Raw genomic sequence first — 54,417 nt, forward strand, 5'->3', positions numbered from 1 at the left:
GGCCGAGGGCCCGGGGCGGGGCCGAGGGCCTAGGGCGGGTCAGCCGAGCTTCGCCGCGAACTGGTCCGGCAGCCGCTTCAGGGCCCAGAGGATCGCGGGCACGGTCCCGATCGAGAACGCGGAGGAGACGTCCGCGTTGCGCTCGACGATGACGTGACCCTTCTTCACCGAGGGCACCTGCTTGAACAACGGACTCGAGGACGCCTGGGCCGCCGTCGTGTAGATCGGCAGGATCACGGTGAGGTCGGCGTCGAGCAGGTCGAGGTTCTCGTTCGACAGCGTGGCGGAGAACGCGCTGCCCGCGGCCTTGTCGACCGCCTTCGGCTGGGTGAACCCGAGCTGCTTCATGAACGCGACGCGGGAGTCGCCCGAGGCGTAGGCGCCGTACCCGCTCGACGTGTACGCACCGATGACGGCCGTCTTGCCCTTGAACTCGGGGTGGGCCTTCCGCGCGCTGGCGAACGCGGAGTCCACCTGGTCGAGCAGGTCCTTGCCCTGCTGCACCTTGCCGAGGGCCTTCGCGATCATGGTCACCTGCTGGTCGGTACTCGTCAGGTAGTTCGCGCCGCCCTTCGGGATGGCGACGGTCGGGGCGATGGCGGAGAGCTTCTGGTAGCGGTCCTTGTCGCCCGAGCTCTTCGTGTCGAGGATCAGGTCGGGCTTGAGCGCGACGATCTGCTCGTAGCTCGGCTCGAGGGTGCCGATGATCTTCGGCGACGTGGTGTACGCGCCCTTGAGCCAGGGGCCGACGCCCTCGCCGCCGAACGCGAGCCAGTCGCTCGCGCCGACGGGCTGGACACCGAGGGCGAGGGCCGTCTCGGCGTCACCCCACCCGAGCGCGACCACGCGCTTCGGCGCGGACGGGATCGTCGTCGTGCCGAACGCGGTCTGCACCGACACCGGGTAGGAGGAGCCGCTCGTCGCCGTCTGCGAGGCGCTGTTCGAGGCGGTGCCGCTGCTGCACCCGGCGAGGACGAGGGTGGCCACGACGGCGGTCGCGATGGCGGCGACGAGGGAACGGAGGCGGCGCGCGGGCCGACGGCTGGCAGTCACGAAGGTGAGGCTACCCTAAGCCGCCCCGACGCCTCCCGGGAGTCTGGCTTGACGTAACTGAACTGATCTGTATGGTTGAGGCAACACGGCTGAACAGACCTGTTCAGTTTCCAACCGAGCCCGAGGAGCCACCATGACCACGCCCACCTACTTCGACCAGTACGACAACCTCGCCTTCGAGCGCGACGAGAACGGCGTGCTCGTCCTCCGCTTCCACACGGACGGCGGACCTCTCACCTTCACCGGCCGGACCCACGAGGACCTCCCCCAGGCCCTCGAGGACATCGCGCTCGATGCCGACAACCGGGCCCTGGTCATCACGGGCACCGGCGAGCACTTCATGAAGGACATCGACGGCCCGAGCCTCGGCGAGATCTTCAAGCCGGCCGCGTGGGAGAAGACCCGCGTCGAGGGCCGCAAGGTCCTCGAGCGCCTCCTCGACCTGCCGATGCCGGTCGTCGGCGTCGCGAACGGCACCGCCACGATCCACTCGGAGTACCTGCTGCTCGCCGATGTGCACATCGCGTCGGAGCGGGCGACCTACGGCGACTTCCCACACCCCGCGTTCGGCATCACCGCCGGCGACGGCCTGCACGTGGTGTGGGAGGAGATCGCCGGCACCCAGCGCGCCAAGTGGCTGCTCTGGACCGGCGAGACCATCGACGCGCAGACCGCGTTGCAGTGGGGTGTCGTCAACGAGGTCGTCGCGCACGAGCACGCCCTCGAGCGCGGCATCGAGATCGCGCGGAAGCTCGCCGCCAAGCCCGCGCTCTACCGTTCGCTGCAGAAGCAGACACTCAACCTCGCCCTGCGACGCCGCCTGACCCAGGACGTCCCGTTCGGGATGGCGCTCGAGGGCCTCACCGCCGCCGATCTGGCGTACCAGCAGCAGGCCTGACGCGGAAGGCGCGGGGGTGCCGCCGTCTCGATCGGCGCCCCCGCCCCCGTCGTAGACTGAACAGATCAGTTCAAGGAGGCCCGACGTGGCGACCACGACACCCCGCACCCGCAAGCGCCCTGCGCTCGACCGCGTCGTGCAGACCGCCGACCGGCTCTTCTACGCCGACGGCATCCACGCGACCGGCGTCGACACGATCGCCGATGCCGCGAACGTGTCGAAGGCCACCATGTACACGTACTTCCGCACGAAGGACGACCTGGTCGGCGCGTACGTCGAGGGCCGGAGCCTCGCTTGGCGCGACCATCTCACGACGCAGCTCGCCGCGGCCGACGTCGACGCGGCAGAGCAGATCCTCATGGTCTTCGACCTGCTCGGCACGTGGTTCGCGACGGACGACTTCAACGGCTGCCCGTTCATCAACGCCGAGGCCGAGAGCACGACGGACTCGCCCGCGCACGTCGTGAACGTCGAGCACCGCACCTGGATCCGGGCGCTCTTCACCGACCTCGCCAGCCGGGCCGGCACCGCCGACCCCGCCGCGACGGCGATCCGGCTCGCGATGCTCTACGACGGTGCCATGGTGGGCGCACACACGGAGCCGCAGCTGCCGTGGGCCGCCGAGGCCCGCGACGCGGCCGCCGTCCTCATCGCCCAGCGCTAGCGACGCGTCCGCGGCCCCGCCGGGTGGCGCGGCGCACGTCGGACGCGCACCGTCCCTCCAGGACGCGGCCGGGAGGCGCGACGCACGTCGGACGCGCGCCCCGCCTCCCGGCCATGGCCGATGGCCCGATCACCAGGCGACGGCGCCGCTGCGATCGACGAACGTGCCGGTCGGGCCGTCGGCGCCGATCGTGGCCATGGCGACGATCGCGTCGGTGCCTTCCTCCACGGTCTGGTGGCCGGAGTTGCCGTTGAGGTCGGTGGCGGTGTAGCCGGGGTCGACCACGTTGAAGCGCACGTCCGGGATCCACTTGGCGTAGATCGTCGTGAGCATGTTGAGCGCGGCCTTGCTCGCACTGTACGAGAGGGTCGGGATCTGCGCCTCGATCCGGGAGTCGTCGGCGCGGACGGCGAACGAGCCGAGGCCGCTCGAGACGTTCACGACGACGGGCGCCGTGGAACGACGGAGCAGCGGGAGGAACGCGTGGACGACCCGGACGGGGCCGACCGTGTTCGTGTCGAGCACCTGGGCGATCGCGGGCCCGTCCAGCTCGTCGAGCGGTGCACGGCCTCCGGCGATGCCCGCGTTGTTGACGAGCACGTCGAGGGTGCCGAACCGTTCGGTGAACTCGGTGGCGGCCTTCGCGACGGACTCGTCGGAGGCGACGTCGATGGTGATCCAGTCCACGCCGAGCTCCGCTGCTGCCGATGCACCGCGCTCAGGGTCGCGGGATCCGATGACGACGGTGTGCCCGAGGTCGCGGAGTCGCTGCGCCGCCGTGTACCCGAGTCCCTTGTTGCCGCCGGTGATGAGTGTCGTTGTCATGGCTCCACCGTGCTCCTCCACAGCGGGGGCTACCAGGGAACCGTCAACAGTGTGACCGGCGGTACCACCCAGGGGACCGCGGTCGGTGGGACCATCGATGCATGACCGAACGAGGCGACTTCGCGACCCTGCTGCGCGCGTGGCGCGACCGGTTGCACCCGGCCGCGGCGGGCCTCCCGGCCGGTGCCGGGCGGCGGGCGACTGGGTTGCGGCGTGAGGAACTGGCGGCCCTGGCCGGGGTGTCGGTCGACTACGTCGTGCGGTTGGAGCAGGGGCGGGCGGACCGGCCGTCGGCGCAGGTCGTCGCCGCGATCGCCCGCGCGCTGCAGGTGTCCGAGGGCGAGCGCGACCAGTTGTACGTGGCGGCCGGGCTCGCCGCTCCGTTACCGACGGTGGTCCCGACGTTCGTGCCACCGAGCGTGCAACGGCTGATCACGCGGATGCCGGACGCCGCCATCGCGGTGTGCAGTGCGGACTGGACGATCCTGACGACCAACGCGGCATGGGACGCGCTGCACGGCGCTCCTCCGGCGAGCGGGCCGGAGCGGAACGTCGTCCGGCGGCACTTCCTCGGCTCGCCGACCCGGCTGCTGCGCGAGGAGGGCGAGACCGAGCGGTTCGAGCAGGCGATCACGTCGGACCTGCGGACGACGACGGTGCGCTACCCACAGGACCGGCAGCTGCAGGCGCTGATCGACGAGCTCGTCGCCGGGAGTCCCCGGTTCGCCGAGCTGTGGGCGCAGGTCGGCGCCGCCCGACACCGGACGGAGCGGAAGACGATCCTGCACCCGACGGTCGGGCCGGTGCTGCTCGACTGCGACGTGCTCAACGTGTCAGGCGAGGACCTGCACATCGTCACGAACACGGCCGAGCCGGGCACCGAGGACGCCTCGCGGTTCGACCTGATCCGGGCACTCGGGGCGACCGGGGCGGCACCGCTCGACCCCGCGGATTCGCCGCTCCTGCCCAGCTGAGTCGCCCAGCGGTCACGGTCCCGGTCGGTAGGGTGATGCGCTGTGCCCGCTGCTCTCCCCGATCCCGACCGCACCCGCCTCGCCGTCCTCGGTCAGCCGATCGACCACTCGCTCTCGCCGACGTTGCACGCGGCGGCGTACCAGGCCCTCGGTCTCGATCTGACGTACGAGCGGCACGAGGTCGGCTCCGGCGGGCTCGAGGCGTTCGTCGGTGACCTGGACAGCTCGTGGCGCGGCCTGAGCCTGACGATGCCGCTCAAGCGCGAGGTCCTGCCCCTGCTCGATCGCACGACACCGCTCGTCGACGAGCTCGGCGTCGCGAACACCCTGCTCCTCCGGACCGAGGCCGGCCGCACCGTGCTCTCGGGGGCGAACACCGACGTCGACGGCATCGTCCGCCCGGTCGAGGCCCTGGGGCACGTGCCGGGTGCCGCGACGATCCTGGGCGGCGGAGCCACCGCGGCGAGCGCCTTGTTCGCGTCGCTCCGTCTCGGGGCGTCGTTCGTGCGCGTGTACCTGCGCGACACGACGAAGGCGAGCGAACTCGTGCTGCTCGCGACGCGGCTCGGTGTGACGCTCGAGGTGCACCCGCTGGCGGACCTGCCCGATGCTCCCGCGTCGGGGCTCGTCATCTCGACGCTGCCGGGCGGCGCCGCCGACACCCTGCAACTGCACCCGTCAGGCGACGACGCCGTCCTGTTCGACGTCGCGTACGACCCGTGGCCGTCGGTGGTCGCCGAGCGCTGGTCGGCAGCGGGCGGCCGGGTGCTCAACGGGCTCGACATGCTCGTCGAGCAGGCCATCGGTCAGATCCGGTTCTTCACGAGCGGGGACGCCGACCTGCTGCTGCCCGACGAGGCCCGCGTCCGCGATGCCATGCGGGCCTCGGTCGGGCTGTCGGCGATCAGCCCGCCAGCGCCTTCTTGACGGCGTCGATGTTGCTCTGCTGCCAGGCGATGTAGCCCTTGCCGGACGGCAGGGTCTCGGTGACGCCGACGACCGGCACGTGGTTGCTGCGCGCCGCGGATTTGACCTGCTCGGTCTCGGGGCTCGAGGTCTGGTCGTTGTAGGCGAGGAGCTTGACGGGGTCCTTGCCACTGAACAGCTGGAGCGTGTCGTTGAGCGCCGCGGGTGGCACGTCGTCGCCTTCCTCGATCGCCTCCGAGAAGTCCTGCGGGGTGACGTTGCGCAGCCCGATCGCGTCGAACAGGTAACCCGGCACCGGCTCGGTGTAGGCCACGCGGTCGCCGGCGTCCTGCTGCTTGAGCGCTGCCGTCTGCGCTTCGAGGCCCTGGAGCTGCTTGGTGACCCGTGCCGCGTTGGCCCGGAACGACCCCTTGTGCGCGGGCTGCTCCTGCCCGAGCTCGGTCGCCACGCGACTGACGAACCGGACCATGGTCGGGTAGCTGTAGAACACGTGCTCGTTGAAGTCGTCGTCGCCGGCCTTCCGGAGCCCGGACAGCTTGACGACGTCGATGAGGTCGGCCTTGGACTTCGTCGAGTCACGCAGGGTCTCCATGTACGAGTCGTACCCGCCGCCGTTCTCGATGAGCAGGTCCGCATGGGACACGGCGAGCTGGGTGCGGGGCGAGGCCTCGAACGAGTGCGGGTCCTGCGAGGGGTCGGACAGGATGCTCGTCACGTGCACGTGGGAGCCGCCGATCGTCGACACGAGGCCGCCGTACACGTTGGTCGACGCCACGACGTCGATCCGGCCGGAGGACCCGGAGCCACCGGAGGCGGACGACCCGGATCCGGGCGTTCCACCCGCCCCTCCAGAACTCGAGCATCCGGTGAGACCGAGAGCGGCGGCGCCGGCGACGGCGGCGAGGGCGATGAGGGCGCGTTGACGCATGAGGGGTGGAGGTCCGTTCCGAGGCCGCTCGACAGGGGCGGGCGGCGGCGACCACGCTGCGCCCGCACCGCGACGCTATTCACTATCGATAATGATTGTCAATTCCGATGCACTGGGGAGGCGCGGCCCCGCGCCTCCCCAGTGGCTCACGCCTCCCCAGCGACCCGCGCCTCCACAGCGGCTCACGCCCCGCGGACGGCTCAGGCTCCGCGGACCGCACACGCCGCGCGGACAGCCCCCGCTCCGCGGATCGTTCACGCCCCCGGACGGTTCACGCCCCCCGCACGTCCCGCGCGAACGCGGCCGCCCGCTGCCGGAGGCTGACGATGCGCTCGTGCCGGGCCGCCTCGACGTCGAACCCGAGGTACGCCGGCGGCGGTGGGTTCCGCACGTTGGCCGAACACTGGAAGTCGGCACAGACGAGCGTGCCGACGGTGTTGCCGTTCCGCCCCGAGGCCCCACTCCGGCGCGCGCTGTAGAACAGCACGTCGTTCGGCAGGCGGACGTCCTGGCACCAGGCGCACTGCGGCCGGGTGCGGGTGCCGCCATCGGCCTGGCGGAACAGGATGCCGACGAGGGCGTCGCCGTCGGGGACGATCGCGTACGCCCGACGTCCGATCTTCGGGTCGCGCCAGCCGAGGTAGTCGAGCGCATCCCAGTCGAGCGCGTCGAACCCGCTGGGCAGGGTGATGTCGGAGACCTCCTTCCGCGAGGCGTTCACGAACGCGGCGCGGATGGCCTTCTCGGTGATGGGGAGCATGGGTGTGCCGTTCTCTCAGCCCGGGCGCGCTGGCGCCGGGCAGGTGTCATGGGGAGGAGGGCACAGCGGACGACGGTCACGACGACCGGGATCGATCCACTGCGCCGCCAGCCGGCATCCGCGGAAGCGGGGGCCGGGGCGGCCGTCACCTGACGTCGGCGGATGGACCGCCGGCGACCTCCTGCCATGACGAGTTGCGCACGCTCCTACGCTACCGCGCGCCGGACGTGGGCAGGACGTGCGCGCGCTCCCCGCTCCTCCCGGACAGGCTGAGGAACTCGACCGCTTCCGGCCCCGCAGCACCGGACCAGTGTGGGGTGCGGGTGTCGAACTCGGCCGCTTCACCGGGACCGAGCACCATGTCCTGGTCGCCGAGCACGAGGCGGAGTCGGCCGGTCAGGACGTACAGCCACTCGTGCCCGGGATGGGTCATGGGCTCGGGCACGGCCGGCGCGACCCGTCCCGGCATGACGTGCTTGAACGCGGTGATCCCGACGGCCCCGCGCCCGAGCGGCAGGATCGTGTGGCCGTGGGCGCGGAAGGGTCGAATGTGGATGCGCGGGTCGCCACTCGGTGGCGCTCCGACGAGCTCGTCGAGCGGCACCTGGTACTCGCGGGCGAGCGGGAGGAGCAGCTCGAGTGTGGGACGTCGCCCGCCCGACTCGAGCCGTGACAGCGTGCTCACGGACACCCCGGTGGCGGCGGACACCTGCGCGAGCGTCAGTCCGCGGTTCGTCCGGAGCTTCCGAAGCCGGCCGCCGACCGCGTCGAGGGTGCGTTCCCACGTCTCGTCCATGGACCCACTTTGCCATTCCCGCAAGAACGATTGCCACTTCGGCGAGCACCGCACAAGCTGACGGTCGAACGAGGAGGAACGACATGCCCACACACACTGACCACGACGTCGTCGTCATCGGCGGCGGTGCGGCCGGCCTGAGCGCCGCGACGGCACTGGCGCGCTCGATGCGATCGGTGGTGGTCGTCGACGCGGGCGAGCCCCGGAACGCACGGGCGGCGGCCGCCCACAACGTCCTCGGCCGCGAGGGGACCGCACCGACCGACCTCCTGCGCCTGGCCCGCGCGGACGCCGAGCGCTACGGCGTCCGCATCGCCGTCGGACGAGCGACCGCCGCCACACGTCAGGGCGACCGCATCGCCGTCAGCCTCGAGGACGGCAGCCGACTCCGCGGCCGCCGTCTCGTCCTGGCGTCGGGCGCGGTCGACGAGCTCCCCGACGTGCCCGGACTGCGCGAGCGCTGGGGGCGCGACGTCGTGCACTGCCCCTACTGCCACGGTTGGGAGGTCCGGGGCCAGCGGATCGGCGTGCTCGGCTCCGGCGCGATGGCCGTCCACCAGGTGCTGCTCTTCCGGCAGCTCAGCGACGACGTGACGCTCTTCCGACACACGATGCCCGAGCCCTCGGACGAGGAGTGGGAGCGGTTGGCGGCTCGGGGCATCCGCGTCGTCGAGGGTCCGGTCGCCCGGGTGCTCGTCGACGACGACCGGTTGACGGGTGTCGAACTCGACGACGGGCATGTGTTCCCCCTCGACGCGGTGGCCGTGCAGACGCGGGTGGTCGCCCGAGCGGACGTGTTCGAGCACCTCGGCGGCGAGGTCGCCGAGCATCCGAGCGGCATGGGCCGACACGTCCCCGCCGACCCGACCGGTCGGACTGCGCTGCCCGGCGTGTGGGCGGCCGGGAACGTGACGGACATCGGCGCGCAGGTCATGAGCTCCGCCGCCGCGGGCGTGATGGCCGGCGCGGCGGTCAACATGGACCTCATCGCGGAGCAGACGGCCGCGGCGGTGCGAGCGCGGCGGGAGCCGTTCTCGCCCGAGGCCGAGCGCGAGGTCACCGAGCGGGTGCTCGGCGATCGCCGCCACGGGTTCGAGCCGACGGGGGACTGAGCCGGGCGCCAGCGCGGGACCGAGCCTGACGCCAGGGCTGCGCATGCGGACGACGAGTGCGCGCGCGCCCGCATGCCCCGTTGTCGTCCGCATGCGCACCCGACCTGCGTCAGCGCCCCACCCTCAGTGCCGCGACGATGCGCTCCCGCCCGAACGCCCACGCCGCCTCGACGTCCCCGCCGAGCTCGAAGCGCCCGTTGAGTTCCATGCCGACGAACCCCACCACCCAGGCCGTGAGGGTCCGCGCCGCCTCGAGCGCGTGCTCCTCGCCGGCGAGCTCGCCGCCGAACCGCACCACGGCGACACTGGCCGCAGCGCCGAACTCCGGCCGGGCAGCGGAGACGCCCGCGCCCGGCGTCATGACGAGCTGGAACGCGGCGGGCCGCTCGTGCCCGAACGTCCGGAACACGTCGGCGACCTCGGCGGCAGTGGTGGCGGACTCCATCCGCCCCGCGAGGTCCGACAGGGTCGCCTCGGCCACGAGCTGGATCAGGTGGTCGCGGCTCGACACCCGCTTGTACAAGGAGGGCGCCCGCACCCCGACCCGCAGCGCGACGGACTGCATGGTGAGACCGGCCAGCCCGTCGTGCTCGAGCAGGTCACGGGCGGCGGTCACGATCGCGTCGAGGGAGGTGCGTTCCGGGGTGGGCATGTCCATCAGCATAGCTATTGACGGTAGCCATCATGGCTAACTACAGTAGCCATCATGGAACTGGCACCGAACCTCCACCGCATCGGCAACGACATCGTCGCCGCGTACCTCGTCGTGGCGCCCGAGGGCATCACCGTCATCGACGCCGGCCTCCCCGGGTCGTGGCACGACCTGGTCGCCGAACTCGCCTCGATGGGCCGCTCGCTCGACGACGTGCGCGGCGTCGTCCTGACCCACGGCGACTCCGACCACGTCGGGTTCGCCGAACGCCTGCGCCGTGAGCGCGGCGTCCCCGTGTACGTCCACGCCGCCGACGCCGCGCGGGCCAAGGGCGGCGACAAGCCGAAGGCCGGCAAGCAGTCGATGCGCCTCGGCCCCCTGCTCGGATTCCTGGGCTACTCGATGCGCAAGGGCGGGCTCCGGACGAACTGGCTCACCGAGGTGGTCGAGGTGCACGGCGGCGAGACCCTCGACCTCCCCGGCGCCCCGCGGATCATCAGCACCCCGGGGCACTCGCCGGGCAGCATCGCCGTGTTCGTCCCGGCCGTCGACGCCGTGTTCGTCGGCGACGGACTGACGACCCGGCATGTCCTCACCGGCCGCACGGGTCCCGCGCCCGCGCCGTTCACCGACGAACCCGAGCAGGCGGTCCGGTCGCTCCGCGCCCTGGTCGACACGAACGCCCGCTGGGTGCTCCCCGGTCACGGCGCCCCGTGGAGCGGCGGCGTCGCCGCGGCGGTCCAGGCCGTCGAGCACGCCGCCTGACCCCTGCCCCGCCCCGCCGAAAGGGGCCCGGCCATCGGGAGGGACCGGCCACCGGGAGGAACCAGCGTCAGCTCGTCACACCGTCCACGTAGAACCAGCGCCCGGCCTCGCGCACGAACGCGCTGTCCTCGTGCAGCTCGCCCCGCTCCGAGGGCGTCCGCCACCACGCGCGGAACTCGACGGTCCCGCTGGTGTCGAACGGGCCTCCCGAGCTGGTCCCGAGGACGTCGAGTCGCGTCCACCGCATCATCGGGTCGAGCTCGAGGCTCGTCGGCCGCGTCCGCGGGTGCCACGACGTCAACAGGTACTCCGGCATGGTGAGCGCGAACGCCGTGAACCGCGAGCGCATGAGCCGCTCGGCCGTGGGCGCGGCCGCTCCCGCGTGCAGGGGGCCGCAGCACTCCGCGTACGGATTGCCGCTCAGGCAGGGGCATCGTTCCGCTGACATGTCCTCAGCGTAGGACCGCGACGCCGCCTCGCCACCGGCTCGGGAGGCCCGACCCCTCCCCGCCGCAAGCGTGACGTCCGCATCGACCCCACCGCCACCGGCCCGGGAGGACCGCAGCACCCCGCGACCGCGTTTACGGTTGGTCCATGAGCACTCCCCTGACGATCCGACGCGCCACGCTCGAGGACGCCGCGACCGTCGCGGACCTCGTCGAGCGTGCCTACCGCGGCGAGGCGAGCCGCGAGGGCTGGACGAGTGAGGTCGACGTCATCGGCGGTCGCCGTACCGACACGGAGCAGATCCGCGCGCTCATCGCTGCGCCGGACTCGGTCGTGTTCGTCGGCGTCGACGAGGGCCGGATCATCGCCACCTGCCAGGTCCAGCGGCATGGCCCAGGCCTCGCCTACTTCGGCACCTTCGCGGTCGAGCCGACGATCCAGGGCAGGGGCCTGGGGCGCCGGATGATGGAGGCCGCCGCCGAGCACGCCCGCACGACGTTCGACGCCGCCGCGCTCGAGATCACGGTCGTCGCGCAGCAGTCAGCGCTCATCGCCTGGTACCGACGCCTCGGGTTCGTGCCGACCGGCGCGACCCGGCCGTTCCCAGCCGAGGCCTGGGGCGCGACGCCGCTCGTGCCGGACGTGCACTTCGTCGTGATGCGCCGACCGCTCGCGGAACCAGGGACGTCGGCCGCGGAACGCAGCATGATGTCCACGGACCGAACGAACTGAACCCGCTCCGGACGGAGATCAGGGAAAATACCCGTCGGTTCCGATCCACCTGACGCACCATCACGAGGAGGCGCCGTGCCACGGCTCACGATCGACGAACTCGAGGGCTGGATCACCGACTTCCGCTCCGAGTCGATGCACCTGCCTGCTGCCCCCCACGCGATCGACATGTCCTGGGACCAGGCGACCATCGACACCGCGCTCATCGTCGTGCACCTGGAGACCAGTGGCACCGAGGTCTACCTGCAGCGCGAGATCGGTGGCTCGCCGGAGTGGACGGTGACGTTCGAGCGCCGTGAGAACGACGCCCGGGTCTCGGCCGAGCAGGTGCTGACCCTGGCGGCCGAGGTGAGCGCGATCGGCCACCTGTGCTCGTACCTGACGCTCAAGACGTCGGAGCACCTGCAGCGGCACGCGGCAGCGCAGTAGCGCGCAGCCAGAACCGGGCTCCGAGCGCGTCGAGTCAATCGGCGACGGCGTCGCGGAGGGCATGCGACAGCCGCTCCGTGAACTCGATGAACACATCGATGTGCTCGGCGGGCAGGGCTTCCTGCAGCGCCCGGCGATAGGCCGCGCGCAGTGAGCCGATCACAGCGAACCCATCAGGGGTCAGTTGGATGCGGACGCTTCGGCGGTCGTCCGGATTCCGCACACGCTCAAGGAGTCCCCGCTTCACCAAGCGGTCGAGCAAGGCGGTGACGGCCCCCGTTCCCATCTCGAGGTACCGACCGAGGTCCTTCGGCGTCCGGTCCTCGTCGATCGCCGCGAGGAACTTCAGCGCGCGGAGATCGACCGGGTTGAGCTGATGCACGACCGCCAGGTGCTGCACGAGGTGCGCGTGCTCGACCTGCCCGCTGTAGAAGGCGGCGACGGCCTCGTCGAGGAGGCGGTCCGGGTCTCGAGAGCGTGAGGACGAAGGCGCTGGCACCCGCTGATTCTACTCACAGTCCGTTTTGCTCGAAAATTGACACCATCGAATATCGAGGCTTATGCTCCAAATAGCTCGAAAATCGAGCGAAACCGACTGACCGGAATGGAATCTGACATGCGTCGCCCCACCCGTACCCTCGCTCGTATCTCGACGTTGGCCGTGATCCCGGCTGCACTGCTCGCCGCTGGCGTCGCCGTCTCCACGGCCTCCTACTCGGCGTTCTCCGCGACCTCGTCGGACGACGCGAACAACTGGTCGATGGGCACCGTCGCGCTCACCAACGACGCAGCCAACGGCGCACTGTTCAGCGCATCGAACCTGAAGCCGGGTTCCACGGGCACGAACTGCATCGCGGTCACCTCGAGCGGTTCCCTCGCCAGCGCGGTCAAGCTCTACGCCACCAACGTCCAGCAGACGAAGGCACTCGCGTCCTCCGTCAACCTGCAGATCAAGCAGGGCACGGGCGGCGGGTACGGCACCTGCGCCGGGTTCACCCCGACCTCCGGCGTGGACGGGACGCTGTACAACGACACCTTGGCGTCGTTCGCGTCGACCCACACCGACTACGCCACCGGCATCGGCACGTGGAAGCCGGCCGGCGACAAGGCAGAGACCAAGACGTTCCAGATCACGTACACGGTGTCGCCCGACGCGCCGGCGTCGCTCATGGGCGCCACCGCGAGCCTCGGCTTCACGTGGGAAGCCCAGAACTCCTGACCATCGAGGGAGGATCGTGATGCGCGCATCGTCGTGGATCCGGTTCGCGGTGGTGCTCACCGCGCGCGGTGTCATCGCTGCCGTCATCGGGATGGCGTTCTGGGCCGCCGCCCCCCTGGCGCTCGGGTGGCACAGCACCACCGTGATGACCGGATCGATGGAACCCGCTCTCCAGCCGGGTGACGTGGTCGTCAGCAAGCCCGTCGCGGTACGCGAGCTCCGGAAGGGTCAGGTCCTGCTCTTCTCGGACCCGGACCACGCCGACATGCTCCGCCTCCACCGCTTCCACGCACTCAACGACGACGGCACGCTCACCACCAAGGGCGACGCCAACGCTTCGGCCGACTCGACACCGATCACTCGATCCTCGGTCCTCGGTGTCGGGTACCTCCGGGTCCCGCTGGTCGGCACACCGGTCCTCTGGATGGCGGAACACCGCACTGGCCGCGTCGCGGCGCTCGCGGTCGGGCTCGTCGTCCTCAGCGGCCTCGCTCTGCTCCCCGCCGTGGAAGCGGACGGGGACGCATCGGGCAGACCATCACGCCGCCCGCATGGACGCCATCGAGTCGCACCCACGCATCGACGCACCACGGCAGCGATCGTCGCCACTGCCGCATGTGCGCTCGTCAGCGTCGCCCTGGCAGCACCCGCTGCCGCAGCGTCGTTCTCCACGACGGCGATGACCGGTGCGAGCTCCCTCGCCACCGCGACCGCGACGCCGGCGACGGCGCTGACCTGCACCAACAACACGAACGGTTCCGTCACCATCGGGTGGACCTACACCGGCACCGCACCCGACCACTTCACCGTCCTCGTCGACGGCCAGCCCGACGGCACCGTCACCGCGCCCGGGGCACGCACCAGCACGCTCGACGCAGCCGACTTCTTCGCATGGAAGACGTCCACGGTCAGCATCCGTACCGACCTCACCGACACCTGGACCACGCCGTCGACCAGCACGGTCCGCATCACCACCATCCGGCTCTTCGGCCTGGGCACCACCACCTGCGCACGTTGACGCCCCGTCCCGGGACGAGCGCACGACGCGGCGCGGACCCTCGACTCGCGGTGGGGATCCGACCTGATGCGGGGATCGCCGAGCGAGCCGTCACTCGACGCGGCTGTCGACGACGGAGGCCGCCGCGGGTGATCAGCATCACCCACGACGGCCTCCAGGTCGCCGGTCGCCGCGTCAGCGGAGACGCAGGTGGCGGCGGCGTCGGTACCCGATGAGCGCGACGATCCCGCCGAGCCCGAGCAGGCCGATGCCCGTGATCGCAGCGGGTCGGGCGTCCGAGCCGGTGTAGGCGAGGGCGTTCGCCCCGGTGCCGTCACCGCCACGGTCGCCGGTCAGCAGCGCAGCGCCGGTGCCTGCACCGGTCGCGCCGGTCCCGGTGGCCGCCGCAGCCACGTAGCGGAAGCCCGTGGCGCCGCTCGTGCCACCGGTCGTCGTGACGGTGATCGTCGTGGCTCCCGGGTCGCAGGCCGGCGTCGTGAACGCCAGCCGGGTGCCGGCAGCGTTCACCGTCACGTCCGCAGCGGGGATGGTCGTCCCGCAGATCGTGACGCTGGTCCCGCCGGGCACGAAGCCGGTTCCGCTCACGGTGACCGTCGTGCCTCCCGTCGTCGATCCCTGCCCGGGGTCGGTGCCCGTGACGGTGGGTGCGGCGCGGTAGGTGTAGCCGTCATCGTCACGGGCTGCACCGGCCGGGTCGGTCAGGACGACGTCGACCGGGCCGGCCGCACCGGCGGGCGTGGTGACGGTGACGCTGGTGTCGGTCGGCGTGCCCACGATCGTCGCCGGGACGCCACCGAACGTGACGCCGGTGACGTCACCGAGTCCGGTGCCCGAGACGACCACGGTCTGGCCGCCGGAGGTCGGACCGGACGCGGGGGTCACACCGGTGATCGTCGGCGCACCGGCGGTGACGTAGAGGAACTGGTCCGGTGCGGCGACCGTCGTGCCACCGGGGAACCCGACGACGACGTCGGCGAGGCCGGCACCCGGCGGCGTCGTGACGACGATCTGCGTGCCGTCCGCGGAGACGGAGCGGATGGTGCCGGCCGTTCCGCCGAACGTGACGCCGGTCGCGTTCTGGAGGCCCGTTCCCCTGATGGTGACGGACGTCCCGCCCGCAGCGGGGCCCTGGTCCGGCGTGATCCCGGTCACGGTCGGCGCGACGTACGTGTACCCGAGCCGGGCGGTCCCGTTCGGGTCGCTGACGACCACGGTGGTCGGGCCCGCGGCGCCGACCGGCGTGACGGCGGTCAGGGAGTTCCCGTCGGCGGCGACCTGGACGTTCGTCGCCCGGGTCCCGCCGAAGGTCACGGTGGTGTCAGCCGTGAACCCGGTGCCGGTGATGGTGACCGTCTGGCCTCCGGTGGTCGGTCCGGTCGTGGGCGTGATCCTGGTCGCGGTGACCGGGATCGGCGCGGTGGGCGTCTCGCAGGTCGCGTTCGCGAGGACGACCGTCGCGACGGTCTCGTTGACCAGCGGAACACCGGCGACGGTGCCGTTCAGCGTCGCGACCGCGCGAACGGCCGTGCCCGTCGCGGTGGTCCCGGTGGTCGTCTGGACGCGGCTCGCCTGGACTGTCAGGGTCGCACCGGCGAGCGCGCCGGTGAGGTCCGCGCTCACCGTCGCGGTCGGCGTGGCGGCGTTCAGTGTCACCGCACGGCCGAGCAGGGTCAGGCCGACCAGGTCCGCGGCGCTCGTCGGCGTCCCGCCGACCGGGCACGTCGCCGTCGCGGTCGCCGCGTCCGCGGTGAGCACGCTCTGCCCGAACAGCGCCACGTTCGCACCCGCGATCTGCGAGGACGCCGTGGACCGTGTCGCGTTGCTGTTCGCCGAGGTCGTCACCGCCCCGACGGTGATGTCCGCCGCCGCGACATCGGCCAGCGTCGAGCCGTCCGCGTCGGTGAAGGCGCGGTCACCTGATCCCGTGACCGCGACGTCACCGACGGCCGCGTTGACGTCCAGCGTGGCCACGCCTGCGACATCCGCGTCCGCGACGGCACTGATGCCGACCGCGGACGCATCCCCCGGTGCCGCTGACGCCGGTCCTGCGACGACGAGGGCACCCCCAACCACCAGTCCCGCGGACAATCCGACCGCGGACAACCGCATTCCCACGCTCCGTCGCATGGCGCCCCCTTCACGAGCTGTTCTGCCTGCGCACGCTAGGCCCGGGGGTGGCGGGTACGTTCGCTCCAACACTGGGGTTTGACAACCACTCACGAACAGGAGTACGACGTCCCGGCACGTGGAACGCCCGGCCCCCGCATCGGGGACCGGGCGTTCGGTGCTGCTCGCCGACGATCAGTCGACGAGCGAGAGCGTGACCTCGACGTTGCCGCGCGTCGCGTTCGAGTACGGGCACACCTGGTGCGCGGCCTCGGCGACCTCCTGCCGACGGTCCGCCGGCACGTTCGGGGCGTAGATGTCGAGCTCGACGGCCAGGCCGAACCCGCCCTCGCCGTTGTCGCCGATGCTCACGCTGGCCGACACGGAGGCGTCGGTGGTGTCGACGCCGAGCCGCTTGCCGACCAGGTGGTAGGCGCCGAGGAAGCAGGCCGAGTACCCGGCGGCGAACAGCTGCTCGGGGTTGGTGCCCTCGCCGTTGCCACCCATCTCCGTGGGCGGGCGGGTGTCGAAGTCGAGGCGGTCGTCCTCGCTCCGGACGTGTCCGTCGCGACCGCCGCCCGTGGCGTGGGCGATCGCGGTGTACGTGATGTCAAGGGTCATGGACCCCACCTCACACCACGGGACTGGACGGTCGCTGACGTGTATCCGGTGGACGCACACCGCAAGGAGCGGCCACGATGTGGTGATGAGCAGCGTTGCCCAGTTCAGTTCGTCCGCCGATGCCTTCGTGGCCGTCGTCGCACAGGTCCCCCACGACGCGTGGGAGCGACCGGCACTGGGCGAGTGGACCGTGCGGAGCCTGGTCGGGCACACCACGCGCGCGCTCCTGACGGTCGAGCAGTACCTGCACCTCGAGCCCCCGGCCGAGGTGACGATCCCGACCGCGGCGCTGTACTACGCCACCGTCTACGAGCAGTTCACGGACTCGAACGCCGTGACGCAGCGCGGCATCGCTGCGGGGATCTGGCTCGGGGACGAGCCGCTCCTGCGGATCACGGACGCCCTGGCCCGCGCGAAGGCCGCGATCGAGGCGGCTCCCCCGGACCGTGCCGTGTCGATCGGCGGGATGGGGATCCCGCTCGAGGAGTACCTGCGCACGCGGGTGTTCGAGCTCGTCGTGCACACGATCGACCTCGCACGCGCGATCGAGGTGCCGTGCGCGCCCCCGCCGGACGCGGTGGAGTCGTGCGCGGTCCTGGCCGTGTCGGCCGGCAACGCGCGCGGCGACGGCGAGGCCGTCCTCCTGGCCCTGACCGGGCGCGGGTCGCTCCCGGACGGGTTCTCGGTGGTCTGACCGCGCCGGAACGGCGCGCTCCGGGTGCCGCGGGGACACGACCGGGAGGCCCGACCCGGCGACTCAGCGTCGGCGTCGGCCCTCGGCCGATCCGTGGGACGGCTCCCGGTCCTCCCGGCTGTCGCGGCGGAGCACGAGCGACAGGGCCGCACCGAGCAGTCCGGCGACGATGAGCACGATCGGCACGGAGATCGGTGCGTGCGTCGGCGCCGCGATGACGAGCAGCACCAGCCCGAGCACAACGAACCCGATGGAGGCGATGAGCACGTTCCGGCGCGTCGCACGACGGGCGTTGGCGCGGTTCGGTGCGGCGAGCAGGTCGGGATCGTGGAGGACACCGCCGTCGCCCGGTCGCGCCACCGACACGGCGGATGCCTGCGCGGTCCGAGGGGTGGGGGAGGCGAGGAGCCCGGCGATCGACGGACCGCTCGGGGCGAGTTCGGCGTCGAGGTCGTCGTCGTCCTCCTCGGGCACGGGGACGACGAGCGCGGCCTCGCCGGCGTGGCCGGCCTCGGCGCGCTCGGATTCCTCGCGGATGGCGATGGCGCGCTCGGCCTCGGCCGCCTGCTCCGCCTCGTCGAGGTGGTGCGCGGAGGGACGACGGACGTCGGGGTGTTCGTTGGTCACGAGGCGGGTACCTCTCGGGATCGTGGACGGCACGTCGGGGTCCGCGCCGGTACCAGCACATCAGGAACGTGCCGGATGCGCGAGCATATGACACCGATCTGGTAGCGCGCTGCCCTTGTCCGGTGAGCGCGCCCAGACTCGAGCACACTGGCTGCGCTCGGGCACACTGGTCGCATGTGTGGCCGATTCGTCGTCTCCGACACCACCGCTGACCTGTTGCCCGAGCTCGTGGGTGAGCTCGCGTCCCGCACCGAGCACGTCGACGAGGACACGGGCGTCGTCAGCACCGGACTCGTCGAGAACTACAACATCGCCCCGACGGACGACGTGCAGGCGGTCCGGCAGTTCCGCGGCGAGCGGGCGATGCCCGACGTGCACTGGGGGTTCGTGCCGTCGTGGGCCAAGGACTTCCGGAAGCAGCGGCCCCAGCCGATCAACGCCCGGATCGAGACCGTCGCGACCTCGGGCATGTTCCGCACGGCGTTCGCGGGCAACCGCTGCATCGTCCCGGCGCAGGGGTACTACGAGTGGGTCCTGACCGAGACCGGCAAGGAGCCCCACTACATCCACCAGCCCGACGGCGCCCTGGCGATGGCCGGCGTCGTGAGCGCCTGGCCGGACCCGACCAAGCCCGAGGGCGACCCGGACAAGTGGCGCCTGTCGATGGCGATCATCACCCGCGACGCCCACGTCGCCCCCGGCGAGGTCCACGACCGCATGCCCGCGTTCCTGACCCCGAACAGCTACGACGCCTGGCTCGACGACACCCTGTCGCCCGACCAGCTCCTGGCGCTGCTCGACCGCGAATCGCACGAGGTCGCGCACGACCTGGTGCAGTACGAGGTCTCCCGCGCGGTGAACAGCGTGCGGAACGCCGGGCCGCAGCTCATCGAGCCGGTCGCGTAGCCCACCGTCAGCGGGTGAGCGCCACCACCACGAGCACCACGACCACCACCGCGAGCGCGGCGACGAGCACCCACTGCCACCAGCGGAACTTGGCGCGGCCGTTCGAGCCGCGCGGGCGGATGGGTGAGCTGGGTCGTGAGCGCGGTCTGGCGGACATGCGCGAACCCTAGGCGCGGTGCATGTGCGCACGCCGATCCAGGGAGACGGAACCGTTCAGGCCGCGGTGGGGGCGCCTCCAGGATCGGCCGTCGGCCGCCCGGTAGCGTTGCTCGGCATGACAGCACGACGCCCGTTCGTGGTGGGGGCCGCCGCCGTGCTCCTGGTCGTGTACGTGCTCGCCAGTGGCGCGTTCGTGCTCATCGGCGGTGCCGCGCGGCAGCGGCTCGAAGCCGACGCGGTCCGCGTCCTGCTCGCCGTGCAGTCGGTCGGGCACGGGACGCTCCAGCTCGACCGCGGGTTCGTCGCCGCGATGGCCGTGTCGCTCGTCGTGGCGCCGCTGCCGATCGCCGCCCGGCTGCTCCTGCCCCGCCTGGGCGCCCGCGCCGCGTGGGCCCTGGCCGCCGTGGTCGTCCTGCTCGTCGTCGTGCTGGGTGCCGCGCTGCGGCTGCTGTCCGGCACCCACGCGATCTCCGTGGCGCTGGGCTGCGTCGTCGGCCTGGCGTTCGGGGTCCTCGTGGACCTGGCGGCACGGTCGCTCGCCGCCCTGCGCGGCCACGAGACCGAGGGGCCCACGGGCCGGAGCCGATGGATCGCCCTCGCCCTGATGGTCCTGTACGTCGTGGCCGTCATGCTCATCGCGTTCCACGGCTCCCCCGTCGACGCCGGCAGCGACGGGTTCCTGTTCCGGGTGCTCGACTGGTTACACCGGCACGGCACACCGCAGTGGATCGGCTATGCCGCCGTCGAGTTCACGGCGAACATCGTGTACTTCGTGCCGCTCGGGATCCTCGTCGCCCTGCTCATCGGCGTCCGGCGCTGGTGGCTCCCGGTGGCCATCGGGTTCGTGGCGAGTGCGTTCATCGAGGTCGTGCAGTCGGTGCTCCTGCCCGAGCGGACCGGCTCCGTCGACGACGTCCTGTCGAACACGGCCGGGGCGTTGCTCGGGACCCTGGTGGGCATCGTCGTCCTGGCACGGCTCCGGCGGCGGGCGGGCGTGCGGCAGCTCGGCTGAACCACCGGACGCGCGCCTCCGCCTGCGTTCGACGGCGTCGGTCCGCCGTTCCGGAACGACGAAGCCCCCGAGCCAGCAGGCTCGGGGGCTTCGGTGTGGTGCTGGGTGTCAGACGTTCTTGCGCTGACGACGCGTGGCCGCCGTGACGCCGACGAGCGCGCCACCGAGGACGACCGCGCCACCGGCGCTCCAGACCAGGAGGGTCGGGACGGTCGAACCCGTGAAGGCGAGGCCGGTGCTGGTCGCGGTGACCGTGGCGCCCGTGCCCGTGGCGGCCGCCGGAACGACGGTGAGGGCCGTGGTCGCGATGTTGCCGGACGTGACACCGGTCGCGGTGACCTCGTAGGTGCCCGAGGCACCGCGGGGCAGCGTGATCGGCGCGTTGAGCGAACCAGTCGCGGACGCCTGGCGGACCGCGGTGACGGTCTGCGTCGGCAGCGCACCGATCGTGACGGCACCGGCACCCGTGACGGAGATGGTGACGTTCTCCGAGTCGGCGAACGAGCCCGGCGCGAAGTTGATGATGGTCGTACCACCGGCGACGACAGAGCCCGACACACTGACGTTGCTGGCGGGCACGTAGCCCTCGGCGTTGGCGGCCATCGGAGCGGCCATGACGGCTGCGCCGGCGAGCACCAGCGCCGCGATTGTCTTCTTCATGAGTGATCCCCTAGTTCGAACGCGACGGCGGCCTGACCTCTCGCAGGACGCTCGATTAGCGAAGTTCCATCAAACTATCGGCTTTCACAGGTGACGTCCACGGGTCGTGTAACAGTTTGGTGAACGCCCGGGGTCGATTCCGCCGCGACCGTGTGGCCCGCTGCCGCCTTCGGCCCGAGGAACTGCACCGTCAGCGTGGTGCTTTGCCCTGGTGAGAGCAGAGTTGGGATCTGCACGACCGGGTACGTGCCGTCGAGCGCAGTCTGGGGGCTGGCCGCCTTGCCGTCCTGTGACGCGCTCAGGAACACCCCCGTTCTGGGGGCGTAGATCGCGACGTTCGTTCCGACGTTGCCCGGCGACACGCCGAAGTCCCCACCACCGGTGACGTACGGCGGAAGACTCGTCGCGGCGTCCGCTGGCGCCGTGTTCTTCAGGGTGACCTGCACGGTCCAGGTCGGGCGACCATCGGCGCGGCAGACCTTGCTCCCCACGGCGATCTGCTTCGTGAGGTAGTAGTCCATCTTCGCGCCGGTGGCGTCGTTGAGGTAGACGCCGAAGCGTGCGTTCGCCTTCGATGACACGGGGAGGCCGCCCGCGGCACTCGTCCCGACGATCCTGCTCTGCTCGGTCCCACGCGAACTCCACACCATGATGCGACGCTCTGCTGCTCCTCTCGACAGCGCAGTCACCAGTTTGGCGGGATCTGCGGAGCCAGAGGTCACGGCGTTGAACACCGAGCTGGCAGCGGACGCGAAGAACGCGTCCTGCATCCCGGGGTCCGAGTAGCGCGCATACACCTGACTCAGCAGGACGGCGACCGCGTTGTCCGACGTGAGCGTGTCACCAGTTGCGAGCTTCACTGGGCCCGTTGCGTTCAAGAGGTAGCCCAACGTGACCGGGTCGATGGACACGACACCGTCGACCTTCTGCCCGAACCGCTGCTGCCAGAACGCTGAGGCGAGTTTCGCGGTGGTCGCGAAGCGGGGCGTGAGCGTGGTGTCGAGCATGTACTGCCCGGTGATGGCGCCGTACAGCCCTTGTGTTTCGGTCGTCAACGGCAGGACCGGCTGGTCCACTCGCGGGAAGCTCGCACCTGACGCCTGTTGCGTCAGCGAGATCTCGCCGTCGTCCGCGTGGAGCAGCACGACGGACCCCGCGATGCCTCCACCGGCACGAATCTCCGCGTTGTTCTCGACGAGGAGCAGGTAGTTCCGTGCGCCATCGGTTCCGAGCATCGACGGCGCCAGGTCGATCACCCGTCGCGCGACGTCCGCCTCGTGGTCGACAGGAGCGAGGGTGTTGACGAGCTGATCGACGCGTTTGTCGACCACGGACAGCGTGTCCGTCGTGTCGATCGCACGAGCCTCCTCGAGCGCTCGGTGCAGATTTACCGCCGCGCGGTCGACACTCGGCCGCGCCGACGCGATCGCCGCAACGTCGATCCGCCCGTCCTTCGGCCGGAACGCAGTCGTGTTCACCTTGCCGAGAGCCCTGATCGCGGGACGGACGGAACCGTCCGCGACGGTTGCGACAACATTCGATATCTGCCGAACCGCACGGAGGTCCGGCCCCACCAACGGAACGACTTCGGCCGTTCGCCAGATCGGGTCCGACGTCAGCGACCTGGCGCCGTCTGCCCGGTCCTGGAACTCGCCCGCCGTGCGGCGCGCACCGTCGCTGTTGGCGTCGGCGATCTGCGCTCGGAGCGTTGCGACGTGTGTGACCGACGACTGCAGGTCCCGCACGGCGAGCAAGCCACGGATACCGACCCAAGCGACGACGAAGACGATCACCGCCACCACCGTGAGGACGATCCACGTCACGACTCGCCGGCGCGTCATCGACCGAGCTTCGACCGTGCTGTCCGTCACGTGATCACTCCCGCAGGTTCGACTCGTTCTCGCGGAACCACTCAACAGTCGTCCGGAGACCGTCCTCGAGCGAGATCTGGGCGGTCCACCCGGCGTCGCGGAGCTTCGAAACGTCGAGCAGTTTCTGCGGGGTCCCGTCCGGCTTCGTCGTGTCCCACTCGGTGTCCCCCTCGTAGCCGACGACGCGTGCGATCGTGTCGGCGATCTCACGAATGGTGACGTCCGCCCCGGTGCCGACGTTGACCTGCTCGGGACCGTCGTAGTGCTCCATGAGGTGGAGCACGGCGGCGGCCATGTCGTCCACGTGCAGGAACTCTCGACGGGGGGAACCAGTCCCCCAGTTGGTGACCGACCGACTGCCGCTCCGAGCTGCTTCCTCGTATCGGCGGATGAGCGCGGGCAACACATGCGAGCCGGCCGGCGAGAAGTTGTCGCCGGGTCCGTAGAGATTCGTCGGCATGGCGGAGATCCACGGGAGTCCGTACTGTCGCCGAACGGCCTGCACCTGCATGATGCCCGCGATCTTCGCGATCGCATACGCGTCGTTCGTCGGCTCGAGGTAGCCGGTGAGCAATGCGTCCTCGGTGATGGGCTGCGGCGCGTACTTCGGGTAGATGCAGGAGGAACCGAGGAAGGCCAGGCGTTCCACACCGACCTCACGGGCCGCGTCCATCACGTTGACTTGGATCTGAAGATTCTCGCTCAGGAAGTCGACGGGGTAGGTGTTGTTCGCCATGATCCCACCGACCTTCGCCGCGGCGAGTACGACGTACCTCGGTTCGGTGCTCCGGAAGAAATCGAACACCGCCGACCGGTCACGCAGATCGAGCTCCCCCGACGAGCGCCCGACCAGCGCGGTGAAACCCTGACCCTCGAGCTGTCGCCACACCGCGGAGCCCACCAAACCCCGGTGCCCGGCGACGTAGAACGTGCTGTCGCGGTCGAGTGCTCCAGGCGAGAATTCGACCTCGTCGTGCGCGCCCGTCGCCGCGGTCTTCGTCACTTCGCCGTCCCCCAACTCTCCAGCCGGACGGAGTCGATCCACGGCCGCCCGGCGCACTCCAGCGCTTCGATGTCCGCATCCACCATGATCCGCGCGAGCTGCGCCGTGTCGACGGTCGCCTCCCACCCCAGCTTCGCCTTGGCTTTCGAGGCGTCACCCACCAGGGCATCGACTTCGGAGGGACGCAGGTACCGTTCGTCGAACCGGACGTGCTCCTCCCAGTCCAGGCCAGCGTGTTCGAACGCAGTGACCAGGAAGTCGCGGACCGTGAAGTTCCCACCGGTGGCCAGCACGTAGTCGTCGGGCTCGTCCGCCTGCAGCATCCGCCACATGCCCTCGACGTACTCCGCGGCGTATCCCCAGTCTCGCACCGCGTCCAGGTTCCCCAGGTACACGTGCTCCTGCCGACCGGCCTTGATGGCGGCGACGGCACGGGTGATCTTGCGGGTCACGAAGGTCTCCCCTCGTCGGGGCGACTCGTGGTTGAAGAGGATCCCGTTCACCGCGTACATCCCGTACGCCTCGCGGTAGTTGCGGGTCACCCAGTAGCTGTAGACCTTGGCGGCACCGTACGGGGACCGCGGCCAAAACGGTGTCTCCTCGTTCTGCGGCGGTGGTGTCGCTCCGAACATCTCCGACGAGGAAGCCTGGTAGAAGCGCGTGTGGATGCCCGACATCCGCACGGCCTCGAGCATGCGCATCGAACCCACGCCGGTCGTGTCGCCGGTGTGCTCCGGCTCGTCGAACGAAACGCGGACGTGCGACTGCGCGGCGAGGTTGTACACCTCGTCGGGCCGCAACTCGCCGAGCAGACTGACGAGCCGAGCGCCGTCACTCAGATCCCCGTAGTGCAGGAACAGTCGGGCCGACGGGTCATGCGGATCGACGTAGAGGTGGTCGATTCGCGACGTGTTGAACGTCGATGCTCGACGAATCAACCCGTGCACCTCATACCCCTTCCGGAGCAGCAACTCCGCGAGATACGACCCGTCCTGCCCGGTGATGCCAGTGATGAAGGCGCGCTTGGTCACTCGTTCCCCTGTGCCTGACGACCACGATCGACTTGCTAGTGAAGCGCGTCTGATCCGGCCTGCGTGGTGCTCGGAACGCGCCGAGGGACGAGCCGAGCCAGAAGTCGAGCATATCTGTCCAACGCGCCGTCTTCCGAAAGGTACTGGTCACGGAACTGGAGACCGGCTGCACCGATGCGCTGCGCCAGATCGCGGTCCTGTCCCACATGCATGAGAGCCTCGAGGAGCATTTTTGGATCAGCGGCAGGCACAGTCAAGCCTCCCGCGGCGCGCACCTCACTTTCCGTGACGCTGCCCGTGCCCGTTGCAGCCACTACCGGGCGCCCGGTCGAGAAGTAGGAAGTGAGCTTGCTGGGCACGGCCATACCCGCGACGCCTGGCAGCTCGTTGACCAGAAGGACGTCCGCGCTCGCTAACAATGGCTGAAACTGCGCGTCCGACACCGGTTTCATGAACTCGAGCCGACGCACCCCTTGCGAAGCACGAACAAGCTCATCGCGACGATTACCGTCGCCCATCAGGACGAAGCGGATGGGCAGGCTCTTCTCGTCAGCCATCCGTGCCGCGAGGATGACGTTCTCAAGACCCTGCTTGGCCCCCATGTTCCCGGCATGCAGGGCGATTATCTCGTCATCTGCCCATCCAAAACGCGCCCGGATCGATGGGCGGTCTACTGCGGTCGGCTCCGGGAGGTGGGTCCAATTCCGCACCACATCCACCTGAGAGCGAGGTACGCCGAGCCGGTTCACAACGTGATCAGCGAACCGATCGTGGATCACGACGACAGAATCCGAGTTCCTCAACAGCGCTGACTCGATTGCTGAAACGACTCGAGCCGCGACGGAGCCGCCCTGAGCCGTCTCGACAACGCCTAGAGAGTAGAGGTCCTGCACCCACGTGATCACGGTCGTCTTGGGGTTCATCAACCTCGCGCGGAGCAGTGCCAGACCGCTTGCGAACATGGCGGGAGACACAAGCACGAGCAGGTCGGGCCGCCCCCAACGACTCACCAGGACTCGGATACCGAAGGACATCTCAGACAACAGACGCTTCCCCACAGTGGGCCTCCGGGGCACGTAATGCCGACGGCGGTCAACGCGGACAGCGTCTCGAGTCTCGCTCGTAGACCACGGCGGCGAGAGGGGGTCGAACCGCCATTGCGGATAGTGCGGGAACGTGGTCACGACGCGGACACGGCTGCCCCGCGCGGCCATCCCCCTCGCGAAGGAAGCAGTATAGGGAGCAATCCCCGTCGTCTCCGGGGCATAATTGAGCCCCAGCACCAAGATCCGCTGCGCTCGCCCCACGGCATGACCCTAACAGCGTGAGACGTCAGGAGCTCCTCGACACAGTTCGCCACCCGCTCCACGGAGGTACAACTGCCGCGAGAGCCAGGTGCCCGAAGGATCGCTGTAGCCTAGGCCCGGACAGTCAGGGGGCAATTCCGATGCAAACCCGACCGGCAGGGGCCGAAGGACACGACCCGGGTCACGTCATACCTCTGGCGCTCGCGCCTGGTGAGCGCCAGGCATGGGGCGGGAAGCGGTCCCAGGTCTACCTCTGGGCTGTCGTCGAACTGCTCCTCGTCTCGAACGCCTGGCAGGTCTCGTCGCGCCTCCGCGTTTGGGCGCTTCGACGGTTCGGCGCAGACGTCGGGCGTGGAGTGGTATTCCGGCCTCGCACACGGGTCAAATTCCCCTGGAAGTTGACAATCGGTGACAACTGCTGGATCGGAGAAGGCGTCTGGTTCCACAATCAAGATGCGATCCAGGTGGGTCATGACGTCGTCATCTCCCAGGAGACCTTCCTCACGACGGGAAGCCATTCACACCGAAAGGACATGGCACTCGTAACGAGTCCGATCTTGATCGAACCCGGGGCGTGGGTCACGGCCCGTTGCATCGTACTCGGCGGCACGCGCATCGGGCGCAATGCGCTCGTGACACCCGGCACCGTCGTACGCGGCGATGTGCCGAGCAACGCGAAAGTGGGCTCAGGACCAATGGAGTACCTCGGAGAACGATTCGGAGGCAGCCAATGAGCCCTTCACCCACTGGCCTCTCGCCCGAGCACGAAGCACGGATTCCTCTTTCCGTCGTGATCATTGCCAAGGACGAAGAACTCGGGATTGGTCGAGTGCTGCAACGGCTCGACGATTTCGACCAGGTGGTCGTAGTCGACTCGCACAGCACTGATCGCACTCGGGAAATCGCCGAATCATTCGGAGCAGACGTGGTCCTGTTTGCCTGGGATGGCACCTACCCGAAAAAGAAACAGTGGAGCCTCGAGCAGCGGGTGCTCAAACATCGCTGGGTTCTGCTCTTGGATGCTGACGAATACCCCGCGCAGGCCCTGATCGACGAGCTCCGATCATTAGCCCCTCGCCTGGGCGACATGACCGACTTCGGCGCATACGACCTGACGCTTTTGTACAAGTTCGCGGGTAGGTTCTTGAAGAACGGCCACCGCGTCACGAAGCGTTCCCTTGTCGATCGGTATGCCTGCAAGTTCCCCGAGATCGGCGACCTCGAAGCGCCTGGCATCCGGGAAGTCGAAGGTCACTACCAGCCCCAGACGAGCAAGAAGGTCGGACGACTCGACAATCCGATCTGCCACGACGATCAGGATCCTCTGAGCAGCTGGTTCGAACGGCACAACCGGTACTCCGACTGGGAGGCGTACCTGAACCAGCACCGCTCGCTGAAACACGAGATTGCCCTGAAGCGGTCGTGGAAAGGCCGCATGTTCGACAGAGTGCCGTTCAAACCCTTGCTTTTCTTCCTTTACGCATACGTGCTACGGCTTGGATTTCGGGACGGTCGCCCAGGATTCGATTATGCCTTCGCCCTTGCTTCGTACTACTGGCAGATCGGGATCAAGACTCGCGAGCTCCGTGACCGAACCCGCGGGGCTTAGGGTGCGGGTAGTCCATGTCATCCCCTCGGTGGCCCGTCGAGATGGTGGTCCTTCGGAAGTGATTCGAGGTCTCTTGACACCCCTCACAGCGGCAGGTCTATCCATTAGGGTCATCACAACGGACAAGGGCCTAGACCAGCGAGACGACGACCTACGGCACCACGCAAACATCGAGATCCACCGTGTGCGACGCCCGATCGGGTGGAGCTACTCTCCAAGCGCGATCAGCGGGATCGTACGCGCCGTTCGCGCGGCGGACATCGTTCATGTTCACAGCCTGCACACCTTCACCTCGACCGTGGCGCTCTGGGCGGCCGCGGCGCTCCGGAGGAGGGTGGTCGTTCAGCCGCATGGATCGCTTGACGCATACCACTGGAATCAGTCGAGGCTCAAGAAAGCGCTGTACTCGGCTTTCATCGACGGGTACGCCCTGCGTCGAGCTGCTGCGCTCATCGTGAGCAGCGATTACGAGGCTGCAACCCGCGCACCGCGCTGGTCTCGCCGCATGAGAGCAGTGTCTGTCCCGCTCGGCGTCGATGACCGTCTGTTTCAACTCGAACGCGCGCAGTCTACGTCCGCGACACGGCCGGCTGTGTTGTTCCTGGGGCGAGTCACCACGAAGAAACGGATCGATCTCGTTCTCGACGCGTTTCGATTGCTGACGGAACGGGGCATCGACGCCGATCTCATTGTTGCTGGCCCCATCGATCCGAGCCTGCCGTACGACCCGATAGGCCTCGCGGAGTCGGCTGGATTGAGCGAGCGGACGCGATTCATCGGCACTGTCGATGCCGATCGAAGGTTGCGTCTCCTTCTGGAAGCAGCCGTTTTTGTCCTGCCGAGCGATGATGAAAGCTTCGGCGTTTCAGTTGCTGAAGCCATGGCAGCAGCGTGTGCCACGGTGACGACAGCAACCGTCGGGATCGCGGCCCCGGCGCAGGCAGCGGAAGCGCTCATCATCGCTGAGCAGACTCCCCGGAGCATCGCTGATTGCCTCGCCCGGCTGCTCGAGGATCCCAGCCTCTCCCAGGAGATGGGTGACCGGGGCCGCCGATACGCGCAAGCACACTTCACCTGGGATCGCGCAGCGTCCACTCTTGTCTCGTTGTACCAAGAGACGGGCCAGCCGGAAGAAAGATGAAGATTCTCCTTACCCAGCCGTACGTACCGGCCTATCGCGTTCCGCTGTTCCAAGCACTTCGTCGCGAACTGCGTCAGTGCGACGCGGAGCTGATAGTTGCTGCCGGCTCCCCCGCTGGGGATCAGGCTCGCCGATCGGACAGGGCCGAGCAGGATTGGGTCCTCGCCATGCGTGAGCGCGTGCTCCGTATCGGGTCCGGACGGGAGATTCGCCTCCGGGCGCTGCCGAGGGGGATACGTCTCGCCGACATCGACGCGGTCGTGACTGAGCTCGACCCAACGAACTTGCTGGCCTGGTCGATCCGTGTTCGCCATCCGCGGACACCGCTGGTCCTGTGGGGACACGGGAAGTCCTTCGTGCGCCGAAATCAACCTCTCGTCGACGTGGCTCGAAACGCGCTGGTTCACGCCGCCACGATGACGATGACCTACACGCCGGCCGGACGCGAGCACTTGTTGCGATCAGCACGGCTAGCCGGTCAGCGAGTCGTGGCGGTCGGGAACAGCACTGACACCTTGACGCTGCGACGGGCATCGGAGAGCCTCACTGATGAAGACCGTCGAACTGCGGTTGCGCTCGTGGGAGAGGGCCCCCGCGCATTGTTCGTCGGCGGCCTCGATCCCTCCAAGCGAATCTCTGATCTCCTGGCGGCCGCGGGCGTGGCACACGCCGACGACCCATCGTTCAAGCTGGTCGTCGTCGGCCGCGGGGCCCTTCAAAGTCTCGTTGAAGACGCCGCTACCTCAGGGGCAGTCGTGCACGTTCCGGAGGCGCGCGGCAGAAAACTCGCAGCGATCGCGGAACTGTGTGATTCGGTGTGGATGCCCGGCCGTGTTGGATTGGTTGCAGTAGATGCGCTGGCGCTGGGACTTCCGGTCATGACAACGCATCACGCCTTCCATGCGCCGGAACTGGATCTCCTCAGACGCGAAGAAGTCAATTTTTTGAAATCGGATCCCACTTCGTTTGCACGAGAGGCTCGCGATTCGGCGCGTCAGGGCCACCCAGTGAGGAGTCTTGCTGACCTTCCCACCGTCGAGAAGGTGGCAACTACGATGGCCACTACTATCCTGGCCTCAATCGATCGGGCGAATCGGTGACTTGTTGAAGGCGCGCGCACGATCGCGCAGCGTCACACGCCTGAGGTAGCCGAACGCGCCACTCTCCCCGCTCGGGAGGGTGGCGCGATCTCGTCGTTCCCGAGCGACATCGGCAAGCAAGCGAACAGGGCATGCATTTGCGGTTGCAGCGCGACGAGAAGCAGCGCTTCGTTCTGACTTGTTCTCAGGGGCGGTGTCTGCGAACCTGAGAGCCGACATAGGGGGCCAGATGGATCAGGTCGTGCGGAGCCGCGTTCAGGGGTGGGATGTTCTGCGCGGAGTTGCTGTCGGCCTCGTCTTGCTCCGGCATGCATGGCCAAGCATCTTCGGCGGTGCGGGCATCGTGGGGGTCGTCATGTTCTTCACCCTCAGCGGGTATCTGATCACCGGAATCCTGTGGCGCGACCTCGAGCGGTTCGGCCGGATCCGCTACGGGCACTTCTACCGCAATAGGGCGATCAGGCTGGTCCCGTCCCTGATCGTGGTCACGGTCGCAGTCGGCACAGTTGCCGCTCTGTTCGACCTGCTCGACGACCGTGGCAGCTTAGTCAGAACCGCTGCGGTGGCGATCACGTACACCGCGGATCTGCCGTTCGATCACGGAAGTGCGGCGATCGAGCACTTGTGGACCTTGGCGACCGAGGAGCAGTTCTATCTCGTGTGGCCGGTGCTGCTCGTCGTCGCCTTCCGGCTGCAACGTGTGCGGACGATGCTGATTGTGTCCGCAGGAGCGATCTACCTCGTATGTGCTGCGTCGATCATCCTGGGTGCTCCGCACTGGGGCTCGATTTACATCCTGCCGACCTCGTGGGCGGTGTCAATGGTGATCGGAGCCGGCCTCTTCTTCGCTGGACGGACGGTGCCGGCCTGGTTCGGTTCGCTCTGGTCGGTGTTGATCGCCGCCGCGGTCCTCGCGGTCTTGGCGTTCACGCCGGATGCGAAGAGCAGCGCGGTCATGTACCTGGTCGGCGGTCCGTCGATCGCGCTTTCCTCAGCGGTTCTGGTGCACGCGTCCCGGGACTGGCGGAGCGTCTCGTCGCCGTGGATGCGAGTGCTGCTGGGACTTGGAGTCGTGTCCTACTCCGCGTACCTCTGGGACTACCCGCTACGGTTGTGGCTTGGCGCCATGATGCCGGACGGGCTCGCGGCTCCCCTCTCGATCGTTGCAACCGTCGCCGTAAGCGCAGGCAGCTGGTGGGCGCTGGAGCGACCACTGCAACGCTGGAAGGCGCAGCTCGATGCGACCCGCCGGGCGCGCGAAATAGCGGTTTCATCCTCGGCCGCGTGAGGGCGCGTGCTACCCGGCTGAGTGCGACGGTGCAGAGCGTGATGGTGGCTGCTGCGACGACCGCGAGAACTGCCACCTGCCACCAACGAGAGCGCTCTCGACTGTGCCGGTCGCGTCGTGGTTGGTGTTGACGCGTGCTTCCGCTGTGCCTTGCGGGAGTGCGGCTAGGCCGTGGCTCGGGCGCGTTTCCGAGGCGATATCGCGGAGCGCACTACTGATCGGAGTGGCACGTCGACCCACTTCGTGAACGCGAACGCGAGTGCGAGTGCGAAGAGGATCGCGATGCAGACCGCTACCCATCGCGGCACCCCTGCAGCATGTAGGTGCAGCAGGAGGATGTACCCGAGGTTCTGGTGCAGTAGGTAGAGCGGGTATGAGGCCCATCCGAGGGCCCGCATCGGTCGGCTTGCGAGGCCGAGGGGGCGCCACATGAGCGTGACGAGGACGATCGTGAAGCCGACTGCTGCGCCGATCACGGATGCCCAATCGAAGTAGAGGCCGGCGAGGAAGGCGACCGCTGGCAGCATGATGACGCTCGGGCGCCGGTCGCCTTCCACGATGCGGAGAGCGATGATGCCGACGAGGAACCATGGCAGGTTCTGGAACACGCCACCGAATCCTTGCAAGCCGAGAGCTTGGGAGGCCAGGGCGAGGAGGAAACTCGCGGCGAGCCAGACGTACAGCGTCAGCGGGAATCGTCGTTCGGTGAGTAGGCCGGAGAACCAGAGCACAGCTGCGATGACGTAGAACACGAGCTCGACCGACAGAGTCCAATAGGCACCGTCGACGTTCTGCACCCCGAAGGCGCTCTGGATCATCGTGAAGTTGAGGATCAGGTCGCGGGGCGATGCCTGTTGACCCGGGAGACCGACCACTGCCACGACTGTCGCCGTGATGACGATGGCCACCCAGTAGGACGGGTAGAGCCGCACGAATCGGGACCGCGCGAACTTGGCTGGGGTGCTTCCGCGAAGGGACATCATGATGACGATGCCAGAGATGATGAAGAACACCCGGACGCCCTGCTGGCCCGCGTGCGCCCACCCGATGCGCTCTCCGAGCTGGGGGTACATCCGGGATGCGTTCGAGAGGTAGTGAAACAGGACCACCCCAATGGCAGCGAGCCCTCGGAGCCCATCGAGCGGCAGAAGCCGGTGACCTGCGCGGTCATGTCCATAATCAAGTGCGGCTGATCCTTCAGACATGGTTACCCCGATTCGATATGAGCGATCCTAGGGACCGGTCCGCGTCAGTAGCTGTCCCTCCACGACTTCGGTGGTGGACGAGGCGCTTTCGTCGTTTCCGGGCTACTTGATGCCCCAACTGCCGTCTGACTGCACCACCACGACGGACGGGCCGGCGAGCGCCGGCACCGAGCCGCTGTAGTTCCCGATCTCGTTCACCGCCCCATTCGGCACTGCACCACGCGTGTACTGAGTCACGATGAAGTTGCTCTCGCCCTGGTTCGTGATCGCCCACGTCTTCACCTTGCCGCTGTAGCGGAACACGCCGTCGTGGGATCCGCTGGTGGGGAGCTTCGGCGCGGACTTGATCGGGCTGATGGTGATCGTCCACGGTCCGGTGGCGGTGACCTGCAGCGACTTGCTTGGATTGCCGATGGCGGTCAGGCCGAACGCGGTGGTGCCGCTGTACGCGCCGATCGTGTTCACGAGGCCGTCGGTCGTCACCTGGTTGGCCGAGTCGATGCCGTTCACGATGAAGTTGTCGCTGCCGGTGTAGGTCGCGGTGACGATGCCGTACTTCGCCTTCGCGGGGAGCGGCACGACGCCGTCAGAGGTGCCGGATTGCTTGACCGGAGTGAAGCTGCCCCAGTGGCTGTAGGCGTTCTTCTTCTTGTGGTGGTGCTTCGCGGCCACCAAATGAACGGTCGATGCCTCGGCGACGGTGGGCACCGTGGCTGCGACGGTGATCGCTGCCGCGAGCGCTGCGGCGGTGATTAGGGGGCGGAGGCTGCGCATGTTTTGGTTCCTTCGAGGAGAGCTTCGGGTGACCCGAGCATAGGGATTCTCGGAGCGAGTCGAACACCCCTCAACATGGTGTCGTTACCGAACCGGTACTAGTCCACGGATTGGTGCTTCGCGGCGGTGCGCCACACCCAGCACTGCCGCTGACTGCCGGCATCCCCCCCACTGCACGAGCACCGCGTCGGAGGACGCCTCGAGCGCGACCGCCTCGACTCGGGCGAGCCGAGTCGGCGTCCGCACCCCAGCATGCACCGGCAGCGGCGGCTGATATGGGACCAGTCGACGTGTTCGCGAACCTTCCGTCGTTCCTAGTCGGCATCGTCGCGCTCCGCACCGTAGAAGGCGATCGACGCCTCAGCATCCTGCTGTTCGCCCCAACTGCTCTTCTGAGCGGAATCTACTTCGACTGGGGCGCGGCGTTGGCTGCCGCTGTGGGCCTCGCTATCGTCCTCGTCACACTCATGTGGCACCCGCTCGGTCTCGCTGGCGAAGCCATGCGGGCGCTGCGTTGCGCCCCTTACCCGCTTCACCTCCTCCACCAGAACCTTGGGTACATCCTCCTGCTCCACCTGCACGCCGAAGGAGTGCCCAGATGGGCTGCGGTGTCACTCACGGTCCTGTTCGCCCTCGCGCCTGCGTTCGCGTTCACACGATGGATCGACGTCCCTTTGCGCAGCGCGGTTCAGCGGGCGCTGCGACGGCGGTATCGGCGCCGGGGGTCTCGCGACCTCTATCCGTCCCGCAGACGACGAGGCGTAGGCCACCCTCGTCGCACGGCACGCGCTATCGCCTTGCCTCACCGGCCGACAGTACGGTCACCCGGTCTCGGCGGACTGAGGAACGCCCGGCGCCGAAGAGGGCGTAGCCGAGCAAGGCCGGCCAGAACGTGTAACGCTCGGTGAATCCGTTGTTCAGGAGGCCCAGGATGAGAACGAGTACGACGTCCATCAAGAGCGCAGCGGCGAGGGGATCAGCTCGGGCAATCCAGAGAGAGCGGGCCGGGGCGAGCGCAAACCAACTGTAAATCGCCAAGAAGACTCCACCACCCGACGCGAGCAGGACGAGAGGTGTCAGCTCTCCCACCCAGATCCCGAAGCCCGCACCAAATACGGGGTGGGACGAAAACGACGACCATCCGTCGTTGATCGACTGAATCCGGCCCTCATTGCTCTGGATCGCGCCACTGTCAGAGGCGAACCGCGTGCTTCCGATCACCCTGCTTCCGTAGATGACCACGGCCGCGACGACGAAGAGGCAGATGGGGAGCGCCCAGCGAAGGGCTTTGGCGCGGCGCGCGTACTCGAGAGCTCCTAGAACCAGGGTTGCAAATCCGACAAGCAGTCCAGCGCGCGACCCCGTCTGGAACACCGCAGCTCCGAGCAGGATCACCAGGACGAATGACATGAATCGGCCCGAGCCTCGACTCCTCAGAACCGCCACGAGCGCAAGGGGGATCGCGAGTACGGCGGTTTGTGCGAGCGCATTCGGGTGACTTGACAGGCCGGCGAAACGCCCTGCTCCGTTCGTTTGCTGCAGCGTCAGCGACGCCAGCCCCATCGCTTGTGCCAGAGCGAACGCAGCGCTCACACACACTCCAGTCAACCACCACCAGATCGCGCGCAGAGCCGCTTGACGGTCCCGGGCTCCCACTCCTGCGGTCACCAGCGCGATGCCCAGAGTTGACAAGCTGACACGAGTGAGCATCTGGAGCGGGCTCAACCCCTCTCCGAGGTAAGCACCGTTGAGCGCCCTGCCCCAGACAATCACGTCGCGGGCGACGAGAAGCAGACCGGCTAGCGTGGGCAAGATCATCCATACCCTGACGCGGACCAGCGCTGTTTGGACCAGTGCTTCGGTGGCCAAGCCCAGTAGCGCGAGAACGAGAAGCACATCGGAGACATTGAGGCTGCCAACTCGTACGGCGCTCCAGCTCGAAGTCATGGCAGCGAGGTACACGAGCACGCGAGTCAGCGCTCCAAGACTGACCGCATCTTGTTCTTGCCGGAAGCTCTGTTCGCTCATCCTGCACTCGCCTCGCCTCGGGCAAGCCCCGCCACGATCTTTTCCGCTACCGCCACCCATGTCGACTCAGCCGCTCTCGCAGCGCCGCGGCGTCCCATCTCGAGCCGTCTCGTTTCGTTGACCAGAAGTGCGAGCAGCGCATCGCTGAGCGCGTCCGGTTGTGCCGCGGTGACCACCAAACCGGTGATGTCGTCCTGCACGAGATCCGGCAGGGCACCGACGTTGGAAACCACGCACGGAAGACCATGTGCCATGGCCTCGGTCACGACCAGTCCGAACGGCTCGAACAGCGAGGGCAGACAAAATACGTCAGCCTGCGTGTAGAGGCGATCGATCGACTCTCGGGACACATGACCAGTCCACTCGACCCCTTCCTCCTCTCGCCGGGGCTCGCAACCAGCGATGATCAACCGAGCTGTAGGGATGGCGTCGCGGACAGTACGGAACGCCTGGAGGAGCTCATATCCTCCCTTGCGCTCGAAGTCGACGCCAACGAACAGGATCGTCGATCCCGGGACGCGCTCCTGGTTGACCGCAGTGATCTGAGTGCCTTGCGCTGCACCTCCCCCGACCGCGATGACTTTGGCAGGGGGAACCTGGTACCGCGTCACGATCTCGCGTCGAACTTGCTCGCCAAGCGTGAACACGACCGTTGCCGCTTGGAACTGCCGACGCTCGGCTCGCACCCGTCGCTCAAAGGCTCGCTGTGGCAGAGCCCAACCAGGCCATTCTTGGCTCAGTGTGGCGGTGCCATCCACGAGCACGGCGTACGCGGATGCTGCGGGACGATAGGTGTTTCCAATCTGCAGGACCACATCGTGCGCCGGCGCTTCGGATACCCGGCGGTCCCGAGCGGCCGATCTGGCCCAGCGAGCGACCGAGCCTTTCCGGTACAGGTTTCGCCACAGCTGGCGATCCGGATGCGCTGAGAGGACGGCAGTGATCACTTTCCGGAGCCCTGTCGGCGTCGAGTCGATAGCGGCGACGACCGCTACGTCCGACCGATCCTCCAGCGCACGCAGGACACCGTGCGGCAAACCCGAGTTGGTCTGCGGATCCGCCGGATTCCCGTCGGCCACGATCGCGATGCGAACCCGACGCTGTCCACCTTCCTGCTGTTCACTCAAGCTGCTGCTGCTCCCTCATAATTCGTGCGTAAACAGGACGAGCAGGCAAGATGAAGCCCACCGGGTACATGACAGCGGACACGGCGAAGCCCACGATAACGCTCCCGTCCACGCCGGCCTCGGCGTAACCCGCCGCGAAGCCGATCCAGGTGAGGCCGACGACAAATGCCCTTCCAATGGTCACACGCCGGTTCTCGCCGAGCATGCGCAACAGGATCGTATGAATTCCCGACCAACCAGAGGTGATCGCCACCAAACCGACGCCGACCAACCCCACCAGAAGTGCCGAGTGCGATACGCCCGAGAACTCGAGGTGGAGAACCACGACGAGGACCACAGCAAGCGCGACGACCGCGGCTCCGAGGAGCGCGAGCGCACGCGCTAGACGCTTACCAGCCCTGAGCAGGGCGACGTCCGCGGTGTGACTTGCCCGCGTTGCTCCGTCCGCGAGGAGCGTCGTTGTACTCGCTGAGAAGACGAGATTGAGCGGACCCATCATGGTTTGGGCGAGACGGAAACCACCGATCGCGACTCCTCCTCCGAGGTGGCCGAGCATGAACATGGGGATGATGGAGTTGAGTGTCCCTACTGCGTAGTCGATCGACTGCAGCGCGGCGGGCCGGCGGTAACTCCGGAAAGGCGTCCACCGTGGTGTTCTCGCGTGATGTCCGAGTTGCACGATCACTGCGATCAGGCAGCAGAAGTTCGCGAAAGCCTGGTAGTAGCCGACCTCCACTCCTGTCGCGACGGCAAGCACGCCGAAAGTCAGCCCAAGTCGAGCCGTCTCTGCCACAGCGGTCCTCCATCGCTTGTCCACGATCAGGCAACGATGGCGAAGCCAGTCCTGCACGATCGGAAGACCCATGCTGATTCCGAGCGCGATGAGTTGTCCGGGATCGTGAATTCCGAACAGGATTGCAAGGAGCACGAGGATCATGCCGCCGCCCAGCCCCACTCCGATGGCGTAACGCGGAGGGGTGAGCGCGAGCTTGTCCACGCGGTATTGAATGAGCGCTGGCTGCAGCACCACGACGCGGGCGAACCCGAAGATCGTGTTCGACGCGAGATTGAGTAATGCGAAGGTGGCGTACTCGCCGTGCGACATCCAGGACACCCCGAGGAAGGAGATCACTGCGCCTGTGACGCTCGCGATCGCCTGAGACAGCAGGATGGGATTCGTGACGAGCCGCCGAAAAGCGGCGACGAGAATCGGGATCGTGCTGAAGATCGAACGCGGGGACGTCCTGGAAGTGGGGACAGTCAATAGGCACCTTTCGAGGCGATCACTGCCCGCAACGTCCGCCACAGGATCACCAGGTCCCCGGTGATCGACCAGTTCTCCACGTAGTACAGATCCAGCCGCACCGAGTTCTCCCACGACAGATCGGACCGCCCGCTGACCTGCCACAATCCGGTCAGGCCCGGCTTGACGAGGAACCGGCGGTGCACGTGTCGGTCGTACCGCTCGACCTCACGCTGCAGCGGCGGACGCGGGCCGACGAGCGCCATGTCGCCGAGCAACACGTTGAACAGCTGCGGGAGTTCGTCCAGGCTGTACCGCCGCATGAACGAGCCGATGCGGGTCACCCGGGGGTCGTTGCGCATCTTGAACAGCACGTCGTTGCCCTCGGCGCGGTCGAGCTGGCTGACCTCCTGGATCCGACTCTCGGCGTCGACGACCATCGACCGGAACTTGATCATCCGGAACGTCGAGCCGTTGAGGCCGACACGCTCCTGCAGGAACAGCACCGGGCCCGGCGAGGTGACCTTCACGGCGATCGCGAGCAGCAGGAACACGGGCAACAGCACGATGACGAGCGCGGCGGCGATCACCAGGTCGAATACCCGCTTGGTGTAGAGCTTGCGGCCCGAGTACGTCGGGGTCTCGACGTGGATCAGGGGCAGGCCCTGCACGGGCCGCGTGTGGATGCGGGGACCACCGATGTCGGTCAGGCTCGGCGCGACGACCAGGTGCTGCTGGCCCGGCTCGAGCGACCAACTCAGCTCGCGCACGCGCTCGGGCGGCAGGTCGTCCGCGCTGGTGATCACGACGGTGTCGGCGTGCGTCGCGTCGAGCGCGTGCTGCAGGTCGTCGAAACCGCCGTAGGAGTGCAGCTCGGTACCCGGCAGGACGCCGACGAGTCCGGTGGAGACGGCCGCGCCGAGCACGCGGTAGCCGGCGGCCGGTTGGCGCTCGAGCTGCGCGGCGATGTGGCGCACGCTGGCGGGTGAGCCCACGAGCAGCACGCGGGCGGAGTACCGCCCCTGCTTGCGCTGCAGGATGAGCCACTGCCGCCACATCCACCGCGAGAACAGCAGCACCAGGATGCCGATGGGGAACGCGATGAGCACGTAGCCGCGGGCGAGCTCGAGGTGCAGCAGGAACGCGGCGATCGCGAACAGGCCGAAGACGCGGATGCTCGAGTCCGCGACCAGGCGGTACTCGGTGCTGCCGACGCCGATCACGCGGTCGCCCCGGGTGTCGTAGACGCCGAGTGCGAGCGTCCACACCACGATCACGAACACCGAGATCGCGGTGTAGCTGAGCTTCAGGTCGTTCTCGTTCGACACGAGGTTGGAGCGCAGGCCGAGCCAGGCGATCTGCACGCCGAACACCACCCACGCCAGGATGAGGACGTCCGTGATCACCAGACGGCGCGCGAACGCACGACTCCAGCCCAACGTCGATGCGTCGGTCTGGAGGGCCGTCTCGCGTTCCGCGGTCATGGTCGCCGCCGCCTCCCGGTCACCACGTCGCGCCCCCGTCGGTCGACGTCAGCACCTGCGACCCGCTCCAGACGGACACCCTGCTGTCGGTCTGGGCGATCGCCACGGCGCCACTCGTGGTCGTCGCGGGAGCGCACCCGGCGTGGGTCGGCTTCGACCCCGCGGCGGCGGCCGCCGTGGTGAGCGTGTCGACCTCGACGCCGTCGCACGTCGAGCGGCCGGTGCGTGCGAGCGTGAACCCGCTGTCGGTGGGGGTGGCCGCGACGAGTCCGGAGACCGGCACCTGCACCCAGTCGTCGGCGGCGGTCTGCCGGACCGCCAGCACCCCGGGGCAGACGACCGCGGCGGTGGTGCCGCTCGTCAGGACCTGGGTCGGCGACGCGCACGGCGAGGGGGACGTGCCCGACGACATGTGGATGCGCGAGTCGGTCGTCACGTAGTCGGAGACCAGGGCCGCGTCGTCCGCGGCCCAGTACTCGCCGTCGGTGTACGACGACAGCGCGGTCTCGGCACAGCTGGCGCCGGTGCCGGCGACGATGCTCGTCTTGACGCCGCCGGCGTCGAGCCCGGCGACGGTGTGGACGTCGTACTGCGCGGTCGATCCCGCCTTCCAGGTCGCTCCGCCGTCGGTCGACCGCTCGACGACGGCGTCGCCGCCGGTGCACGACCCGGACGTCGCGCGCCAGAGCTCCGAGGCGCTGACGGCGACGAGGAACCGCCGCTGACCGTCACCTGCAGCGGTCGGGGTCCCGGTGGCCGACGGGGTCGGGTCGGCGGTCGCGCTGGCCGAGGCCGAGGGACGAGCGGTGGGGGTCGCGGTCGCAGCCGGGACACTGCTGAACGTCGGGATCGGTGCTGCCTGGCCGTTGTCCCCGGGGGCGGTCCGCCCGAGCGCCACGGTCACCAGGAGCACGTCGACCACGACGAGCACCACGACCACGGCGGCCAGCCAGACCAGCGCCTGTCGCGACACCGCGAAGCCCAGACGCCCCTTCCCCCCGTTCGAGCTCATGCCCGACTGCCCCCTGCTGTCGTCGAGTGGATCGCGGTCGTGATGGTCCCCACCGCCTCGGCGAGGACGTCGGCCACGCGCTCGTGGACCTCGGGCGACCGCCGGTACGGGTCCTCGACGTCGTCGTCCGCCGGGTCGGCCGGCGGCGGCACCATGCCGCGCGCGGCCGCGACGGTGGTGACGAGCGAGGCCAGGTCGGTCACGGCCTCCAGGTCGGCGGGCTCGAGCCCGCGCAGCACGCGCGCGAACTGGAGGATCGTGAACGTCCGCCGGGACGCCCGCGGCAGCAGCGACACCACCGCGGCGCGGTGCGCGCGCTCGGCGGTCAGGATCAGGTCCGCGTCGGCGACGATGCGCTCCGTGAGGTACCGCGACCGGTGGTCGCCGGGATCGCCTCCCAGTCGTTCCGACTGCACGGCGGCGGTGACGTCCATCGGCGCGCCGTCATCGGCCATGGTGCCGGCGCTGGCGACGACGACGCCGGGGACGTCCGCGAGCTGCGCGCGGAGCAGCTGCGCCGCCAGCGGAGACCGGCAGATGTTGCCGGTGCAGACGGTGAGGATCGTGAACGGACGGGCGGTCCCCTCCCCCGTCGTCATCAGTCCGCTTTCCGCAGCGGACCGACGCCGGCGCTGGGCTTGCGGGGGATCTCGGCCTCGTCCTCGTTGTCCAGCCCGTAGCCGTACGCATAGCCGTACCGGCCGTAGCCGTACGCGCCCGGACCCTTGGTCGGCATCATCGTCAGGACGAACCCGGCGATCGGCGCGTCGACGTGCTCGAGCGTCGACACCGCGCCCGCGAGCTGCGCCTTGTGCGTCTTGCCCGAGGCGACGGCGACGATCGCGCCGCTCGCCTTCTTGGACAGGATGGCCGCGTCGGTGACCGGGAGGAGCGGGGGCGCGTCGAACAGGATGTAGTCGTACTCCTGCTCCAGGCGCTCGATGAGCAGCTGCATGTTCCGCGAACCGAGGAGCTCCGACGGGTTCGGCGGGATCGGTCCGGCGGGCAGGACGCGCATCGCACCGCGACCCCAGGGCTGGGCGACGTCGTCGAGGTCGGCGCGGCCGATGAGCACGTCGGTCAGACCCGCGGCGCCCTCGACGTCCATGTACTGCGCGACCTTCGGCCGGCGCAGGTCGGCGTCGATGAGGATGACCTTGTACCCGGCGGTGTCGAGCGCGATCGCGAGGTTCGCGACGGTGGTGCTCTTGCCCTCGGACTCGACCGACGACGTCATGACGAACGTGCGCGCCGGGCCGTCGAGGTCGAGGAACTGCAGGTTCGTGCGGAGGGTGCGGAACGACTCGGCGCGCGGGCTGCGCGGGTCGGCCTGCACGATGAGCGGACGCGTCGCCGCCTTGTTGTCGAAGGCGATGCCGCCGATGATCGGCTTGGTGCTGATGCGCTCGATGTCGGTCTCGGTGCGGACGCGGTTGTCGAGCGTCTCGCGGAGCACGGCCACGCCGACGCCGAGCGCCAGGCCGACGAGCAGGCCGAGGACGATGTTGACCGGCACGTTCGGGCTGACCGGCTTCGAGGGGACCTGAGCCTCCTTGACGCGGGTGAGCTTGACCGTGCTCTGACCATTCGCGTCCGTCGCCTCGATGTTCTGCACGACGTTCGTCAGGCTCGACGAGGTCGCGTTCGCGATGTCCGCCGCCCGCACCGGGTCGACGTCGGTCACGTTGATCGTGATGAGCGTGGTGCTCGTCGGGGCGTCGGCGCTGACGAGGCCGGCGAGCTGCTCGGCCGTCATGTGCAGGTGGAGCTTGGCGATGACCGGCAGGAGCACGATCGGCGTGCTCACGAGGTTCGAGTAGGTGACGACCCGCTGCTGCGTGAACGTGTTGCCCTGCGCCAGGTCGGACGCGCTGCCGCTCGTCTCGGTGGAGACGAACACCTGCGCCGACGCGGCGTACTGCGGCGTCTTGGCGATCGAGAACCCGGCCGCTGCTGCCACCCCCACGAGCGCGAGGATGAGGATCATCATCCAGCCCTTGCGTAGCACCGTGATGTAGTCGCGAAGCTCCACGCTCCAGCCTTCCCCGAACTGACGTCACCGATGCTCCTGATGCGTCGTGTGACAGCCACCGGTGAGGAAATAGTGCCATACCGATGAGTAGGGATCGGGTTCGTCACGCACATCGGGCCGGACCTGACCCCTACGGTGAGTGCATGAGCGCCGAAGAACCGACGATCGCTCCGCCGCGTCGCCGGAGTCTCCTGCCCCTCGGGATCGCGCTGGTCATCGTGATCGTGCTCGAGCGGATCGTGAGCAGCGCCGTGCAGCGGGGGTCGGTGCCGAGCGCTCCCGTGCAGCTCCTGCTGTCGGACCTGGCGTCGTGGGTGCCCCTCGTTCTGGGGGTGCTCTGGTACCTGCGCGACCGCGGCGCGACCTCGGTCGTCGATCGCCTGGGCCTCCGGATCAGCGTGTTCGACGTCTTCCCCGCCATCGCGATCGCCTGCCTGGCGCGGGCCGTGGACGGGTTCCTCAACCTGGCGATGTTCGACAGCACGGGGCTCAGCCCGCAGCCGGTGCTCGGCGGCGGGGTCCAGGTCGCGGTGCTCACGCTCACGGTGCTCGGTCCGTGCATCCTGTCGCCCGTGATCGAGGAGCTGTTCTTCCGCGGCACACTGCAGCCACTGCTCGCCGATCGGATCGGCGGCGAGGACGACCGACGGGGCAACCTCCGGCTCGCGACCGTCCTGGGCGTCGTCGGTGCCGCGGTGCTGTTCGCCGCGATGCACGTCCTCGTGGCGAACACCACGGTCGAGGGGGCGTTCGTCACCTTCGTGAGCACGTTCGTCCTCGGGCTGCTGCTCGGGGCGTTCGTCGCCGTCACGAAGCGGCTCGGCGGCGCGATCCTGGCGCACGTCCTGTTCAACGCGATCGCGGTCGCGCTCACCTGGCCTCGGTGAACACGACCGCGATGCGGTGAGCATGGGCGCTCGATCAGTGGATGACCGGGTGCACGTGCTCGTACGCCAGCCACACGAGTGAGACCGACGACGCCGTGACGACGCCGAGCGTGGCCCACTGGTGCCAGGTCGCGCGGAAGCGGCCGTAGCGGTCGCGCTGCGCGGTGTGCTGCATGTGCCGGATCTGCGTACGGGAGTAGCGATTCTGGGCGCGGTTGTAGACGGGTTGCATGGTGGCCTTTCGGGTAGGAACCAAGCGGATTCGGGATTTCGGGTAGCCGAAGAATAACCCGAGACGGGCTCAGGGGCTAGTGCGGACGGGGCGACGCGGCGCCCGCCAGTGCGGCTGCGGGACCAGCCCATCACCCGCCGGCACCGTCACGTGGTCCTCGCCGCGCTCGCAGAAGCAGGCGAGCAGGATCGGCGTGCCGTCGTGGAGCTGGTGGAACGTCTCGACGTGGGGCCGCGGCTGCCCGCCATCGCTCGTCGGCTGTGTCTCGTCCGGCATGGATCGATTCCCCCTGGTCCCCGACCACCTCGTCCGGAGCGGCGACACCGTGGTACTCCAACGAGGAACCGGGAAGCGCTCCTCGACCACCGCCCCGGACGGGTGTCCTCTACCCCGCGCGCAGACCCGAAACCGGCGCGGAGCGAGGTGCGACACATGTTGCCTGGTTCGGACACGTTCCACAAGTCGTTCGTCTGGCGAACCGGCCGGTGGCGGCCGGGCGGTGCCGCAGGGTCCTCGCCGCTCTGCTCGCCGCCCTGCTCCCCGATCCGGATACGGTGATGCGATGCACGACCAGCGATCTACGACCAACCACCGTCAGGAGCAGAAGGCGAACACCCGTGCCGCGATCCTGCGCGCCGCCGCGACGGAGTTCGCGACCCGGGGCTACGCCGGCACGAGCATCGCGAGCATCGCAGCGGCCATGGGCAAGCCGAAGTCAGCCGTGGGGCACCACCAGTTCGCGTCGAAGCAGCAGATCGCCGAGGCGATCGTCCGGCAGCAGCAGGAGACGTGGGCCTCGATGCGGGCGGAGGTCGAGCAGGCGACGCCGCCCGGACTCGGCCGGTTGCTGCGCCTCCTCATGACGGCGGCGCTCGACGCGCGCGAGCACCCGAGCGCACTCGCCGCAGTGCGCCTCCTGGCCGACCAGCGTGCGAACGGGATCACCCTGCCGCGCTCGACGGTGCCGTGGCGGGCGTACGTGGCTGAACAGTTCCAGATCGACATCGACGCCGGACGGATCCCGTCCGACCGCCCCGCCGAGGAACTCGCGCGACGGCTGCTCAACGCGAGCTTCGGTGTGTTCGACGCCGAGAGCCGCGGACTCCAGGCCATCGACACCGAAGCGGCACTCCGGGCGCTGTGGGCGGACCTCCTGGCCGGGGTCGGCGTGACGGACGTCGACGCCGTGCTCGAGCAGGTCGGCGCGGTGGACGCCGCGCCCCCCGCCTGACGCGCCGATCCGACTGCGGCCCGACCGCGGACGGGCGGTCGCACGACCGCACCCGTCCGCGCGACCGCCGACCGCGCGACCGCCCGGAACGACGAACGCCCCCGCTGCCGGAGCAGCGAGGGCGTGAGGCCGTCGATCGTGGAGCGCTCGAGCTCAGCGGATCGGGCGGATGACGTTCGGAAGCATGAGGTGCAGGTGCTCCGAGAGCTTGGCCTGGGCGTCCTCGAGCGAGGCGTAGTCGCCGATGTACTGGCCGAAGGTGTCCGACGCGAAGTAGTGGGCGCCCTGCTTGTCGACCGTGCCGCCGTAGTAGCCGCCGTAGCTCGCGACCCAGAGGCCCTTGTCCGCCTCGGTCCACGTGATCTGCGCGCGGGTCACCTGGCCGGCGGCTGCGGCTTCCGCCTCGAGGATCGCGATGGTGTCCACGGTGTCCGTGTCCAGGGTGACGTCGGAGTGGGAGATGGTCATGCTCATGTCGCGGCCTCGCTTTCCTTCGGGGTACGTCTGCGGTACTCCTCCACCGTACGAACCACGGGTCCGAGCGCGCCAGTCGAGCCCGTGATCTCCCGGGATCCTCGGAGCAGCAGGCAAGGCGAGGCCCGGATTCACGGGTCACGCATGACTCCCGCTATCCCCCGCGTTGGGGTACAGGGGTACACACGCGTCACACCGAGGCGGCCCTGGCACCTGCGACTCCTGACACCCCGGCCCCTGGTGATCGATGGGAACACCTGGTCGAATGACTCCCACCCCCGACCGTCAGGAGGACGAGTGCACGCCGGAGACCTGTCAGCCGCGCTGGGGAACGAGCGCGCGCTGCTCGAACGCCTCGTCGGCGCGACCCGGACCGCACGCCCCGCAGCCGAGTGCGACGCCGTCCTGGAGGACCTCCGTGCCGCCCGCCTCGTCCGTGACGTCCACCTCGCCACCGTCCTCCGCGATCTGCACCGCGCCGAGGAGGCGGCCCTGTCCGCGTTGCTCGAGCCGGGCCTCCCGGCCCCGTGGGACCTGATCCTGCCCGAACACGTGACCGCGATCCGAGCGCTGGCGGCCGAGATCGACGCGCAGGAGCGCGGGCGCCCCGGTGCCGCCCCCGCGCGATGGCCAGCGTTCGCGGCCGCCGCTGGCTACCGCTGACGCCCGGTCGGCTGGCCAGCCGACCGGGCACCGGCGGCCGGCCGCTCCCCCGAACCGCGAGATCGCAGTCGTTGCCGCTTCGACCGGGGGCGTACCGGCAACGACTGCGATCTCGCGGGAGAGAAGGGGCGCCACCGGCCTCGGCCGGCGCCCCGGCCGCCGGCGCCGGCAGGAGGGGGCGCCGCGGCGTCGGCTACTCGGCGCCGAGGAGGTCGTGGCGCACGACGATGGCGTCACGGCCGGGGCCGACGCCGATCGCGGAGATGCGTGCGCCGGACATCGCCTCGACCGCGAGCACGTAGTCCTGCGCGTTCTTCGGCAGGTCGTCGAAGCTCCGCGCGCCCGAGATGTCCTCGGACCAGCCGGGGAACTCCTGGTACACGGGCACGGCGTGGTGGAAGTCCGACTGCGACACCGGGACCTCGTCCATGCGCTCGCCGTCGACCTCGTACGCGACACAGACCGGGATCGTCTCGAGGCCCGTCAGGACGTCGAGCTTCGTGAGCACGAAGTCCGTCACACCGTTGATCCGGGCCGAGTACCGGGCGATCGGGGCGTCGTACCAGCCGCAGCGGCGCGGCCGTCCGGTCGTCGTGCCGAACTCGAACCCGTTCGCACGGAGGAACTCCCCCGACTCGTCGAACAGCTCGGTCGGGAACGGGCCGGCGCCGACCCGGGTCGTGTACGCCTTGACGATGCCGATGACGCGTTCGATGCGGCCGGGACCGATGCCGGAACCCGTGGCGGCGCCGCCCGCCGTGGCGGAGGACGACGTGACGAACGGGTACGTGCCGTGGTCGACATCGAGCATGGTGGCCTGGCCGGCCTCGAAGAGGACGGTGTCGCCGCGCTCGAGCGCCCGGTGGATCTCGAGCGCCGTGTCGGTCACCATCGGGCGGAGCCGGTCGGCGAACGACAGGAGCGACTCGACGACCTCCTCCGCCTCGATCGCCCGGCGGTTGTAGACCTTGACCAGCAGGTGGTTCTTCTGCTCGAGCGCGGCCTCGACCTTCTGCCGCAGGATGTTCTCGTCGAAGATGTCCTGGATCCGGATGCCGACGCGGTTGATCTTGTCGGCGTAGGTCGGCCCGATGCCCCGGCCGGTCGTGCCGATCTGCCGCTTGCCGAGGAACCGCTCGGTCACCTTGTCGATGGTCCGGTGGTAGTGCGTGATGACGTGGGCGTTCGCCGACACCCGCAGCTTCGAGACGTCGACCCCGCGGGCCCGGAGCGCGTCGAGCTCCTGGAACAGGACCTCGAGGTCGACGACGACGCCGTTGCCGATGACCGGCGTGACGCCCGGCGTGAGGATGCCCGACGGCAGCAGATGCAGGGCGTACTTCTGTCCGTCGACCACGACCGTGTGCCCGGCGTTGTTGCCGCCGTTGAACTTGACGACGTAGTCGATGCGGCTGCCGAGGAGGTCGGTGGCCTTCCCCTTGCCCTCGTCCCCCCACTGGGCTCCGATGATCACGACTGCGGGCATGTGGTTCTCCTCACGTCTGCGGAGGACCGGGCCCGACCGAGCGGCCGGTGGTCCACCCGAGTCTATCGGCCTCGTTTCCCCCGTTACCTGGGGCATCGGGCAGTCGCCTCCGAGCATCGTCAGGGCGGTCCGCAGCGCGCGGCGGCCGCCCCGGTGGCCACGACGAGAGGTGCAGCATGCACGACGACACCATCGCCCCTTGGAAGGTGCCCCTGACCGAGGCCGAACACTCCGTGATCCTCTACGCGCTGGCGGTGGCGGGCCTGGCCATGATCGCCTACTTCATCAAGTCGTGGACGTCGCGCAACGAGGTCTCGCCGCGCTACCGCACCTCGGTCTACGCGAGCATGGGGATCACCGCGGTCGCGTTCCTGTCGTACGTGCTGCTCGTCATCAAGTTCGACCTCGGCTACGACCAGCACGGCAGCCGGTGGCTGCCGAACAGCGACGCGATGCTGAGTTGGACCCCGCGGTACATGGACTGGACGGTCACCGTCCCGATGCTCATGATCGAGCTCATCGGCGTCGCGATGCTCGCGGGGCCGGCGGCTCGACGCGTCCGGTTCGTCGGCATCGGTGCCGCGTTCCTCATGATCGCGACCGGGTACATCGGCGGCGTGGTCATCGACGACGGGGAGTCCCTGGGCGGCCTCGCACTGTGGGGGTCGATCTCCGGCGTGTTCATGGTGGTCCTGTACATCGTGATCATCTACGTCATGGTGGGCAGTCGCCGGCAGTTCGCCGACGGGGAGGCGATCGGCACCTACACGAACGCGTGCATCCTGTTGCTCGTCACCTGGTTCGTGTACCCCATCGTGTTCGGCCTGCAGGGCTGGGGCCACGGTGGCGCCGTCACCACCTGGATGCAGGTGCTGCTCTCCGCCGCCGACATCGCGGCCAAGGTGGGCTTCGGCGCCATGATCCACAAGGTCGCGAAGCTCCGCACGGCAGCCGACGTCCGCGACCACGAGGACACGCACCCCGAGTCGGTGTGGTGGTCGTCGGTCAAGGTCTCGGACGCGGTCCTGCCGCCGCTGTCGGAGTCGGTCCGCGCCTCGGCGCAGGGAGCGCCGCGGGTCAAGCGCCCCCGGTGAGCGGCGCGCTCGCGCACGACGCCCGCCCGGGCACGGGCACGGGCACGGGCACGACGGCAGCGCCGGAGCCCGGGTCCGCGCGACCCGTCCCGGTCGACTACGCAGTGCTCGGCGCGGGGTGCGCGGGGCTCGCCACCGCGATCGCCCTCGCCGAGCGCAGGTCGGCCGGGTCCGTCGTGTTGCTCGACGCCCGCACGGCCTACACGGACGACCACACGTGGTCGTTCTGGCACGTGGAACCGACACCGTTCGACGACTGCATCACGGCGCGCTGGTCGTCCTGGGCCGTCCGTGCGGGTGGGCGCACCGTGACGACGACGGCCGCCGCGGCCCCGTACGTCTCGATCCGTGCGTCCGACTACTACCGGGAGGCCCTGCATCGGCTGGCGGGGCTGGCCGACGTCCGGCTCCGGCTCGGCACCGCCGTCACCGGGGTTGACGCCGGTCCTGACGGCAACACGGTTCGGACGCCATCGGGCGACGTTCCGGCCCGGCGCGTGGTGGACGCCCGCGGGCCGGTCGACACCAGGCCGGAGGACGGCGGCGGTGCGTTCGCGCAGCGCTTCCTCGGCGTCCGGGTCCGCGCACACCGTCCCGTGTTCGACCCCGGGGTGGTCACACTGATGGACTTCGACGTCGACCAGTCCCGCGGGATCCACTTCGTGTACGTCCTGCCCACGTCGACGACCGAGGCGCTCGTCGAGGACACCTACCTGACGGAGGCGGCGGTGCCTCGCGCGGTCCTCGAGGCGGGGATCACGACGTACCTCCGGGAGCGCCACGGACTCGGCCCCGACGAGCTCGACCGCATGGGCGGCGAGCACGGCGTGATCCCGATGCGGCTCGCTGGGCGTGATGTGCCGCCGGACATCGTCGGCGTCCGTGGAGGAGCGGTGCGACCGAGCACCGGGTACGCGTTCCTGCGGATCCAGCGTGCGGCCGCCGGGCTCGCCGCGGGGCATCGAACCCCGCCCCGCGGACCGATGCGGACGTGGGTGCTCGACGCCGTGTTCCTGCGGTTCCTCCAGGACCGCCCCGACGCGGTCCCGGGTGTCTTCCTCCGGATGTTCGACCGGGTCCCGGGGGACGCCCTGGTCCGGTTCCTCACCGAGCGCTCGACGGTCCGCGACGACCTGCGGATGGTCCTGGCGCTGCCGACGGTCCCGTTCCTGCTGGCGGCGGTCCGGGTGGTCGTGCGGGCGCTGCTCGGCACGGCACGGGATCGGCGAGCGGGACGGCTGGCGGACCGCTCGGCGCCCGGATGAGCAGCGCGGGCCTCCCGGGCGTCGCGAGCGCGCCCGCTGACCTGCCACTGGACGGAGCCCTGCGCGGTGCCGTGCGGGGACGGGTGCTCCGGCCCGCCTCGGTGGTCCTCGGGGCCGTGCTGGTCGCCTGCGTCGCCCTCCGCGTCGCCGAGGTGCAGCTCCCCCCGGCGGTGCAGCTCGTGCCGTTCGCGCTCAGCCTCGTCGTGTTCGGCCTACCGCACGGCGCGCTCGACCACCTCGTGCCGGTGCGCATGCGAGCGACAGCGCGGGCGCCGCTGTCGGTGTTCGTGGTCGTCGTGGCGTACCTGGTCCTCGGTAGCGCGACCGCAGTGCTCTGGTGGGCGGCACCACTCGTCGGCTTCGCCGGCTTCATCGCGCTGACGTGGTTCCACTGGGGACAGGGCGACCTGTGGGTGCGACAGTCCGTCGAGACGCGGCCGGCATCCGTGCCGCTCGCGGTCGGGACCGTCGTCGTCCGCGGTGGGATCCCGATGCTCGTGCCGTTCGTCACGCAGCCGGCGGTGTACCGACAGGTCCTGCTCGACACCGCGGGCGTGGTGCGGCACGTGCCCCCGGGCGACGTCGCCGCGGTGTTCCAACCCACCGTCCGCGTGGCCGTCGGTGTGGTGTTCGCCGCCACGGTCCTCCTGACCGTCCTGGCGGAGGCGTGCTCAGCCCGGGCCCATCCGGCGCAGCGTCGCGCGTTCGGACGGGACCTGGGCGCGACCCTGTTCCTCGTCGCGTTCTTCGCCGTCGTACCGGCGGTCCTGGCTGTCGGTCTGTACTTCTGCCTGTGGCACGCGCTCCGGCACATCGTCCGCCTCGAGCTGCTCGATCCGGCGTCGGCGTCGGACCTGCGCGCCGGGCGTCCGGTCCGGCCGTTCCTGCGGTTCGCGCGCGACGCCTGGCCGGTCACGGCGATCGCGACGGCCATGCTCGTGGCACTCGCCCTGCTCCGCCGCGGTGAGGGTTCACCGCTCGGCGTGTACCTCGCGTTGATCGCGGCGCTCACCGTCCCGCACGTCGCGGTCGTGGCCTGGATGGACCGGCGACAGGGCGTGTGGGGCGTGCGCCGGCACCGTCGGGAGGCGCGGCGCGTCGAGGGCTGATGCGGGCCTCGTGACTCGCCTCACGGCGCCGAGGTCGCAGCACACTCCGCTTCCCACCGCCCCCGTTGACGGCGCGTTCTGCGATCTCGGGCAGCGTGAACGGGGGGTCAGGCGGTGAGGGCCGCGGCCTCGTCGAGGACCCGGCGGACGTTCTCCGGATCGTGGGCGAAGCGCCCGAGGAACAGGCCGTCCACGCTCGGGTGGAGCCGTCCGAGCAACCCCGGGCCCGCACTCCCCCCGTAGACGATCGGCCTGCCCGCGAGCGCTCCCGGCAGTCCGTCGCGCAGGGCGTCGACGGTCGCCGTGACGTGCGACGCGGGGGCCGGTTCCGCGGCACCGATCGCCCAGACCGGCTCGTACGCGATCATCAGCGGTCCGGTCGTGGCGGCACCGACCTGCTCGAGACACCACGCGGCGGCCTCCCGCGGGTCGCACCGCGTCGTCTCGCCGACGCACAGGAGCGGGGTGAGCCCGGCCTCCTGGGCGACGGTGACCTTGGCGGCGACCACCGCGTCGGTCTCACCGTCGGCGCGACGCTCGGCGTGCCCGACCTCCGCCATCGTGACCCCGAGTTCGGCGAGCAGGGGCGCGCCGGTCTCGCCGGTGTGGGCGCCCTCGGCGTAGCGGCTGACGTCCTGCGCCGCGACGCGGACCCGGGTGCCCGCAGCGAGCCGGACGGCGGACTCGAGCAGCGGCGTCGAGGGCGCGACGAACAGCGCCACGCGGCCGTCGACCACGCCGGGGTGCTCCCGAGCGAGCTCGGTGACGCGGCCGAGCCAGTCGAGGGACCGGCGGTACGACAGGTAGAGCTTCGTGCTGATGCCGATGTGGATGGTCACGAGCCCAGTGAACGCGATGACCGCCGGAGACGCTGGGAACGCTCCCCGCAGCCGGGAGGAACGTGGGCACCCCGCATCCGGGGCAGTGGATCCCGGGCGGGCTGGAGCACTCGGAAGGAGCACGACATGGCAGACCTCGGCGACAAGGCGAAGGACTTCGCGGACAGCGACAAGGGCGAGAAGGCGTCCGACGCCGGCCTCGACAAGGCGGCCGGCGCGGCCGACAAGGCCACGGGCGGCGGACACTCCGACCAGATCGAGAAGGGCGAGCAGGCCGCCGACGACAAGATCGGCAACTGACTCCGCTCCACCGACACGACGACGGCACCCGTTCCCTGTGGACCGGGTGCCGTCGTCGTCAGGGAGACAGGGTGCCGTCTCGTCCGGGGACGGGTGCCGCCTCGTCGGGGAGGCTCGGGGCCGGTGGCTCCGTCGCCGTCCGGACCTGCTGCCGGTGCCTCAGTCGCCCTCGGGGTGCGGGACGCCAGCGCGGAAGTCCGGTGTGCCGTCGGCGTGGACCGGCGTCGCGCCCGACAGCTTCCGGGCACCCTCACGGAGTCGCTCGACGAACGCGGGGTCCTCGGGCTCGAGCTCGTCGTCCGGGGCGTCGTCGACGACGATCTCGCTGGCGGGTCCGATGAGCAGCGTCGCGTACGCGACCGATCCGTGGTCGTCGAAGGTCGGGACGTGCACGGTGTCCGTACCACCGGCCGCGCCGAGGGCCGCGGCGTACTCGATCACGGCGTCGGCGATCTCGCTCCCCGTCATGACCGAGGTGCTGTCGTAGTGGATGTACTTCATCGCTCCTCCTGCATCCTGCCGACCAGTGAAACACCGGCTCTCGGAGCGCGTTCACGTCCTGTCCAGGGAACGAGACGAACGCGCGTCCCGGCCGGGTCCCGGGACGACAACGGCACCCGCTCCGGTCAGGAGGGGTGCCGCCGTGGGCCGAGCGCGGGACGGACCCGCGGGGCGCTCAGGCCTGGAAGAAGTCCGCGTAGCTCGGGTCGAGCGGACGGCGCAGCTTCGACGTGCCCGAGACGCGGGCCTCGACCATGGCGGCGAGGGCGTCCGGGGGCGTCAGGCCACGGCGGCGCCACTCGATGGGGTTCTGGCGCAGGCTGGCGAGGGTCTCACGGTCGAGCATTGATGGCCTCCTGGTCGAGGAAGAGTTGGCGCATGTCGATGGGTTGCGTCGGGGGGAACGCGTCGGCCGCGTGGGGCCCCTCGGGATTGCGCCGGTTCGTCATGGGTCGAGCATGGCATCGAAACACTAGGCCGCCTAACTACTTGTCCACCTTGCGCATCCTTTGTGTCGGAGCATCCCCTAGACGCGGGCCATCGCCTCCGGAGGGCCGCAGAACGAACTCCGAGCCGGGCCGCCCAGCCGATCGTGATCCACCACCTCGATGTTGCACAGTGCTGTGCACGTTCGTAGGCTGATCCCATGCCCTCGAGGAGTCCGCGACGCGACGCAGCCGAGAACCGGGCCGCACTCGTCGACGCCGCCCGCACGGTCCTCCAGGCCGACCCCGACGGTTCGATCGAGACCATCGCCGCGGCGGCGGGCCTGTCGCGCCGCGCGGTCTACGGACACTTCCCCACGCGTGACGACCTGGTCGACGAGGTCGTCACGGGCGGCGCGCGCCGGATCCTCGGCACGATGCCCGCGGCGGCCGAGCTCGCACCGCTCCTGCCCGACGTCCGCATCGCGACCATCGCCGCCGCGCTCTGGGCCGAGGTGGCCGACGTCCGCTCCCTGGCCCGGATCGCCCTGCACGGGCCCTCGGTCGACCGCATCGCGTCGGTGTTCGCCCCGCTCCGCGCCGCCGTGCTCGACGCCTGCGCCGACGGCGTCCGGGCCGGGCTCTTCCGCGACGACGTGCCCGTCGAGTCGCTCGCGCGCCTGGTCGAGGGCGCCTGCATCGCCGTGCTCGACGAGGCCACACGCGCCGGCACGAGTCCCGCCGACGGGCACCGCATGGTCGTCGTGTCCGCACTCGGCATGGCAGGGCTGGACTGGAGGTCCTCCCTCCATGTCCTCGAGACCGTCCCGCCGCGGACACCCACCGTCGCAGCCGCAGCCGCACCCGCACCCGCACCCGCAGCCGCACCCGCACCCGCATCCGCATCCGCATCCAGACCCGTCACCCCGGAGCCGCCCGCATGATCCTCGAACTCGACGCCCTCGCGATCGGCAGCGGGCCCGGCGCCCCGCTGCCCCCGGTGTCCGCCGTCGCCGAACCCGGTCGCCCGGGGCTCGTCGCCGTCGAGACCGAGCAGACCCCCGTCGTGGCGTCGCTCGTCGCCGGCGGCCGGATGCAGCCCGACGCCGGCCGCCTGCTCGTCGACGGTGTCGAGGACCCGGCCCGCGTCCGCCGGACGGTCGCCCTCGTCGACACACCGACCGTCGCCGAGCCCTTCGCCGTCATGACCGTGCGCCGCATCGTCCGCGAGGAACTCGCCTTCGCCGGACGCCACACCGGCCGCGACGCCGTCACGACCGTGCTCGACGAACTCCACCTGACCGAGTGGGCCGACACCCCGATCGAACGCGTCCCGACCGCGCCGCGCATCCGCCTGCTCGTCGAGCTCGCACTGCTGCGCGACGGCGTCGAGGGGCTCGTCGTGACCACCCCCGAGCGCCACGGCGGGTCCGTGGCGGACTGGTTCGCGGTCCTCCAGAACGTCGCCGACCGCGGCATCGCCGTCCTCGTCATCGCCTCGGCGGCGGCCGTCGAGACCATCACCGCCATCATGCAGCGGAGCCAGCCACGAGCGGGAGGCACGGCGCACGACGGACGCGCACCGTCCCTCCCGGCCGCATCGCCAGCCGCACCCGCACCCGCACCCGCACCCGCACCCGCACCCGCAGCGTCCACCCAGGGGAGCACCCGC

The 54,417-nt window shown here is 69.6% G+C and carries 60 protein-coding genes (1 of these 60 only partly in view); 26 read left to right on the plus strand and 34 right to left on the minus strand.

Annotation, left to right across the window (positions count from 1 at the left end):
- Positions 1-39: 39 nt before the first annotated feature.
- Positions 40-1,053: an iron-siderophore ABC transporter substrate-binding protein gene (locus DEI81_RS13590; RefSeq protein ID WP_111011269.1), complete on the minus strand. Its 1,014-nt coding sequence runs from the start codon at positions 1,051-1,053 to the stop codon at positions 40-42.
- A 133-nt stretch (positions 1,054-1,186) separates the two neighbouring features.
- Between DEI81_RS13590 and DEI81_RS13595 the strand changes: the two genes are divergently transcribed.
- The gene (locus DEI81_RS13595; protein WP_111011270.1) at positions 1,187-1,951 is read left to right on the plus strand and encodes an enoyl-CoA hydratase/isomerase family protein; all 765 of its coding nucleotides are present in this window, start codon (positions 1,187-1,189) and stop codon (positions 1,949-1,951) included.
- Positions 1,952-2,036: 85 nt separating this feature from the next.
- Complete coding sequence (locus tag DEI81_RS13600; RefSeq protein ID WP_111011271.1) at positions 2,037-2,615, plus strand: TetR/AcrR family transcriptional regulator; 579 nt, start codon at positions 2,037-2,039, stop codon at positions 2,613-2,615.
- 129 nt (positions 2,616-2,744) lie between these two features.
- On the opposite strand, the gene DEI81_RS13605 is transcribed toward DEI81_RS13600, so the two are convergent.
- Positions 2,745-3,440 (minus strand): SDR family NAD(P)-dependent oxidoreductase, encoded by a 696-nt coding sequence (locus DEI81_RS13605; protein WP_111011272.1) that lies wholly within the window; start codon positions 3,438-3,440, stop codon positions 2,745-2,747.
- A 101-nt stretch (positions 3,441-3,541) separates the two neighbouring features.
- On the opposite strand from DEI81_RS13605, the gene DEI81_RS13610 reads away from it, so the two are divergent.
- Complete coding sequence (locus DEI81_RS13610) at positions 3,542-4,414, plus strand: helix-turn-helix transcriptional regulator (protein WP_111011273.1); 873 nt, start codon at positions 3,542-3,544, stop codon at positions 4,412-4,414.
- 42 nt (positions 4,415-4,456) lie between these two features.
- On the plus strand, positions 4,457-5,341 hold the full coding sequence (locus DEI81_RS13615) for a shikimate dehydrogenase (protein WP_111011274.1): 885 nt from the start codon (positions 4,457-4,459) through the stop codon (positions 5,339-5,341).
- Here the strand turns inward: DEI81_RS13615 and DEI81_RS13620 are convergent.
- The 3 genes from DEI81_RS13620 to DEI81_RS13630 all read right to left on the minus strand — a co-directional run bounded on the left by DEI81_RS13620 (position 5,319) and on the right by DEI81_RS13630 (position 7,825).
- Positions 5,319-6,269: a metal ABC transporter solute-binding protein, Zn/Mn family gene (locus DEI81_RS13620; protein WP_111011275.1), complete on the minus strand. Its 951-nt coding sequence runs from the start codon at positions 6,267-6,269 to the stop codon at positions 5,319-5,321. The two genes, DEI81_RS13615 and DEI81_RS13620, sit on opposite strands and share 23 nt — an antisense overlap.
- 271 nt (positions 6,270-6,540) lie before the next feature.
- Entirely contained in the window at positions 6,541-7,029 is a 489-nt protein-coding gene (locus tag DEI81_RS13625; protein WP_111011276.1) for an FBP domain-containing protein, read from the minus strand.
- Between the two features lie 211 nt (positions 7,030-7,240).
- A complete protein-coding gene (locus tag DEI81_RS13630) occupies positions 7,241-7,825 on the minus strand; it encodes a helix-turn-helix domain-containing protein (RefSeq protein WP_111011277.1) in 585 nt (194 codons plus the stop codon).
- An 83-nt stretch (positions 7,826-7,908) separates the two neighbouring features.
- Between DEI81_RS13630 and DEI81_RS13635 the strand changes: the two genes are divergently transcribed.
- Positions 7,909-8,937: an NAD(P)/FAD-dependent oxidoreductase gene (locus tag DEI81_RS13635; protein WP_111011278.1), complete on the plus strand. Its 1,029-nt coding sequence runs from the start codon at positions 7,909-7,911 to the stop codon at positions 8,935-8,937.
- Between the two features lie 109 nt (positions 8,938-9,046).
- Here DEI81_RS13635 and DEI81_RS13640 read toward each other — a convergent pair whose 3' ends face one another.
- Complete coding sequence (locus DEI81_RS13640) at positions 9,047-9,589, minus strand: TetR/AcrR family transcriptional regulator (protein WP_111011328.1); 543 nt, start codon at positions 9,587-9,589, stop codon at positions 9,047-9,049.
- Between the two features lie 54 nt (positions 9,590-9,643).
- On the opposite strand from DEI81_RS13640, the gene DEI81_RS13645 reads away from it, so the two are divergent.
- Positions 9,644-10,354 carry an MBL fold metallo-hydrolase gene (locus DEI81_RS13645; RefSeq protein WP_111011279.1) on the plus strand — a complete coding sequence of 237 codons (711 nt, stop codon included), beginning with the start codon at positions 9,644-9,646 and terminating at the stop codon, positions 10,352-10,354.
- Positions 10,355-10,421: 67 nt separating this feature from the next.
- On the opposite strand, the gene DEI81_RS13650 is transcribed toward DEI81_RS13645, so the two are convergent.
- Positions 10,422-10,802: a YchJ family protein gene (locus DEI81_RS13650; protein WP_111011280.1), complete on the minus strand. Its 381-nt coding sequence runs from the start codon at positions 10,800-10,802 to the stop codon at positions 10,422-10,424.
- Positions 10,803-10,948: 146 nt separating this feature from the next.
- Between DEI81_RS13650 and DEI81_RS13655 the strand changes: the two genes are divergently transcribed.
- Complete coding sequence (locus tag DEI81_RS13655; protein ID WP_111011281.1) at positions 10,949-11,533, plus strand: GNAT family N-acetyltransferase; 585 nt, start codon at positions 10,949-10,951, stop codon at positions 11,531-11,533.
- Positions 11,534-11,608: 75 nt separating this feature from the next.
- A complete protein-coding gene (locus tag DEI81_RS13660) occupies positions 11,609-11,962 on the plus strand; it encodes a hypothetical protein (RefSeq protein WP_111011282.1) in 354 nt (117 codons plus the stop codon).
- Positions 11,963-11,996: 34 nt separating this feature from the next.
- On the opposite strand, the gene DEI81_RS13665 is transcribed toward DEI81_RS13660, so the two are convergent.
- Entirely contained in the window at positions 11,997-12,461 is a 465-nt protein-coding gene (locus tag DEI81_RS13665; protein WP_111011283.1) for a MarR family winged helix-turn-helix transcriptional regulator, read from the minus strand.
- A gap of 117 nt (positions 12,462-12,578) precedes the next feature.
- On the opposite strand from DEI81_RS13665, the gene DEI81_RS13670 reads away from it, so the two are divergent.
- A complete protein-coding gene (locus DEI81_RS13670) occupies positions 12,579-13,181 on the plus strand; it encodes a hypothetical protein (RefSeq protein WP_111011284.1) in 603 nt (200 codons plus the stop codon).
- Between the two features lie 19 nt (positions 13,182-13,200).
- On the plus strand, positions 13,201-14,199 hold the full coding sequence (locus tag DEI81_RS16710; RefSeq protein WP_111011285.1) for a signal peptidase I: 999 nt from the start codon (positions 13,201-13,203) through the stop codon (positions 14,197-14,199).
- Between the two features lie 174 nt (positions 14,200-14,373).
- Here DEI81_RS16710 and DEI81_RS13680 read toward each other — a convergent pair whose 3' ends face one another.
- A complete protein-coding gene (locus DEI81_RS13680; RefSeq protein ID WP_181435430.1) occupies positions 14,374-16,170 on the minus strand; it encodes an IPT/TIG domain-containing protein in 1,797 nt (598 codons plus the stop codon).
- Positions 16,171-16,500: 330 nt separating this feature from the next.
- The gene (locus DEI81_RS13685; RefSeq protein WP_111011329.1) at positions 16,501-16,926 is read right to left on the minus strand and encodes an organic hydroperoxide resistance protein; all 426 of its coding nucleotides are present in this window, start codon (positions 16,924-16,926) and stop codon (positions 16,501-16,503) included.
- 85 nt (positions 16,927-17,011) lie between these two features.
- Between DEI81_RS13685 and DEI81_RS13690 the strand changes: the two genes are divergently transcribed.
- The gene (locus tag DEI81_RS13690) at positions 17,012-17,620 is read left to right on the plus strand and encodes a maleylpyruvate isomerase family mycothiol-dependent enzyme (RefSeq protein WP_181435431.1); all 609 of its coding nucleotides are present in this window, start codon (positions 17,012-17,014) and stop codon (positions 17,618-17,620) included.
- 63 nt (positions 17,621-17,683) lie between these two features.
- On the opposite strand, the gene DEI81_RS13695 is transcribed toward DEI81_RS13690, so the two are convergent.
- Positions 17,684-18,247: a DUF3040 domain-containing protein gene (locus tag DEI81_RS13695; protein ID WP_111011288.1), complete on the minus strand. Its 564-nt coding sequence runs from the start codon at positions 18,245-18,247 to the stop codon at positions 17,684-17,686.
- 174 nt (positions 18,248-18,421) lie between these two features.
- On the opposite strand from DEI81_RS13695, the gene DEI81_RS13700 reads away from it, so the two are divergent.
- Positions 18,422-19,153 (plus strand): SOS response-associated peptidase, encoded by a 732-nt coding sequence (locus DEI81_RS13700; protein WP_111011289.1) that lies wholly within the window; start codon positions 18,422-18,424, stop codon positions 19,151-19,153.
- A gap of 7 nt (positions 19,154-19,160) precedes the next feature.
- Here DEI81_RS13700 and DEI81_RS16295 read toward each other — a convergent pair whose 3' ends face one another.
- Positions 19,161-19,310, minus strand: coding sequence for a hypothetical protein (locus tag DEI81_RS16295; protein WP_181435049.1), 150 nt, complete (start codon positions 19,308-19,310; stop codon positions 19,161-19,163).
- 117 nt (positions 19,311-19,427) lie between these two features.
- On the opposite strand from DEI81_RS16295, the gene DEI81_RS13705 reads away from it, so the two are divergent.
- The gene (locus DEI81_RS13705; protein ID WP_111011290.1) at positions 19,428-20,324 is read left to right on the plus strand and encodes a VanZ family protein; all 897 of its coding nucleotides are present in this window, start codon (positions 19,428-19,430) and stop codon (positions 20,322-20,324) included.
- Positions 20,325-20,432: 108 nt separating this feature from the next.
- Here the strand turns inward: DEI81_RS13705 and DEI81_RS13710 are convergent, their stop codons facing one another.
- From DEI81_RS13710 to DEI81_RS13730, 5 genes are all read right to left on the minus strand, one after another.
- Positions 20,433-20,984, minus strand: a complete 552-nt coding sequence (locus tag DEI81_RS13710; protein ID WP_111011291.1) for a sortase — start codon at positions 20,982-20,984, stop codon at positions 20,433-20,435.
- 74 nt (positions 20,985-21,058) lie between these two features.
- The gene (locus tag DEI81_RS13715) at positions 21,059-22,825 is read right to left on the minus strand and encodes a DUF4012 domain-containing protein (protein WP_146244104.1); all 1,767 of its coding nucleotides are present in this window, start codon (positions 22,823-22,825) and stop codon (positions 21,059-21,061) included.
- 34 nt (positions 22,826-22,859) lie between these two features.
- Positions 22,860-23,858 carry a GDP-L-fucose synthase gene (locus DEI81_RS13720; RefSeq protein ID WP_111011293.1) on the minus strand — a complete coding sequence of 333 codons (999 nt, stop codon included), beginning with the start codon at positions 23,856-23,858 and terminating at the stop codon, positions 22,860-22,862.
- On the minus strand, positions 23,855-24,889 hold the full coding sequence (gene gmd / locus DEI81_RS13725; protein WP_111011294.1) for a GDP-mannose 4,6-dehydratase: 1,035 nt from the start codon (positions 24,887-24,889) through the stop codon (positions 23,855-23,857). Before gmd ends, DEI81_RS13720 begins: the two co-directional genes overlap by 4 nt.
- A 35-nt stretch (positions 24,890-24,924) precedes the next feature.
- The gene (locus DEI81_RS13730) at positions 24,925-26,196 is read right to left on the minus strand and encodes a glycosyltransferase (protein ID WP_111011295.1); all 1,272 of its coding nucleotides are present in this window, start codon (positions 26,194-26,196) and stop codon (positions 24,925-24,927) included.
- Between the two features lie 730 nt (positions 26,197-26,926).
- On the opposite strand from DEI81_RS13730, the gene DEI81_RS13740 reads away from it, so the two are divergent.
- The 4 genes from DEI81_RS13740 to DEI81_RS13755 all read left to right on the plus strand — a co-directional run bounded on the left by DEI81_RS13740 (position 26,927) and on the right by DEI81_RS13755 (position 31,334).
- On the plus strand, positions 26,927-27,805 hold the full coding sequence (locus tag DEI81_RS13740; protein WP_111011297.1) for a glycosyltransferase family 2 protein: 879 nt from the start codon (positions 26,927-26,929) through the stop codon (positions 27,803-27,805).
- On the plus strand, positions 27,726-28,946 hold the full coding sequence (locus tag DEI81_RS16045) for a glycosyltransferase (RefSeq protein WP_146244105.1): 1,221 nt from the start codon (positions 27,726-27,728) through the stop codon (positions 28,944-28,946). The genes DEI81_RS13740 and DEI81_RS16045 overlap by 80 nt, the downstream gene beginning before the upstream one ends.
- Positions 28,943-30,046 (plus strand): glycosyltransferase, encoded by a 1,104-nt coding sequence (locus DEI81_RS13750; protein ID WP_111011298.1) that lies wholly within the window; start codon positions 28,943-28,945, stop codon positions 30,044-30,046. Before DEI81_RS16045 ends, DEI81_RS13750 begins: the two co-directional genes overlap by 4 nt.
- A gap of 229 nt (positions 30,047-30,275) precedes the next feature.
- Positions 30,276-31,334 carry an acyltransferase gene (locus tag DEI81_RS13755; protein WP_111011299.1) on the plus strand — a complete coding sequence of 353 codons (1,059 nt, stop codon included), beginning with the start codon at positions 30,276-30,278 and terminating at the stop codon, positions 31,332-31,334.
- 164 nt (positions 31,335-31,498) lie between these two features.
- Here DEI81_RS13755 and DEI81_RS13760 read toward each other — a convergent pair whose 3' ends face one another.
- The 10 genes from DEI81_RS13760 to DEI81_RS13805 all read right to left on the minus strand — a co-directional run bounded on the left by DEI81_RS13760 (position 31,499) and on the right by DEI81_RS13805 (position 42,239).
- Positions 31,499-32,539 carry an acyltransferase gene (locus tag DEI81_RS13760; RefSeq protein WP_111011300.1) on the minus strand — a complete coding sequence of 347 codons (1,041 nt, stop codon included), beginning with the start codon at positions 32,537-32,539 and terminating at the stop codon, positions 31,499-31,501.
- A gap of 102 nt (positions 32,540-32,641) precedes the next feature.
- Positions 32,642-33,313: a hypothetical protein gene (locus tag DEI81_RS13765; RefSeq protein WP_146244106.1), complete on the minus strand. Its 672-nt coding sequence runs from the start codon at positions 33,311-33,313 to the stop codon at positions 32,642-32,644.
- A gap of 314 nt (positions 33,314-33,627) precedes the next feature.
- Positions 33,628-33,894 (minus strand): hypothetical protein, encoded by a 267-nt coding sequence (locus DEI81_RS13770; RefSeq protein WP_146244107.1) that lies wholly within the window; start codon positions 33,892-33,894, stop codon positions 33,628-33,630.
- 208 nt (positions 33,895-34,102) lie between these two features.
- A complete protein-coding gene (locus DEI81_RS13775; protein ID WP_181435434.1) occupies positions 34,103-35,341 on the minus strand; it encodes an O-antigen ligase in 1,239 nt (412 codons plus the stop codon).
- The gene (locus DEI81_RS13780) at positions 35,338-36,468 is read right to left on the minus strand and encodes a glycosyltransferase family 4 protein (protein ID WP_111011304.1); all 1,131 of its coding nucleotides are present in this window, start codon (positions 36,466-36,468) and stop codon (positions 35,338-35,340) included. Before DEI81_RS13780 ends, DEI81_RS13775 begins: the two co-directional genes overlap by 4 nt.
- On the minus strand, positions 36,461-37,600 hold the full coding sequence (locus DEI81_RS13785; RefSeq protein WP_146244108.1) for a hypothetical protein: 1,140 nt from the start codon (positions 37,598-37,600) through the stop codon (positions 36,461-36,463). The genes DEI81_RS13780 and DEI81_RS13785 overlap by 8 nt, the downstream gene beginning before the upstream one ends.
- Positions 37,601-37,728: 128 nt before the next feature.
- On the minus strand, positions 37,729-39,195 hold the full coding sequence (locus DEI81_RS13790; RefSeq protein WP_111011306.1) for a sugar transferase: 1,467 nt from the start codon (positions 39,193-39,195) through the stop codon (positions 37,729-37,731).
- Positions 39,196-39,214: 19 nt separating this feature from the next.
- Complete coding sequence (locus DEI81_RS13795) at positions 39,215-40,207, minus strand: hypothetical protein (RefSeq protein WP_111011307.1); 993 nt, start codon at positions 40,205-40,207, stop codon at positions 39,215-39,217.
- On the minus strand, positions 40,204-40,806 hold the full coding sequence (locus DEI81_RS13800; RefSeq protein WP_111011308.1) for a low molecular weight phosphatase family protein: 603 nt from the start codon (positions 40,804-40,806) through the stop codon (positions 40,204-40,206). Before DEI81_RS13800 ends, DEI81_RS13795 begins: the two co-directional genes overlap by 4 nt.
- The gene (locus tag DEI81_RS13805; RefSeq protein WP_111011309.1) at positions 40,806-42,239 is read right to left on the minus strand and encodes a polysaccharide biosynthesis tyrosine autokinase; all 1,434 of its coding nucleotides are present in this window, start codon (positions 42,237-42,239) and stop codon (positions 40,806-40,808) included. Before DEI81_RS13805 ends, DEI81_RS13800 begins: the two co-directional genes overlap by 1 nt.
- A 143-nt stretch (positions 42,240-42,382) precedes the next feature.
- Here DEI81_RS13805 and DEI81_RS13810 point away from each other — a divergent pair, with 143 nt between their 5' ends.
- The gene (locus DEI81_RS13810; RefSeq protein WP_181435435.1) at positions 42,383-43,126 is read left to right on the plus strand and encodes a CPBP family intramembrane glutamic endopeptidase; all 744 of its coding nucleotides are present in this window, start codon (positions 42,383-42,385) and stop codon (positions 43,124-43,126) included.
- 34 nt (positions 43,127-43,160) lie between these two features.
- Here DEI81_RS13810 and DEI81_RS13815 read toward each other — a convergent pair whose 3' ends face one another.
- Positions 43,161-43,358 carry a hypothetical protein gene (locus DEI81_RS13815; RefSeq protein ID WP_111011311.1) on the minus strand — a complete coding sequence of 66 codons (198 nt, stop codon included), beginning with the start codon at positions 43,356-43,358 and terminating at the stop codon, positions 43,161-43,163.
- Between the two features lie 69 nt (positions 43,359-43,427).
- Positions 43,428-43,634, minus strand: coding sequence for a hypothetical protein (locus tag DEI81_RS13820; RefSeq protein WP_111011312.1), 207 nt, complete (start codon positions 43,632-43,634; stop codon positions 43,428-43,430).
- A 286-nt stretch (positions 43,635-43,920) separates the two neighbouring features.
- Here DEI81_RS13820 and DEI81_RS13825 point away from each other — a divergent pair, with 286 nt between their 5' ends.
- Positions 43,921-44,589 carry a TetR/AcrR family transcriptional regulator gene (locus tag DEI81_RS13825; protein ID WP_181434605.1) on the plus strand — a complete coding sequence of 223 codons (669 nt, stop codon included), beginning with the start codon at positions 43,921-43,923 and terminating at the stop codon, positions 44,587-44,589.
- Positions 44,590-44,742: 153 nt separating this feature from the next.
- Here the strand turns inward: DEI81_RS13825 and DEI81_RS13830 are convergent, their stop codons facing one another.
- Complete coding sequence (locus DEI81_RS13830; RefSeq protein ID WP_111011314.1) at positions 44,743-45,063, minus strand: hypothetical protein; 321 nt, start codon at positions 45,061-45,063, stop codon at positions 44,743-44,745.
- A 297-nt stretch (positions 45,064-45,360) separates the two neighbouring features.
- Here DEI81_RS13830 and DEI81_RS13835 point away from each other — a divergent pair, with 297 nt between their 5' ends.
- Positions 45,361-45,726, plus strand: a complete 366-nt coding sequence (locus DEI81_RS13835; RefSeq protein WP_111011315.1) for a hypothetical protein — start codon at positions 45,361-45,363, stop codon at positions 45,724-45,726.
- Positions 45,727-45,919: 193 nt separating this feature from the next.
- Here DEI81_RS13835 and DEI81_RS13840 read toward each other — a convergent pair whose 3' ends face one another.
- Positions 45,920-47,212, minus strand: a complete 1,293-nt coding sequence (locus tag DEI81_RS13840; RefSeq protein ID WP_111011316.1) for an adenylosuccinate synthase — start codon at positions 47,210-47,212, stop codon at positions 45,920-45,922.
- 176 nt (positions 47,213-47,388) lie between these two features.
- On the opposite strand from DEI81_RS13840, the gene DEI81_RS13845 reads away from it, so the two are divergent.
- From DEI81_RS13845 to DEI81_RS13855, 3 genes are read left to right on the plus strand one after another with little or no spacing between them, the layout of a single operon-like run.
- On the plus strand, positions 47,389-48,306 hold the full coding sequence (locus tag DEI81_RS13845; protein ID WP_111011317.1) for a bacteriorhodopsin: 918 nt from the start codon (positions 47,389-47,391) through the stop codon (positions 48,304-48,306).
- Positions 48,303-49,571, plus strand: a complete 1,269-nt coding sequence (locus DEI81_RS13850; protein WP_181435436.1) for a lycopene cyclase family protein — start codon at positions 48,303-48,305, stop codon at positions 49,569-49,571. Before DEI81_RS13845 ends, DEI81_RS13850 begins: the two co-directional genes overlap by 4 nt.
- Positions 49,568-50,680: a Brp/Blh family beta-carotene 15,15'-dioxygenase gene (locus tag DEI81_RS13855; protein WP_111011319.1), complete on the plus strand. Its 1,113-nt coding sequence runs from the start codon at positions 49,568-49,570 to the stop codon at positions 50,678-50,680. The genes DEI81_RS13850 and DEI81_RS13855 overlap by 4 nt, the downstream gene beginning before the upstream one ends.
- A gap of 107 nt (positions 50,681-50,787) precedes the next feature.
- Here the strand turns inward: DEI81_RS13855 and DEI81_RS13860 are convergent, their stop codons facing one another.
- Positions 50,788-51,519, minus strand: a complete 732-nt coding sequence (locus DEI81_RS13860; RefSeq protein WP_111011320.1) for a triose-phosphate isomerase family protein — start codon at positions 51,517-51,519, stop codon at positions 50,788-50,790.
- Positions 51,520-51,645: 126 nt separating this feature from the next.
- Here DEI81_RS13860 and DEI81_RS13865 point away from each other — a divergent pair, with 126 nt between their 5' ends.
- Positions 51,646-51,819: an Rv0909 family putative TA system antitoxin gene (locus DEI81_RS13865; protein WP_111011321.1), complete on the plus strand. Its 174-nt coding sequence runs from the start codon at positions 51,646-51,648 to the stop codon at positions 51,817-51,819.
- Between the two features lie 159 nt (positions 51,820-51,978).
- Here the strand turns inward: DEI81_RS13865 and DEI81_RS13870 are convergent, their stop codons facing one another.
- Entirely contained in the window at positions 51,979-52,320 is a 342-nt protein-coding gene (locus DEI81_RS13870) for a hypothetical protein (RefSeq protein WP_111011322.1), read from the minus strand.
- Positions 52,321-52,495: 175 nt separating this feature from the next.
- Positions 52,496-52,666: a hypothetical protein gene (locus DEI81_RS16300; protein WP_181434603.1), complete on the minus strand. Its 171-nt coding sequence runs from the start codon at positions 52,664-52,666 to the stop codon at positions 52,496-52,498.
- 300 nt (positions 52,667-52,966) lie between these two features.
- On the opposite strand from DEI81_RS16300, the gene DEI81_RS13875 reads away from it, so the two are divergent.
- Both DEI81_RS13875 and DEI81_RS13880 read left to right on the plus strand, forming a co-directional pair.
- The gene (locus tag DEI81_RS13875) at positions 52,967-53,689 is read left to right on the plus strand and encodes a TetR/AcrR family transcriptional regulator (protein ID WP_111011323.1); all 723 of its coding nucleotides are present in this window, start codon (positions 52,967-52,969) and stop codon (positions 53,687-53,689) included.
- A protein-coding gene (locus tag DEI81_RS13880; RefSeq protein WP_111011324.1) for a hypothetical protein crosses the window boundary here: on the plus strand, positions 53,686-54,417 show its 5' portion. 6 nt of this gene lie beyond the right edge of the window; 732 of the gene's 738 nt are visible here — the first part of the coding sequence; the start codon lies at positions 53,686-53,688; its stop codon lies beyond the right edge, outside the window. Before DEI81_RS13875 ends, DEI81_RS13880 begins: the two co-directional genes overlap by 4 nt.

The organism is Curtobacterium sp. MCBD17_013 (assembly GCF_003234565.1).
Lineage (GTDB): Bacteria > Actinomycetota > Actinomycetes > Actinomycetales > Microbacteriaceae > Curtobacterium.

What these genes read in the sequence shown, in the direction of transcription:
- DEI81_RS13595 (WP_111011270.1), top strand. Translation starts at nt 1,187, where the DNA reads ATGACCACGCCCACCTACTTCGACCAGTACGACAACCTCGCCTTCGAG.
- DEI81_RS13605 (WP_111011272.1), bottom strand. Translation starts at nt 3,440, where the DNA reads ATGACAACGACACTCATCACCGGCGGCAACAAGGGACTCGGGTACACG.
- DEI81_RS13610 (WP_111011273.1), top strand. Translation starts at nt 3,542, where the DNA reads ATGACCGAACGAGGCGACTTCGCGACCCTGCTGCGCGCGTGGCGCGAC.
- DEI81_RS13620 (WP_111011275.1), bottom strand. Translation starts at nt 6,269, where the DNA reads ATGCGTCAACGCGCCCTCATCGCCCTCGCCGCCGTCGCCGGCGCCGCC.
- DEI81_RS13625 (WP_111011276.1), bottom strand. Translation starts at nt 7,029, where the DNA reads ATGCTCCCCATCACCGAGAAGGCCATCCGCGCCGCGTTCGTGAACGCC.
- DEI81_RS13630 (WP_111011277.1), bottom strand. Translation starts at nt 7,825, where the DNA reads ATGGACGAGACGTGGGAACGCACCCTCGACGCGGTCGGCGGCCGGCTT.
- DEI81_RS13635 (WP_111011278.1), top strand. Translation starts at nt 7,909, where the DNA reads ATGCCCACACACACTGACCACGACGTCGTCGTCATCGGCGGCGGTGCG.
- DEI81_RS13640 (WP_111011328.1), bottom strand. Translation starts at nt 9,589, where the DNA reads ATGCCCACCCCGGAACGCACCTCCCTCGACGCGATCGTGACCGCCGCC.
- DEI81_RS13645 (WP_111011279.1), top strand. Translation starts at nt 9,644, where the DNA reads ATGGAACTGGCACCGAACCTCCACCGCATCGGCAACGACATCGTCGCC.
- DEI81_RS13650 (WP_111011280.1), bottom strand. Translation starts at nt 10,802, where the DNA reads ATGTCAGCGGAACGATGCCCCTGCCTGAGCGGCAATCCGTACGCGGAG.
- DEI81_RS13655 (WP_111011281.1), top strand. Translation starts at nt 10,949, where the DNA reads ATGAGCACTCCCCTGACGATCCGACGCGCCACGCTCGAGGACGCCGCG.
- DEI81_RS13670 (WP_111011284.1), top strand. Translation starts at nt 12,579, where the DNA reads ATGCGTCGCCCCACCCGTACCCTCGCTCGTATCTCGACGTTGGCCGTG.
- DEI81_RS16710 (WP_111011285.1), top strand. Translation starts at nt 13,201, where the DNA reads ATGCGCGCATCGTCGTGGATCCGGTTCGCGGTGGTGCTCACCGCGCGC.
- DEI81_RS13685 (WP_111011329.1), bottom strand. Translation starts at nt 16,926, where the DNA reads ATGACCCTTGACATCACGTACACCGCGATCGCCCACGCCACGGGCGGC.
- DEI81_RS13690 (WP_181435431.1), top strand. Translation starts at nt 17,012, where the DNA reads ATGAGCAGCGTTGCCCAGTTCAGTTCGTCCGCCGATGCCTTCGTGGCC.
- DEI81_RS13700 (WP_111011289.1), top strand. Translation starts at nt 18,422, where the DNA reads ATGTGTGGCCGATTCGTCGTCTCCGACACCACCGCTGACCTGTTGCCC.
- DEI81_RS16295 (WP_181435049.1), bottom strand. Translation starts at nt 19,310, where the DNA reads ATGTCCGCCAGACCGCGCTCACGACCCAGCTCACCCATCCGCCCGCGC.
- DEI81_RS13705 (WP_111011290.1), top strand. Translation starts at nt 19,428, where the DNA reads ATGACAGCACGACGCCCGTTCGTGGTGGGGGCCGCCGCCGTGCTCCTG.
- DEI81_RS13710 (WP_111011291.1), bottom strand. Translation starts at nt 20,984, where the DNA reads ATGAAGAAGACAATCGCGGCGCTGGTGCTCGCCGGCGCAGCCGTCATG.
- DEI81_RS13715 (WP_146244104.1), bottom strand. Translation starts at nt 22,825, where the DNA reads ATGACGCGCCGGCGAGTCGTGACGTGGATCGTCCTCACGGTGGTGGCG.
- DEI81_RS13740 (WP_111011297.1), top strand. Translation starts at nt 26,927, where the DNA reads ATGAGCCCTTCACCCACTGGCCTCTCGCCCGAGCACGAAGCACGGATT.
- DEI81_RS16045 (WP_146244105.1), top strand. Translation starts at nt 27,726, where the DNA reads ATGCCTTCGCCCTTGCTTCGTACTACTGGCAGATCGGGATCAAGACTC.
- DEI81_RS13750 (WP_111011298.1), top strand. Translation starts at nt 28,943, where the DNA reads ATGAAGATTCTCCTTACCCAGCCGTACGTACCGGCCTATCGCGTTCCG.
- DEI81_RS13755 (WP_111011299.1), top strand. Translation starts at nt 30,276, where the DNA reads ATGGATCAGGTCGTGCGGAGCCGCGTTCAGGGGTGGGATGTTCTGCGC.
- DEI81_RS13760 (WP_111011300.1), bottom strand. Translation starts at nt 32,539, where the DNA reads ATGTCTGAAGGATCAGCCGCACTTGATTATGGACATGACCGCGCAGGT.
- DEI81_RS13765 (WP_146244106.1), bottom strand. Translation starts at nt 33,313, where the DNA reads ATGCGCAGCCTCCGCCCCCTAATCACCGCCGCAGCGCTCGCGGCAGCG.
- DEI81_RS13775 (WP_181435434.1), bottom strand. Translation starts at nt 35,341, where the DNA reads ATGAGCGAACAGAGCTTCCGGCAAGAACAAGATGCGGTCAGTCTTGGA.
- DEI81_RS13790 (WP_111011306.1), bottom strand. Translation starts at nt 39,195, where the DNA reads ATGACCGCGGAACGCGAGACGGCCCTCCAGACCGACGCATCGACGTTG.
- DEI81_RS13795 (WP_111011307.1), bottom strand. Translation starts at nt 40,207, where the DNA reads ATGAGCTCGAACGGGGGGAAGGGGCGTCTGGGCTTCGCGGTGTCGCGA.
- DEI81_RS13800 (WP_111011308.1), bottom strand. Translation starts at nt 40,806, where the DNA reads ATGACGACGGGGGAGGGGACCGCCCGTCCGTTCACGATCCTCACCGTC.
- DEI81_RS13810 (WP_181435435.1), top strand. Translation starts at nt 42,383, where the DNA reads ATGAGCGCCGAAGAACCGACGATCGCTCCGCCGCGTCGCCGGAGTCTC.
- DEI81_RS13815 (WP_111011311.1), bottom strand. Translation starts at nt 43,358, where the DNA reads ATGCAACCCGTCTACAACCGCGCCCAGAATCGCTACTCCCGTACGCAG.
- DEI81_RS13820 (WP_111011312.1), bottom strand. Translation starts at nt 43,634, where the DNA reads ATGCCGGACGAGACACAGCCGACGAGCGATGGCGGGCAGCCGCGGCCC.
- DEI81_RS13825 (WP_181434605.1), top strand. Translation starts at nt 43,921, where the DNA reads ATGCACGACCAGCGATCTACGACCAACCACCGTCAGGAGCAGAAGGCG.
- DEI81_RS13830 (WP_111011314.1), bottom strand. Translation starts at nt 45,063, where the DNA reads ATGAGCATGACCATCTCCCACTCCGACGTCACCCTGGACACGGACACC.
- DEI81_RS13840 (WP_111011316.1), bottom strand. Translation starts at nt 47,212, where the DNA reads ATGCCCGCAGTCGTGATCATCGGAGCCCAGTGGGGGGACGAGGGCAAG.
- DEI81_RS13845 (WP_111011317.1), top strand. Translation starts at nt 47,389, where the DNA reads ATGCACGACGACACCATCGCCCCTTGGAAGGTGCCCCTGACCGAGGCC.
- DEI81_RS13855 (WP_111011319.1), top strand. Translation starts at nt 49,568, where the DNA reads ATGAGCAGCGCGGGCCTCCCGGGCGTCGCGAGCGCGCCCGCTGACCTG.
- DEI81_RS13865 (WP_111011321.1), top strand. Translation starts at nt 51,646, where the DNA reads ATGGCAGACCTCGGCGACAAGGCGAAGGACTTCGCGGACAGCGACAAG.
- DEI81_RS13870 (WP_111011322.1), bottom strand. Translation starts at nt 52,320, where the DNA reads ATGAAGTACATCCACTACGACAGCACCTCGGTCATGACGGGGAGCGAG.
- DEI81_RS16300 (WP_181434603.1), bottom strand. Translation starts at nt 52,666, where the DNA reads ATGCTCGACCGTGAGACCCTCGCCAGCCTGCGCCAGAACCCCATCGAG.
- DEI81_RS13875 (WP_111011323.1), top strand. Translation starts at nt 52,967, where the DNA reads ATGCCCTCGAGGAGTCCGCGACGCGACGCAGCCGAGAACCGGGCCGCA.